We start from the raw sequence: 57,671 nt of genomic DNA on the forward strand, positions 1-57,671 counted from the left end.
TCCGCGCGGGTGCGCAGGTTGTGCGCCTCGGAGCCCGCGTGCGGCTCGGTGAGGCTGAACGCGCCGATCGTCTTGCCGCTCGCGAGATCGCGCAGCCAGCGCTCCTTTTGCTCGGTCGTGCCGTAGTTCAGCACCGGGCCGCAGCCGACCGAGTTGTGCACGCTCACGAGCGTCGCGCACGACGCGCAGCCCGCCGCGATCTCCTCGAGCGCGAGCGCGTAGGCGACGTAATCCGTATACGATCCGCCCCAGTCGGCGGGCACGATCATGCCGAGAAAGCCGAGCTCGCCCATCTGCGCAACGACCTCGTCGGGCAGATGCGATTCGCGGTCCCACTGGGCGGCGTTCGGCGCGAGCACTTCGGCGGAGAAGGCGCGCGCGGCGTCGAGGATCATCCGTTGATCTTCGGTGTAGAGATCGTCCATGACTGCATGTCTCCTGGGCGCCAACCGCGTCGTCGCGCGGCGCGCCTCGATCATTCTGTGTCGATCAGTCAAGTGTAGGCAACGCGCGGAAACTGTTCGATGCTCGCTCCGCTCAATTACACTGATCGTTTTTGCCATACCGCACCGCGGCACGCTCCTGCGATGAAGCACGAAGAGAAGAAGGGCACCGTTTCGATCGAACTCGTCGAGTCGAGCCTCGCGCTGTCGCGGCGGCGCGGCGTCGGCGACGCGCCGCTCCTCGCGCAGGCGGGCATAGCGGCCGCGCTGCTCGCGCAGCCGAACGCGCGCGTGTCGGCGCGGCAGTACGGCGCGCTGTGGAACGCGATCGCGCGCGCGCTCGACGACGAGTTCTTCGGCCAGGACCCGCACCCGATGCGCTGCGGCAGCTTCATCGCGATGAGCCAGGCGGCGCTCACGGCGCGCAACGGGCTGCGCGCGCTCGCGCGGGCGGTCAACTTCATGCACTGCGTGCTCGACGATCTGCACGCCGAGATCGACGCGAGCGCCGAGCGCGTGCGGCTGCGCTTCGTGCATCGCAACAACGCGAACCCGCCGGAGATGTTCGCGTACGCGACCTATTTCGTCATCGTCTACGGCCTCACGTGCTGGCTGATCGGGCGGCGCATTCCGCTGCTGCACGCGAGCTTTCGCTGCGGCGAGCCGCGCGCTGTCCACGAATATCGACTGATGTTCTGCGACGACATGCGCTTCGGCCAGCCCGATTCGTACGTCGATTTCGATCCGGCGTTCGCCGCGCTGCCCGTCGTGCAGACGGCCAAGACGCTCAAGCCGTTCCTGCGCGACGCGCCAGCGAGCTTCATCGTCAAGTACCGCAATCCGCACGCGTTCGGCGAGCGCGTGCGCGCGGCGCTGCGCGCGCTGCCGCCCGCCGCGTGGCCGACCGCGCAGGCGCTCGCCGCGCGGCTGCATGTGGCCGAGGCGACGCTGCGGCGCAAGCTGAAGCAGGAAGGCCATTCGTATCAGTCGATCAAGGACGCGCTGCGCCGCGATCTCGCGTGCGAGGCGCTCGCCGACCCGGCCCGCACGGTGGCCGACGTCGCCGCGGCGGCGGGCTTCGCCGAGCCGAGCGCGTTCTATCGCGCGTTCCGCAAGTGGCGCGGGATGAGCCCCGCCGACTACCGCGACGCCGCGCTCGCCGCGCGCGCGGCCGCTTCACGCTTTCGCCGGAAACCGCCTACTCTTTAAGCACCGGGCGCCCGCCCTTCTCACGGCCCGGCTGCGGCGCCGCACCATGCGGCAGCGCGCCGCCGGCCGACACCGCGATGCCCATGCCCCGTCCTTCGCCACGTCCGCCGCCGCTGCACGGCAAGCTGCCCGCGCGGCTCGCGCGCGCGGCCGTGCTGATCGGCCTGCTGCTCGCGTGCGCCGCGGCCGCCGCCACCGCCGCGGCACGCGCGCCCGTCGTCGTGATTCCGGTCACGGGCGCGATCGGCCCGGCGAGCGCCGACTTCATCGTCCGCGGCCTCGAACGCGCCGCGCGCGAGCACGCGCAGCTCGCGATCGTCCAGCTCGACACGCCGGGCGGCCTCGACACGTCGATGCGGCAGATCATCAAGGCGATCGTCGGCTCGGGCGTGCCCGTCGCCGCGTTCGTCGCGCCGGGCGGCGCGCGCGCGGCGAGCGCGGGCACCTACATCGTCTACGCGAGCCATATCGCGGCGATGGCGCCCGGCACGAACCTCGGCGCGGCGTCGCCCGTGCAGTTCGGCATCGGCGGCCAGGCGCCGCCCGCCGCGCGGCGCGAGCCCGGCGCCGCGTCCGGCGGTTCCGGCGCGGGCGCGACCGACGCCGAATCGACCGAAACCCGCAAGGCGCTGCACGACGCGGCCGCGTACATCCGCAGCCTCGCGCAGTTGCGCGGCCGCAACGTCGAATGGGCGGAGCGCGCGGTGCGCGAAGCGGTGAGCCTGCCCGCGAACGACGCGCTCGCGCAGCACGTCGTCGACCTGATCGCGAACGACCCGGCCGATCTCGCCGCCAGGCTCGACGGCCGCAGCATCGTCACCGCAACGGGCACGCACCGGCTCGATACCGCGCAGGCGCCGATCGAAACGATCGAGCCCGACTGGCGCAGCCGGCTGCTCGCGACGATCGCCGATCCGAGCGTCGCGCTCGTGCTCGTCACGCTCGGCATGTATGGGCTCTTCTTCGAATTCGCGAATCCCGGCTTCGTGCTGCCGGGCGTCGCGGGCGCGATCAGCCTGCTCGTCGGCCTGTTCGCGCTGCAGTTGCTGCCGATCAGCTACGCGGGCCTCGCGCTCGTGCTGCTCGGCATCGCGTTCCTGATCGCCGAGGCGTTCCTGCCGACGTTCGGCGCGCTCGGCGTGGGCGGCATCGTCGCGTTCGCGATCGGCGCGCTGATGCTGATCGACACCGACGTACCCGGCTACGGCGTGCCGTGGCCCGTGATCGTTTCGCTCGCGGCCGCGGGCGCGATCCTCGTGTTCGGCGTGTCGGGCTTCGCGCTGCGCGCGCGCCGGCGGCCCGTCGTCACGGGCGCGGAGGCGATCGTCGGCAGCATCGGCGAGGTGCTCGACGACGGCCTCGTGCCCGATCAGCCGCCGCAGATCGGCCCGAGCGCGGACCCGGGCGCGCCGCTCGCGCCGTCCGCGGCCGGCTGGGCGCGCGTGCACGGCGAGCGCTGGCGCGTCGCGAGCGCGACGCCGATCGCGGCCGGCCGCCGCGTGCGCGTGACGGGCCGCAACGGCCTCACGCTGACCGTCGCCCCGCTGTACGACAACGCCATCCCAACACGAGGAGAACAATCATGATGGGTTTCACGTTCGGTTTCGGCAGCCTGCTGTTCGTGTTCGCGCTGTTCCTCATTGCCTCGTCGATCCGGATCTTTCGCGAGTACGAGCGCGGCGTCGTGTTCCTGCTCGGCCGCTTCTGGAAGGTCAAGGGGCCGGGGCTCGTGCTGATCGTGCCCGTCGTCCAGCAGGTGGTGCGGATCGATCTGCGCACCGTCGTGTTCGACGTGCCCGCGCAGGACGTGATCACGCGCGACAACGTGTCGGTGAAGGTGAGCGCGGTCGTGTATTTCCGCGTGGTCGACCCGGAAAAGGCGGTGATCCAGGTCGCGCGCTACTTCGACGCGACGAGCCAGCTCGCGCAGACGACGCTGCGCGCGGTGCTCGGCAAGCACGAGCTCGACGCGCTTCTCGCCGAGCGCGAGCAACTGAACGCCGACATCCAGAAGACGCTCGACGCGCAGACCGACGCATGGGGGATCAAGGTATCGACGGTCGAGATCAAGCACGTCGACCTGAACGAGACGATGATCCGCGCGATCGCGCGCCAGGCGGAGGCCGAGCGCGAGCGGCGCGCGAAGGTGATCCACGCGGAAGGCGAGCTGCAGGCGTCCGAGCAACTGCTGAAGGCCGCGCAGCGGCTCGCGCTGCAGCCGCAGGCGATGCAGTTGCGCTATCTGCAGACGCTGACGACGATCGCCGCCGACAAGAACTCGACGATCGTGTTCCCGCTGCCGGTCGATCTGCTCAGCGCCATGCTCGAACGCTTCGGGCGCGCGCCGCAGTGATCGCGGTATCGATTTTCGCGCATCGATCCTGCCGCGGTCCGACGGCCCGGTGGCTCAACGACACCGCTGCTTCGATGGTCCGATAGTCCGATAGTCCGATAGTCCGCCGGATCATTCCCCATTTCCCCCGACGCAGCCCGGAGCGGGGCCTGCCGCCTTTCCCGCGACGAATTAGGAAAAGTACTCATCACAAACACGCGCCCAGACGCGATTCGTTGATATAAGATAATTACATTGATCAATGTCACATTTACTGACGCAGTGCAATGGCGGCTGACGCATCCGCGGCCGGCACCGCCGCTCAGAACGACGAAGAAAGGGAGACGACGCCATGGCCGAGCATCCGCTGCCGGAAGTGCACATCGACGAACTGGACCAGTTCCGCTCCGTCCAACAGCTCGCATACCGCTGCGTCGAGTCCGTCGGCGACATGCTGTATCCGGGCATCACCGAGAAGCAGGCCGCGCGGCTGATGCTCGAATGGGCGCAGGACCACGGCGTGCAGGATTGGCTGCACAAGCCGTTCGCGTGGTTCGGTGAGCGCACCGCGTTCGAAGGCTTCTCGGGCCTCAAGCACCTGGGCGGCTTCAATCTCGCGTTCTTTCCGAGCAATCGCACGCTCGAGCCTGACATGCCGGTGATTCTCGACGTCGCGCCCGTCGTCGACGGCGTCATCGCCGACGTCGGCTATGCGACCTGCCTCGGCCACAACCCGATCCTCGAGCAATTGCAGGACGACCTGATCGCGCACCGCGAGATGATCGTGAAGCTCGTGAAGGAGCGCCGCACGCTCGCCGAGGTCGCGCAGGAAGTGGACGCGCTGTGCCGCCGCCAGGGCGTCGAGCCGCGCCACAAGGCGTATCCGTTCAAGGTGCTCGCGCATCGCGTCGCGAAGCTGCGCAAGCTGTCGAAGCCGCGCTTCGTCGCGCGCTTCGGCCTCAATTCGACGCGCAACCTGCTGCTCGAGCAGGCGCGCGCGGGCAAGGAACAGGGCTGGTCGCCGCTGTGGTCGATCGACGCGCGCTCCGATCACGCGCCGACGCCCGGCCTCTGGGCGGTCGAGCCGCATCTCGGCTTCGCAGGCGTCGGCGCGAAGTTCGAGGAGCTGCTCGTCATCACCGACGACGACGCGTACTGGCTCGACGACGACCTGCCGCACGTGCGCCGCTGGCGCGCGCGCGAGGAGGCGCGCAAGCCGCTCGCGCACGAACAGGCGGCGTGACGGCAGCCGCCGCGCGCCGTTCCTTTCCGCTCACCACACGAAGACATCACGATGCAGCCCCTCTCCGACGAAGCGCCGCTCGCGCTGTTCGAATCGGTTCACACCGAAACCGCCGTCGCGGCCGGCGACGTCACGCTCGCCGCGAAGACCTGGGGCGACGCGTCGCGCCCCGCCGTCGTGCTCGTGCACGGCTATCCGGACAGCAGCGAAGTCTGGCGCCGCGTCGCGCCGCTGCTGGCGAAGTCGTACTACGTGATCGCCTACGACGTGCGCGGCGCGGGCCTGTCGACGAAGCCCGCGCGCACGGCCGACTATCGGCTCGAGCGGCTCGTCGACGACTTCGCGGCGGTGATCGACGCGCTCGCGCCGAACCGCGCGGTGCACGTGATCGGCCACGACTGGGGCTCGATCCAGGGCTGGGAGTTCGTCACCGAGCCGCGGCTCGCCGGGCGCATCCTCTCGTACACGTCGTGCTCCGGACCGAATCTCGACCACGTCGGCTACTGGCTGCGCCAGCAGCTCGCGCGGCCGTCGCCCGCGTCGCTCAAGCGCCTCGCCGGCCAGCTCGTGCGCTCGTGGTACGTGTACCTGTTCCACCTGCCGTTCATCCCCGAGCTCAACTGGCGCCTGTGGCTCGGCCGTGCGTGGCCCGCGCTGATGCGCCGGCTCGAGCGCACCGACATCGGCCCGCGCCCGACGCAGACCGAGGACGGCGTGCACGGCGTGCGTCTGTATCGCGCGAACTTCATCCGCCGCGTGTTCGCGCCGCGCGAGCGCTATGCGCACGCGCCCGTGCAAGTCGTCGTGCCGCTGCGCGACAGGTTCGTGAGCCCCGCGCTGTCGGCCGACATCGCGCGCTGGGTGCCGACCTGTTACCGCCGCGAAGTGGCCGAGCGGCACTGGCTGCCGCTGTCGGAGCCGGCGCGCTTCGCCGCGCTCGCGCAGGAACTGATCGAAGCGGTCGAGACGGGCACGGAGCCGCCCGCGCTCGCGCATGCGCGCCGCACGAGCGGCGCCGGCCCATTCGTCGGCAAGCGCGTCGTGATCACCGGCGCGGGCAGCGGGATCGGCCGCTGCGCGGCCGTCGAATTCGCGAAGCGAGGCGCGTCGATCGTCGCCGTCGACATCGACGGGCAGGCGGCCGAGCGCACCGCGCTCCTCGTGCGGCTGCTCGGCGCGCAGGCCGACGTGCGGCGCGTCGACGTCGGCTCGGCCGACGACATGGAAGCGCTCGCGAACTGGGTGGGCGAAGAGCTGGGCGGCGCGGACGTCGTCGTCAACAACGCGGGCATCGGCATGGCGGGCGGCATCCTCGACACGTCGGCCGCGCATTGGGAGCGCATCCTGCGCGTGAACCTGTGGGGCGTGATCCACGGCTCGCGCCTGTTCGCTACGCAGATGGCCGCGCGCGGCGCGGGCGGCCACATCGTCAACACCGCGTCGGCGGCCGCGTTCGGCCCGTCGCGCGACCTGCCCGCGTACGCGACGACGAAAGCCGCGGTGCTGATGCTCTCCGAATGCATGCGCGCGGAGCTCGCCGACCACGGGATCGGCGTGACGGCCGTCTGCCCCGGCTTCGCCGAGACGGGCATCATGGCGTCCACCCAGTACGCGGGCGCGAAGAGCGCGCAGGACGAAGCGCGGCTGCGCAAGCGCGCGACGAAGCTCTATCAGATGCGCGGCCTGAAGCCGGAGACCGTCGCGAAGGCGATGGTCGACGGCGTGCTGCAGAACAAGCCGGTCGTCGCGATCGGCGCGGAAGCGCATGCGATGCGCTTCGTCGGGCGCTTCACGCCGTGGCTCGGCCGGATGATCGCCCGCATCGGCATGGCGTCGCACTGAGCGGCACAGCGCCCCCGACCGTTGGAGGAGACATCGATGAATGCCCCGGAAAATCACCATCCGATCAAGGCGCGCCACGTCAAGTTCGACTTCGCGAAAGCGCCGATCCAGTGGATCGAAGGAGATCCCGAAAGCACGCACATCATCAACACGCTGAACCTGCTGTTCCCCGAAGGCGAACTGTGGTTCTGCCGCGTGTACAACAAGGCGATACCGCTCATCACCGATCCGGCGCTGCGCGCCGACGCCGACGGCTTCCTGCGCCAGGAAGCCGTGCATTCGCGCTCGCACGGCGGCGTGCTCAAGCACTACTACGAGCGGCACGGGATCGACACGAAGCCGTTCACGCAGCGGGTCAACTGGCTCTTCACCAAGGTGCTCGGCGAAAAGCCGCTCGGCCTGAAGATCGGCCACACGCGCTTCTGGCTGCGCCAGCAGCTCGCGGTGATCGCGTCGCTCGAGCACTTCTTCGGCTACCTCGGCAACTGGGTGCTGCACGCGCGCGGGCTCGACGACGGCCGCGCCGATCCGACGATCGTCGACCTGCTGCGCTGGCACGGCGCGGAGGAAGTCGAGCACCGGGCCGTCGCGTTCGACATCTACCGGCATCTCGGCGGCAACTACGTCGAGCGCTCGATCCACATGACGTTCGTGATCATGATCCTGCTCTACTTCATCATGTCGGGCGCGAAGTACATGTACGAGCGCGACCCCGGCACGGGCCGCTATCCGGGCTTCGTGCTGTCGTGGTGGCGCGGCTCGCGCCGCAATCACCTGCCGTCGTTCTGGAAGACGATCGGCGCGGCGCTGCGCTATTACCGGCCGAGCTACACGCCGCACGGCGAAGGCTCGACCGAGCTCGCGCTCGAATACCTCGCGCGCTCGCCGGCCGCGCAGGCGGCCGCGCACGGCGGCAACTGGGGCACGGAGAAGGCCGCGTCCTGACGCGACGGCGGACGGCTCCGCGCCGCATGCGCGCGCCGTCCGCTTCGTCGTTCTTTTGGGGTTTGTCCGCTCGCTCGTCCGACCGCGCCGGTTCGCCGCCAGCCGATCCGACGTCATCGCGCGCTGCCCGTTCCCGAAAACGGAATGCCCGCCGCGCTTGTTGTCGCTTCCATCGATCCGCACCTGCACTGCGCGCACGCGTGACTTTATTTCACGCAAGCCGGTTTGACATTGTCATCCAATCCTCATAAACCATAACCACAAACCCAGAGCTTAAATTATTAAATTTCTTCATTCGAGAGGAGTAAATCGTGCCAATAAGAAAATGAATAAGCGCGCCGATTACCAACGAACAGAGACGTCGGTCATTCAAGGAAAAGCTGACAAGCGGGCGCGCGCTGCGTTTCATTGAAAGCCACAGCCCGATTTCCGCAATGATCAGCGAAAAAATTCATGTTGCGCACGGAGTGCTGCAATCCGGGTTCGACGGCTTCCGGTCGAATTCATTGACCGACTCGACGCTGCGCGGCCGGCCATCGAAATCCTGGACATCGCGAGCAGGCTGCTGAACGTCCAGTCGCTCGAGCGATCCGGCGTCCCGGCGGTGATTATCGAAGACAAAACGGGGTTGAAGAAAAATTCGCTGCTCGGCAACGACGTGATTCAGCACCAGGAATCGATCGACGATTTTCAGATCATTGCCTGCGTCGAAAGCCTGATTCTCGACAAGGGCATGCCGGCCGCGCTCGCGCGCGCGGCCGCGTATTGCGAGGCCGGCGCCGACGGCGTGATGATCTACAGCCGCAAGAAGGACGCGGACGAAGTCATCGAATTCGCGCAACGGTTTCGCGAGCGCCGTAGCGACGCGTATCTCGCGTGCGTGCCGACGAGTTTCAACGCGATTTCGTTCAGCGAGCTCGCGCGCTACTTCAGCGTCGTGATCTACGCGAATCACCTGCTGCGCGCCGCGTATCCGGCGATGCTCGCGGTTGCCGAAGGCATCGTCGCGCACGGCCGAACGCTCGAGATCGAAGAGCGCTGCCTGCCAGTCAACGAGATCCTGAAGCTCATCCCCGGAACCGCGTGACCATGAACACGGAAGATCTGATCGGCATACTGACCGACGCCGGCGTCGGTCTCGCGGTCTGCGTTCCGGATTCCTTATTGAAATCGTTCTGCAGCCGGCTGAACGACGCCGATTGTCCGCTGCGTCACCTCATGCTCGACCTCGTGATGTTGTCGGCGGGCACGACGCTGCTGCGGGGTGCGATACGCTGAATCGCCGGGTCGACGCGCGCGCAGCCAATCGATCCACGTGCGGCGAATTCGACGCGCCGCCTGCCCGTCGAATTCGCGTCATCGCGCACGCGGTCGCCTGTTGCCGACGAGGTATTTCGTCGTCCGTATCGCTCCCTCCCCGCCGTGCGCTGCGTTTGTCACAAGATTTTCGTTGACAAGCCAACGAAGGATGACGAAACTCATCGGCATGGATACGCGCATGCTCATCGCCGCAGTAGTTGCCCACCCGCCAGTGAACGCCCGTTGTGGCGCATCACCGGGGGCACTCGCGCGTTAGCTATCCGCAACATCGGATGTCGAAGAGGCCCCCGCCGGTAACGGTTGGGGCCTTTTTCATTGCGCTGCGCTCCTTCCGCCGGCTCTATTCAGGAGAAGACGATGGACCAGGCAAGCCGGTTGTTGTTTCGTCCCGATGCGACGCGGCACGATGGGTACGACGCGATCCAGTTGCCGCGCATGACGCTGCACTTCGCGCTCGAGCCGCGCGCGATGATGACGTGGCTTGCGCGCAGCCACACCGAAATCCGCGTGCTGAGTTCGCGCGTCTGGCTCACGCGCTCGTTCAGCGTCGACGATTACTGGCTGAAGCCGGGCGACGTGCTGCACGTGCCGCGCGGCGAACGCATCTGGCTCAGCGCCGACGGGCCGTCCGCCGCCGAGGTCTCGCTGACGACCGCGTACGTGCGCCGGCGCGGCTGGATCGGCGGCATGGTCAGCGGGCTGCTCGACGTCGCCGCGGATCTGACGAGCCCGCGTCCGCGATGAAGCGCGGTGCGGGCGGGCATGCGCACGTGCCGCGTCGGCTCGATGCGGCAATCGGCAACGCGCATCGTCGGGTGTCCGTCGCCATGCTTTTTCGCGCGCGGCGATGCACGGCGAATTCCACCGATCGTCGCAACACTTCCGTATAGGAGGTGGTGATGGGCATAAAGAAGCGGAGATCGGATCAGGCAGGCGCGCAACGCGCGCATCGGTTCGGCGCATTCTCCGAACGAACCGGCGCACGCAACGCATGGATTGAGCGACAGCGCCCGAACGATGAACGGCGCAGCCGGAATGACGAGGAAGCGCGCGGCAACGCGCGCGCGGCAAGTATCGCGGCGGCGCGGCATCCGCCGCGCGCCGCGAGCTGTCCGTGCGACGCGTCACGTGCTCGCCGCGAGACGCGGACCGGCCGCACCGCGCACGGCTGCCGCCGGCGCGTCGTCGGTCTTTTGCGTTTGCGCGCTCACCCACGGATCGATGCCCTGCTTCTGCACCTCTTCGAGAAACGACACGCGCGCGCGCCAGTAGTCGGCCTGCAATTTCGCGTCGATCACGCGCTGCTCGGCGGTGAACAATTCCATCCGCGCGGTCACGAGCATCGACGCGGCGCTCTTCTCGGGAGTGGGGGCGTGACGCAACGCCCATCGGCTGATCCAGTTCAACATGCTTGCCTCCGTATTGACGGATGAAATCGCGTGGGGCGTCCACACCCTGCAAGGCCCCGCCCCAGCACTCACCTTCAGCTTCCACTGCGAAATGCGTCGACGCTCGCGCACGCTCCCTGATCCCCGACGACACCTGACGACATCCGACGCGAGCATTGTCTCCATCCTAGTGAGAAAATTGCGTTAATGCGATGACGAATTGCATTCTTTTACACTGCCGGCGTTATTGCAACACTTCCCGAAACAACAATATCCCATTGATAAAAAAGAAAAATATTGTTCCCTATATGAATAGGAACGCCTATCTCTAAAATCAACGCATATGTCGGCGGAATTGACGGAATTTCCGGATGGCGACTGCGCGGCGGCGCGCGCGGCCGCAAAACGTTTCGCCTATGCCGATGCATTTTTTCTTTTCATGCGATCCGCGCCGACATCATGCGGGCATCGAGCCGCCGAACTTGCTTTCCGTGCAATCCGCATGAAATCGCGCGCGTCCGGCAAGGCGGCCGCAGGTTTCGCCTGCACGCTACGTTCGCGCTCGGAATCGCCGCTGCGTGCACGACGATGGGGCGTCGCACCGTCACGACGCGCGCGAACGCACATTACGCCGTTACTTTCGAAGCGATTACGTTCCGCACGCCGAACGATCGCAGCGTTGCGCGTTTGTGCGATCGAGCCGCGCGCGTCGCCGGCGCGCCATCGCATGAGTCGCGCGCATCGTTCATCGGCGAACCGCGTTCAGCGAGTCAGCCGGGTCCGCATTCGTCCGGCCAACGATACGCGAGCAGCCGCGAACGCGCATACGCATGCTCGCGCACCGCGCCGCGCTGATTGCCGCCGAACAGATACACGTGCGCTTCGTCGTGCCGCAGATAAAAACCAACGTGCCCTTTCCAGCTCGTCGGACGATCGCGCATCAGCACGACGACGCATCCGTACGCCGGCTCGCTCAGCGCGCGCCCCCATTCGAGCCACGATCGCGCGAGCGCGGAGCCCGTTCCCGGTATCCCGACACGCGAGAAACACCAGTTGATGAACGACGAGCACCACGAGACCTTGTCGTCATAGCCGACGAGATTCGTGCAGCCGTTGTACTCGACGATGCGCGGATTGCTTTCGCCGCGACCGAAGCGCCGCACGCCCTGCTCGGCGAGCGCGACGGGCATCCATGCGGGATGGCCGACGCCGGCTTCCGGTTCGCCGCGCGCCGGCACGACGCGTTGATCCGTTCGAGCGATCGAGGTCAAGCTGTACTCCCCAGTTCGTGAAGGGCGACACGCCGGCGCGAGCATCGACGACGCCCGTTCGCGGGCGCTGCCGGCAAGCGTCCATTTTAACGATCCTCGGGCAAACGCGCGCCGGCGTGGCGCGCCCGACGCCTACCAAACGGAGCCCGCGGACGGCGCAGCCGGGTCACCGGCGTTTCGCCGCAAATATATCGTCCGGTCTATGTCCGCTATTACAATCCGCCGATAGCCGCCCAATAGTGGCTGGTTACAGTACGTCCGCCTCGCGCGGCAATACAACGCACAAAGCATTCAGCAACACGACTACTCGACCGGAGAATCGCCCACATGGAATCGATCAAACGGTATTTCGGCTTCGCGGAAGCCGGAACCGACTTGCGCACCGAAATACTCGCGGGCGTCACCACATTCCTGACGATGGCCTACATCATCTTCGTCAACCCGGCGATCCTCGGCGACGCGGGCATGCCGAAGGAATCCGTCTTCGTGGCGACCTGCCTCGTCGCCGCGCTCGCCTCGCTCATCATGGGCCTGTACGCAAACTATCCGATCGCGTGCGCGCCAGGCATGGGCCTGAACGCGTACTTCGCATACACCGTCGTCAAGGGCATGGGCTTCACGTGGCAGGCGGCGCTTGGCGCCGTCTTCATCTCCGGGTGCCTGTTCCTGCTCGTCACGCTGTTGCGCGTGCGCGAAGTGATCGTCAACGGCATTCCCAAATCGCTGCGCATCGCGATCACCGCGGGCATCGGCCTCTTTCTCGGGATCATCTCGCTGAAGACGGCGGGCGTGATCGTCGGCAGCCCGGCGACGCTCGTCACGCTCGGCGACCTGCACAAGCCGACGACGATCCTCGCGATCGTCGGCTTCTTCGCGATCGTCACGCTCGACTACCTGCGCGTGCGCGGCGCGATCCTGATCGGCATCATCGGCGTGACGATCCTGTCGTTCTTCTTCGGCGGCAATCAGTTTCACGGCATCTTCTCGGCGCCGCCGTCGATCGACGCGACGCTGTTCAAGCTCGACATCGGCGCCGCGCTGTCGACAGGCATCCTCAACGTGATCCTCGTGTTCTTCCTCGTCGAGCTGTTCGACGCGACGGGCACGCTGATGGGCGTCGCGAACCGCGCGGGGCTCCTCGTCGAGGGCAAGATGCATCGGCTGAACAAGGCGCTCCTCGCCGACAGCAGCGCGATCGTCGCGGGCTCGCTGCTCGGCACGTCGTCGACGACCGCGTACATCGAGAGCGCATCCGGCGTGCAGGCGGGCGGGCGCACCGGCGTGACCGCGATCACGGTCGCCGTGCTGTTCATCGCGTGCCTGTTCATCGCGCCGCTCGCGGGCGTCGTGCCCGGCTACGCAACCGCGCCGGCGCTGCTCTACGTGTCATGCCTGATGCTGCGCGACATGGTCGACGTGTCGTGGGACGACGCGACGGAGGCCGTACCCGCCGCGCTCACCGCGCTGCTGATGCCGTTCACGTACTCGATCGCGAACGGCGTTGCGTTCGGCTTCATCGCGTACGGCGGCCTCAAGCTGCTGACGGGCCATGCGAAGCGGGTGAAGCCCGTCGTCTGGATCATCGCGGCGATCTTCCTGTTCCGCTACTTCTACCTCGGCGCGGAATAAGCGGCGCGGCGCGCGGCTATCGCCCTGCGGCCACTCCACCCGCTCCAGCCGATAGCCTGTCCAGCAACCCAGTGCCTGAAGTGCCTTGCGATCGAGCAATTCTTCCTCCCGACCTCCATAAAGTCAGGCGTCAGGTTACGCAATCGCCCTACAAGGCTCCACGGTTTTCTGCGATGAACCCAAAAAAACGAGCGCTACCCCCGGGCAGCGCTCGTTCGCGGCGTCGGCGCGTTCCATATCAAATGGACCCTAGCGCCCGTTCGCCTCGTAAAACCTGACGTACCCGCTTCTGAGCACCACGCACTGCGCGCGAGTCTCCGACAGCAGGCGCCGCGCGGCGGCCTCGATGCGGAGCCGGTGCGTGTCGAATGCGCCCACCATGTCCTCGAAGCGCGGCGAAGCGGCCCCGAAATGGTCCTCGAGCGCCTCGGCGGTGATATGGCATTGAACCGGCTCGCCGTCGACCATCGCCATGAACGCGAGCGTCAATTCGCGTCCCGAATATTCGGGCGCATCGTTCGTGAACTGGATCTGCATCGGAACCGCCTTTGCCGTAGCTCGAGAATGCAGGAAACCGCGCGTCGCCGGAAGCGTTCGCTGGCCGGAAACGTGCGGGCTGACCGGAGAGGATGCCGTGCGGCGGGCGCCTCGCGCCCGCCGGATGCTCCGGTTGACTTCACTTTAGTCGCTTTCCGGCACGACACAAGATTTCGTCAAAAAACCCTGCGCGCGCGCATGCACTGGCGCATTCTTCTGGCTATTGACAACAGATCGGCTTGACTCTGCGCCGAAAATCGGACGACGAATCGTCGTGAGAATCGCACGCCGAACCCGACGGCGAAGCGCCGCGTTCGGGCAGTTGCGAACACGGCGGGCGATGGCCCGCTGCGCTTTCCGTCGCGCGCTTCGACCGGAGGCGGCCCGCGCGTCGCCGCGTCTGCGACACGTGTCTCCCACGCGTCCGGATGCGCCTGCTCCGCTCCAGGCGCGCGCCCCGATCAGACCCCGCGATGCGGCGAACACGGCGGCGGCCGCGCCAGCGACCGCGTCGCCGGCCGAGCGCCGGTCACTTCGTCACTTCTTTTCGTCCTTCGGCCAGACGTTGAGCGCGACCGCGCAGGTCGTCACGCCGAGCGCGATTGCCGCCGCGCCATACCGCAGCGCGGCATCCTGGTCGAACAACAATCCGTGGATCGCCACGGCGATGCCGGCCAGCATGACGAACGTCGCGATCGCGGCCACCACCACTCTCAGTTCCGTCCGAACCATGATTTCTCCCCGAACGGATGCATGTCGCGGCGCATGCTGAATTGCGGGGACCGTGGATGATTTCCGCACCGGTTCCCGGCGAGGCGCGGCGCGTGCGCGCCTTGTTTCCATCATTGCAGGCCGGCGCCCAAAAGCAAGGGAAATTCGATTGGCGGTCGCGCATCGCGCGCGGCGCTTGTATGATGGGACGTGCCCGCGCCGCCACGTCAACCGCTGCGCCGGTCGAGCGGAGAACGCACTCCGCCGGCGGGCCTCCTGGAGACAAGTCATGCCGCAATCTTCCGTGCTGCCCGCCGCGGCGAGCCGCGTCGATCTGCTCGCGCAAGCGCATGCCCGCTCGCTGTCGGTCGGCCTGCGCGCGTCCGAGCTGCCCGATTTCTCGCCGCTGTCGCGCATCGCGCTGCGCGAGCTGATCGACGGCAGCCAATCGCTGTACACGCACGCGCGTCCGGTGATGGACACGCTGCACACGCAGATCGCCGACACGCAAAGCCTCGTGCTGCTGACCGATCGCGACGGCGTGGTCCTGCACAGCATCGGCGACGCCGATTTCGTCGAAAAGGCGAACCGGGTCGCGCTCTGCCCCGGCGTGTCGTGGGCGGAGGACGCGCGCGGCACGAATGCGATCGGCACCGCGCTGATCGCGGGCCAGGCGCTCGCCGTGCACGGCGCCGAGCACTTCCTGCGCGCGAACCACGTGCTCACCTGCTCGTGCGCGCCGATCGTCGATCCGTTCGGCCGCATCCTCGGCGCGCTCGACGTGAGCGGCGATCCGCGCGGCTTCAGCCCGCATACGCTCGCGCTCGTCAAGATGTCCGCGCAACTGATCGAAAACCATCTGTTCGCGAACCAATGCGCGGACACGCTGCGCGTGCGATTTCACGCGCACGACGAATTCGTCGACTCGCTGTTCGCGGGCCTTGTCGCGTTCAGCCCGAGCGGCGCGCTGATCGCGGCGAACCGCAGCGCGCAATTCCAGCTCGGCGCGACGCTCAACGCACTGCAACAACGCGGTTGCGACGAACTGTTCGGCCTGTCTTTCGCGAAGCTCGCGCAGCATGCGGCGCGCGAGCCGCTCGCGTGCATCATGCTGACGCTCGGCACCGGCGTGCGCGTGCGGGCGCGCTGCGAATTCGCGGATGCGCAGCGCACGGCCGTGCCGGTCACGGCGCGCGCCGCGCTGCCGCGCACCGCCGAAGCGGCGCGCGACGAGAATCCCGACGCGATCACGTTCGCGACGCTCGACACGGGCGACGCGCGGATGACCGCCGTATTGCAGCGTGTCGGCAAGGTGCGCGGCCGCGACCTGCCGGTGCTCGTGCTCGGCGAGACCGGCACCGGCAAGGAGTGGCTCGCGCGGGCGCTGCACCACGCGTCGCCGCGCCGCGACGGCCCGTTCGTCGCGGTCAACTGCGCGGCGCTGCCCGATTCGCTGATCGAAGCGGAGCTGTTCGGCTACGAGGACGGCGCGTTCACCGGCGCGCGCAAGCGCGGCAGCCCCGGCAAGATCGCGCAGGCGGATGGCGGCACGCTGTTTCTCGACGAAATCGGCGACATGCCGCTCGCGCAGCAGGTCCGGCTGATGCGCGTGCTGCAGGAGCGTGCGGTGATGCCGCTCGGCGGCGCGCGCGCGGTGCCGGTGGACGTGCGGATCGTCTGCGCGACGCACCGCGATCTGCGCGCGATGATCGCGGCCGGCACGTTCCGCGAGGATCTGTTCTACCGGATCAACGGCCTGGCGGTCACGCTGCCGCCGCTTGCCGAGCGCTCGGATCTCGAGACGCTCGTCGCCCGCGTGCTCGCGCGGCTCGCGCGCGGCGAGCCGATGCCGGGCGCGGTGTCGGCGGCGGTGCTCGCCGCGTTCGCGCGCTGCCGGTGGCCGGGCAATCTGCGTCAAATGACGAACGTGCTGCGCACGGCGGGGATGCTCGCCGAAGGCGAAGCGCAGATCGACGTCGAGCATCTGCCTGACGATTTCTGGCTCGATTGCCCGGCGCACGCGCGGGACGCGGCGGCAACGCGCACGGACGCCGACGCGGCTGGCGCGGCAACGGCCGCGACGGCGGCGGCGGCCGATACGACGGCGGCCGTCCCCACCGCCGCCGCGACACTGCAGGACCATCAGGCCGCGTTGATCGACGGCGCGCTCGGCCGGCATCGCGGCAACGTGTCGGCGGCCGCGCGAGAGCTCGGACTCGCGCGCAACACCGTTTATCGGCATCTGCGTAGACGGCGGCCGGAGGCGTGATTGCTGCGGGCGGTTGGCGACTATCGGCTATCCACTGCCGACTGTCACCGACTATCGGCCGCTGACGGCTGATCGCTGATCGCCAGCCACTGGCCACTGATCACCGACAAGCAACCGTCGTCGGTCGCCACCGCCAGCCGCGAGCGGCAACGGACGGCGCCGATCATCAATCGCCCAGCCGTCGGCCATCGACGGCCGGCGGGCGCGACGCGCGACGTCGCGCCTTACCGCGCCGGACGAACCGCAGCCCGCCGAAACGCTCGACCGCATCGGGTATCCTTGCGGCTTCACTGACCACGACGCCGCGTCGCCGTACACGATCGCATGACCGAAGAACGTTCGCACTGGGTGCGGGTCGAGCCGCTCGGCACCGGCTTCGACGCGCCCGAATCGCTGTCGCTGCTCGAAGCCGCGGGCTTCGCCGGTGTGTCGCTGCCGCGCTCGTGCCGCAACGGCACGTGCCGGACCTGCCTGTGCCGCCTGCGCGAAGGCTCGGTCGCATATCGGATCGAATGGCCCGGCGTGAGCGCCGAAGAAAAGGCCGAAGGCTACATCCTGCCGTGCGTCGCGATCGCGCAATCCGATCTCGTCATCGAGGTGCCGGACGCCGAATGAGCGGACGCGCGCGACGATCGCACGCGTGTCCGCGCCGCGCGCGCGGCGGCGGCGCGCGACGGCACCCTTCATGACGCCCTTCACGACGCTCGCGCACGCGCCGTCCACCCGCGGATGCGCGCTCAGCGCGGCCTCGATCTCACCGAGCTCGGTCCGATGACCGCGCACTTCACCTGCCGATCCGCGCGGCCGAGAAACTCCAGCGTGCCGTCCGGCCAATAGCGGCCGCGATCGCCCGTGCGATACCAGCGGCCCGCATCGGATTCGACGAAGCGCTCCGTGGTCAGCGCCGGATCGTTCCGGTAGCCGCGCACGAGGCTCGCGCCGCCGATCAGCAGCTCGCCCGCGACGTGGTCCGGCGCATCGCGGCCGGCGTCGTCGACCACGCGATACGCCTGCCCCGGCAGCGGCCGGCCGTATGGAATCGAGCGCCAGTGCGGCGGCACCGCATCGGCCGTCTGCACGTTCGACCAGATGCCCGCCGCCTGCTCGATCAGCGCGCGGCGCGCCGGCGGCTGCGCGAGGTCGACGGGCACATAGCACGCGCCCGCCGCGAGCACGCCGAACGCCGCGACGCTGCACGGGCACGCGACGCTGCTGCGAATCGTCGCGGCGCTGCATCCGACGCCCGCCGTCGCCGGCCACCCTCGCGCCGCCGCGCTCGAACGCATTCGCGCGCACGAGGGCTTCGATCGCGGCTGGTATGCCGGCCCGGTCGGCTGGATCGACGCGCACGGCAACGGCGACTTCGTCGTCGCGCTGCGCTCGGCGCTGGTCTCGGCAGGCGCTTGCCGGCTGTTCGCCGGCTGCGGGATCGTCGCCGAGTCGGAGCCGGCGCGCGAGTATCGGGAGACGAGTCTCAAGCTGTCGGGAATGCAGGCGGCGATCGAGGCGCGCGACGCTGTCGGCAATCTGCGCACGGTCGCGCCGATTCCTTTCACCACGCACTGATTCGCGCGAACATGGCCCGCGAGCGATACGCGTCGGGCCGCCAATCGCGCAAGCAGCGGGAAGCGAAAGAAGACCGGGCAGCGCGTGGCCCGGCCTGCCCACCAGCCCGATCCGCCCCGACCAGGCCGCCAACGATCACGTCGACGCCGTCAATTGCCGCATGCCGACACGACCGGATCGTTGCTCCCCGTATAGACGAATCCGTCCGATACCCATCGATTCGAGTCGAGCCGATACCAGAGCCGCGTCGCGCCCCAGTTGCCCTGCACCGTGTCGCCGTATGCATAGCAGGCGAGCTGCACCGCCGCGCCGTTCGACACCGTGCCGACGACCGACGCGGACAGCGACGGCGCGCTGCGCAGATTCACGGGCCCCGGCGACTGCACGGTCGCCTTCACGGGCGGCGACGGCTCGGTCGGCCCGCCGCTGTCGTCGGCGCCGTAGTTGGTGAGCGACGCCTGCACGGACACGCGCCGCTGATTGCGGATCGCATAGCCCGAATACGCGTTGCTCCCTTCGAAGAATTGCCAGCCGCCGATCGTCTTGCCGTTCACCGGCACGTCACTGCCGCCCTGACTCAACGAAAAATGCACGTGCGGCCCGGTCGTCTGCCCGCCGCACGGCAGCCCGTTGCCGACCCGCCCGAGGTATTGGCCCTCACGCACGCGCGTGCCGCTGCCCGCTTGCGTCAGTTGGACCATGTGGTAATACGTGGTCGTATAGCCGTTGTCGTGAACGACCTTGACGATCGCGCTGCCGTTGCGCTCGCAGCTCTTGTAGAGCGTGCCGTCGCGGGCGGCGAGCACCTGGCCGTTGCCGCCGGAGAAATCGAGCGAGTTGAACGGACGGCTGTCGCCGCTCCAGCCGTGCGCGCCGCCCGTCCAGTACCACGCGGTGCCCTGCTGCCACGGCAGCGCGAGCCCCGTCTGCGCGGGCGCGGCCTTCCGCTGCGGCGCGGACGGCGCACGCCCCGCGTTGAGGTGCGCGCGCTCGTCGTCGGCAAGCAGCGTCGCCGGCGCCGCGGCGGCGAGCGCGTAAAACGCATCGGTGCCTTCGATACCGACGACCCATCCCTCCTTCGCGCGCTGCGCGACGAAGAGCTTCGTGACGGGATAGGCGGGCGTGTCGTTCGAAACGACCTGCGTGATCGTGCCGAGCACCCAGCCGGCATCCGGCTCCGACTTGATCGACTCGATCATGTCGCCACGCACGTCGGGCGCGACCGGCCCTTGCTTGCCGAGCCGCGCGGAGAAAGCCTGCCGGACTGCATGCTGCAAGTCCGGCACATCGACGGGCGCCGCGAGCGCGGCGCCGGACAGGCCTGCCGCGATCAGCGGCACAGCCAACAGACGCATGATCGAATCGGATGCACTACGCCAGACCATCGGGCCCATGAAAACGCCTCCCTCATCGGTGAACGTCATCGTTTCGACGGACAGGACCGGCTGCGGCCCGATGCGGCCTCGCCGACGAACACGGCCGCAGCGATCCCACTGTGAACCTTGGCAGCTCGATTCGTATTCCTTAGCAGCTTGATCGAGCCGACAAAGTCATTACGCCCCGGGAATCATAGTGATTTTTTTGTAAAAGTAAACCTTTCGGGGAATAAAGCGGATTGATTGCCGTGAGCATTTTTCTCAGTCGCTTATCGATATTGTCGCGACCAATGTGTATTGAAATGTCGATTGTTTCGACAAGTCGCCCGGGAATTTTCCTGGACGCGACGAGCGCATCGCAAAGGAATCCGAATGACGTCGGCGACGGATCCGCCCGGTCATGCCGGACGCGCCAATCGATTCCAGAAAACGCGAAATCGGCCGCCCCACTCGCATACCGATAAGATGCAGCGATTTAAAACGAATACACCGATTGCATGAAGCAAGGCGAATTTCCGGATATGTAGCCTGAAGCACACTCGCATGAATTCGCGAATGCGGACGAACGCGCGATATTGTGATTTTCACAGACGCGCGTTCGCCCGCTTTACGGTTTTCACGGACGTCAAGCCCGCGATAACCGCCATCCTACCCGCCGAGATACGCGGCCCTGATCCGGTCGTTTTCGAGCAGGTTCGCGCCGGTATCGGCGAGCACGACGCGCCCGGTCTCGAGCACATAGCCACGATCGGCGACCTGCAGCGCCTTGTGCGCGTTCTGCTCGACGAGGAACACCGTCACGCCCTCGTCGCGGATCGTGCGGATGATGTCGAAGATCTGCGCGATCACGAGCGGCGCGAGGCCGAGCGTCGGTTCGTCGAGCAGCAGCAGGCGCGGCCGGCTCATCAGCGCGCGGCCGATCGCGAGCATCTGCTGCTCGCCGCCCGACATCGTGCCCGCGCGCTGCGCGGAGCGCTCCTTGAGCCGCGGAAACAGCCGATACACGTGCTCGACGCCGTCGTCGATCTCATGGCGGTTCGCGAAGAAGCCGCCCATCTTCAGGTTCTCGAGCACGGTCAGGCTCGGAAACACGCGGCGCCCTTCCGGCGAGATCGCCAGCCCCTGGCGCATGATCTCGTGCGTCGGCATCGCGGTGATGTCGCCGCCTTCGAACAGCACGCGCCCGCTCGACGCGCGCGGCGTGCCGCACACGGTCATCATCAGCGTCGTCTTGCCTGCTCCGTTGCTGCCGATCAGCGTGACGATCTCGCCCTTCCTCACTTCGATCGACACGCCCGACAGCGCCTCGATCGCGCCGTAATGCGTGTGGACCTTCTCCAGCTTCAGCATCACTCCTCTCCCAGATAGGCCTTGATCACACGCGGATCGTTGCGCACTTCGTCGGGCTTGCCGATCGTGATCGGCCGGCCGTGCTCCATCACCAGAATGCGATCCGAGACGCCCATCACGAGACTCATGTCGTGCTCGATCAACAGCACCGAAATGCCGAACTCGCGGCGCAGCCGGTCGATCAGTTGCTGCAGCTCGACCTTCTCCTGCGGATTGAGGCCCGCCGCAGGCTCGTCGAGCATCAGCAGGCGCGGGTTCGTGATCATGCAGCGCGCGATCTCGACGCGGCGCTGATGGCCGTACGAGAGCGTGCCCGCGGGCCGGTTCGCGACCGCTGTCAGGTTCATCCGCTCGAGCCACGTCGCCGCGCGCTCGAGCGCCTCGCGCTCCGCGCGCCGATACGCGGGCGTCGCGAAGAGGCCATGCAGGAGTCCCGATTTCACTTGCCGATGCTGCGCGACGAGCAGGTTCTCGACGACGGTCAGCGACTTGAAGAGCCGAATGTTCTGGAACGTGCGCACGAGCCCCTTGCGCGCGACGAGATGGCTCGTCAGGCCGCCGATCGAATGGCCGTCGAGCACGACGCTGCCCGCCGTCGGCCGATAGAACCCGCCGATGCAGTTGAACACCGTCGTCTTGCCCGCGCCGTTCGGGCCGATGATCGCGAACACCTCGTCGCGACGCACGTCGAAATCGATTCCGTCCACCGCGAGCAGGCCGCCGAAGCGCATCTGCAGCGCGGACACCTTCAACATTTCCGTCGTCGCGCTCATTGCGGCAGCTCCACGTGGGGACGGCTCGCGGGCAGCAGGCCCTGCGGACGCCACATCATCATCAACACCATCACGAGACCGAATATCAGCATCCGGTATTCGGCGAAGCCTCGCGCGAGCTCGGGCAGCAGGGTCAGCAGGATCGCCGCGAGAATCACGCCGAGCTGCGAGCCCATCCCGCCCAGCACGACGATCGCGAGAATCAGCGCGGATTCGATGAACGTGAACGACTCGGGATTCACGAGCCCCTGGCGCGCCGCGAAGAACGCGCCGCCGATGCCGGCGAACGACGCGCCGAGCGTGAACGCCGACAGCTTGATGCGCGTCGGATTCAGGCCGAGCGAGCGGCACGCGATCTCGTCGTCGCGCAGCGCCTCCCACGCGCGCCCCATCGGCATCCGGATCAGCCGGCTCGTCACGAACAGCGTGAAGCAGACGAGCACGAGCGCGATCAGGTACAGGAAGATCACGACGTGCTCGCCGCTGTACTCGAGCCCGATCAGCTCGTGAAACGTCTTCGCACCCTCGACGCTCGCGCTGCGCGCCATCTCGAAGCCGAACACGGTCGGCTTCGGAATGCTGGAGATGCCGTCCGGGCCGCCCGTGATGCTCGTCAGGTTGTTCGCGAGCAGGCGGATGATCTCGCCGAAGCCGAGCGTGACGATCGCGAGATAATCGCCGCGCAGCCGCAGCACCGGGAAGCCGAGCAGAAAGCCGAACGTCGCCGAAGCCAGCGCCGCGAGCGGCAGGCATTCCCAGAACGTGAGGCCGAAGTACTGGTTGAGCAGCGCGTACGTATAGCCGCCGACCGCGTAGAAGCCGACGTAGCCGAGATCGAGCAGGCCCGCGAAGCCCACGACGATGTTCAGGCCGAGGCCGAGAATCACGTAGATGAGCGCGAGCGTCGCGATGTCGACCGCGCCGCGCGAGCCGAAGAACGGCCACACGAAGCCGAACGCGACGAGCGCCCAGACGATCGCGCGCTGCTGGCGCGCGCCGAGCGGCGCTGCCGCGGGCACGCGCACGGCCGCCTTCGCGCGCAGCAGCGCCGGCTTGAAGAGCTGAAACAGGAACACGGCGGCAACGGCGATCCAGACCGGCCGCCAGTGCGCCTCGAGCACGACCTGATAGCCGTCGAGCTTCAACTGAAGGCCGAGGATCGGCACCGTGAGGATCGCGGTCAGCACGGCGGCCGTCACCGCGTGCTTGAGCGACTGGACGGCCGGCGCGCCGGCCGTCGTGCGAACGGAAGTCATCGCTTGATTCATGGGCGGCCTCACACCTTTTCGATGTCCGACTTGCCGAGCAGGCCCGTCGGACGGAACAGCAGGATCAGCACGAGGAGGCCGAAGGCCACCACGTCCTTGTACTCGGCGGGCATGTAGCCGGACGCGAAGGTCTCGGCGAGGCCGAGCAGCACGCCGCCCAGCATCGCGCCGGGAATGCTGCCGATGCCGCCCAGCACCGCGGCCGTGAACGCCTTGATGCCCGCGACGAAGCCGATGTACGGATTGAGCTTGCCGATCGTGAGCCCGATCAGCACGCCGCCCACCGCGGCGAGCATCGCGCCCAGCACGAACGTGAACGAGATCACGCGGTTCGTGTCGATGCCGAGCAGGTTCGCCATGCGCATGTCCTCCGCGCACGCGCGGCACGCGCGGCCCATCCGCGAATGCGAGATGAACAGCGTGAGCGCGATCATCAGCGCGATCGTCACGCAGACGATCAGGAGGCGCGCGTACGGCACCGTCACGTCGAAGTCGCCGCCGAGGTGGATGTCGAACGCGCCGGAAATCAGCACGGGCACCGACATGTCGCGCGCGCCCTGACCGATCTGCACGTAGTTCTGCAGAAAGATCGACATGCCGATCGCGGAGATGAGCGGCACGAGCCGCGGCCCGCCGCGCAGCGGCCGGTACGCGACGCGCTCGACCGCGAACCCGTAGAGCCCGGTAACGAGCACCGACACGACGAGCGCCGCGCCGAGCACGAGCGGCAGCGGATAGCCCGCCGACGTGCCGATCGCGGTCAGCGTGACGAGCCCGACGTACGCGCCGATCATGTAGATCTCGCCGTGAGCGAAGTTGATCATGCCGATGATCCCGTAGACCATCGAATAGCCGATCGCGATCAGCGCATAGATCGCGCCCAGCGTGAGGCCGTTGACCAGTTGCTGGGCGAATTGAGGAAGGAATTCATTCATGCGGGAAGCTCCCGTTCGCGCCGGCGCATGCGTGCGCCGCCGCCCGTGAAAGCGGCGGCGCACGCCGCGCACGGGCGTCCGATCTCGACACGCCCGCCGCGCCGCGCGAGCGCCGCTCGCGCGGCGGCGCCGGGCCAATGCATCCGCCCCGCTCGAACGTGCAGCGGGGCGGATGGGCGGGCAAATACTCCGGTTAGTTGGCGGCCGTCTTGGTCGCGTCCTTGTGCCACTTGTAGACGACGAACTTGAACGCCTTCAGGTCGCCCTGCGCGTCGTACGACACCTTGCCGATCGGCGTGTCGAAGGTGTGCTGGTGCATGTATGCGGCAACCTTCGCCGGATCGGTCGACTTCGCGCCCGCGATCGAATCGGCGATGATCTTCACGGCCGAATACGCGGGCATCTGGAACGGGCCGTTCGGATCGCGCTTCTTGTCGGCGAACGCCTTCACGAGCGCCGCGTTGGCCGGATCGGCGCTGAAGTCGGCGGGCAGCGTGACGAGCATGCCTTCCGACGCCGGGCCCGCGATCGCGGTCACGTCCTTGTTGCCGACGCCTTCCGGCCCCATGAACTCGGCCTTCACGCCCTGCTCGCGCGCCTGGCGCAGCAGCAGGCCCATTTCCGGGTGATAGCCGCCGAAGTAGACGAAGTCGACGCCCTGCGACTTCAGCTTCGTGATGATCGCCGAGTAGTCCGAATCGCCTGCGTTGATGCCTTCGAACAGCACGACGGGGATCTTCGCCGCTTCGAGATCCTTCTTCACCGACGACGCGATGCCCTGGCCGTACGACTGCTTGTCGTGCAGCACCGCGACCTTCTTCGGCTTGACCTTGCTGATGATGTATCGCGCGGCGGCCGGGCCCTGCTGGTCGTCGCGGCCGATCGTGCGGAACACGAACTTGCGCTTCTTGCCTTCGGTGAGCTGCGGCGCGGTCGCGGACGGCGTGACCATCACGACGCCTTCGTTCTCGTAGATGTCGGACGCCGGAATCGTCGAGCCCGAGCACACATGGCCGATCACGTACTTGATCTTCTGGCTGACGATCTTGTTCGCGACCGCGACCGCCTGCTTCGGCTCGCACGCGTCGTCCATCATCACCACGTCGAATTTGTTGCCACCCGCGCCGCCTGCCGCGTTGATCTGCTCGATCGCCGTCAGCGCGCCGGCCTTGACCATGTCGCCGTACTGGGCGACCGAGCCGCTCATCGGGCCGGCAATGGCGATCTTCACGGTTTCCGCATGGGCGGCGGCGCCGGCTGCCACGAGCATCGCGGCAAGGGAAATGGACGAAAGACGGGACAGCATCATCAGGAGCTCCTCGATTATGTTTAGTCATACGGGCAAGGCGGCATGACTTGCGCAATCGAACAACACCCGTGGACGAAACGACTTGGAGCACGCCCGAGACGGATTGACGGACCTGCAGATGGAACAGCGCTTGCGGGGCCCGGCAGTGTCAGCCGCCGTCGAAAACACGACAGAGACCTTGGTTCGGAAAGACAACGTGATGCGTCTTGTATTGCGCAAGCGATTCGCCTGCCCCGCTTGCCTAACCGCTCGTCGGACGGATCTGCCGACAGCCGTTGGCAAGGCAGCCGAAATTATAGGATCGTTTTTCGTCCGACTGATCACAATTGGCCGATGAATCAGGGAAAATACGCAGTCCGGGCGACCTGACGCACACGCGGTTGCACCGGTTTCCCGCGTGTTGCACCGCACCCGGTTCCGCTCGCCGAACGGCCTTTCGCGCGAGCGCGCCGCGCAATTCCCCTTTCGCGACGGGCATTTATCGCGACGCTGCAGCGCACCGCAACGCGCGCCGCGCACGTCCGGGCGCCGCGCGACGGCGGCGCGGAGCCCGATATCCGGGCCGAGGTGCAACCGTCCAACCGGCCGGGCCGGCGCGACAGCCATGCAAGGTGCGCGCGCAAACGCGCGTATGCCGGCAGTTTCATCGGGGTCATAGCAGGCGTTTTGGAATTTCGGTGAAATAATGCGTCCGCGAAACCGGCCGGCCGCCCTTGCACGTCTGCACCTGGTGCGTCGCGCGGCCCCGGTCCGGCGAATATCATCCGCCATTCGCGCACCACCTCACTGAGGCTTGCTTCATGGATTTCGACGTCATCGTTCTCGGCGCCGGCATCGTCGGCGTATCGGCGGCGCTGCACTTGCAGGATCGCGGCCGCCGGGTCGCGCTCGTCGATCGCGGCGCGCCCGGCGACGGCACGAGCTTCGGCAACGCCGGGCTCATCGAGCGCTCGTCGGTCGCGCCCTATGCGTTTCCGCGCAGCCCGCTCGCACTGCTGCGCTACGCGGCGAACCGCTCGACCGGGCTCTATTGGGATCGCGCGTCGCTACCGTCGTTCGCGCCGTGGCTCGCGCGCTTCTGGTGGGAATCGTCGCCGCGCCGCCACGCGGCGGCCGCGCGCGACATGCTGCCGCTCGTCGAGCGCAGCGTCGCCGAGCACGACGCGCTGATCGCGCGCGCCGGCGCGGGCGAGCTCGTGCGCGCATGCGGCTGGATCGAGGCCTATCGGACGCCGGCCAGCCTCGAACGCGCAACGCGCGACGCCCTGCGCGACGCGAGCCGGCACGGGCTGCGCGTGACGACGCTCGACGCAGCCGCGCTCGCCGCGCAAGAGCCCGCGCTCGGTCCGGGCTTCTGCGGCGCGCTGCACTGGCTCGATCCGAAGAGCGTCGTCGATCCGGGCGCGCTCGTCAAAGCGTATGCGCGGCTCTTCGCGCGCGACGGCGGCACGTTGCTCGAAGGCGATGCGGCGACCGTCGAAGCGAGCGGCGGCGGCTGGCGGGTGCGCACGGCCGACGGCGTCGCGGCGGCGCGCGACATCGTCGTCGCGCTCGGCCCGTGGTCGGATACGGTGTTCGCGAAGCTCGGCTACCGGATTCCGCTACGCGAGAAGCGCGGCTACCACATGCACTACGCGCCGCCCGACGGCGCGCCGCTCACCGCGCCCGTCGTCGATCTCGAGCACGGCTACGTGGTCGCGCCGATGCGCCGCGGGCTGCGGCTCACGACGGGCGTCGAGATCGCCGCGCGCACGCTGCCGCCAACGGGCGTGCAGCTCGCGCGCGCGGAACGCGTCGCGCAGCCGACGTTCAGGCTCGGCCGCAGGCTCGATCCGGCGCCGTGGCTCGGCTTTCGTCCGTGCACGCCGGACATGCGCCCCGTGATCGGCGCCGCGCCGCGACACCGCGGCATGTGGTTCGCGTTCGGGCACAACCATCACGGGCTCACGCTCGGCCCCGTGACCGGGCGCCTGCTCGCGGAAATGATGTGCGGCGAGCCGACTGTCGCCGATGTCGCGCCGTTTCGCGCGGAGCGGTTTCTCTGATTCTCCGATTCGAGGCGGGCGAGCATGCCGGCGACGGGGCAAGACCGGCGCGCCGCCTCGAATCGCGAATGCGATTCGCCCTCATTGCGCGCAAACGATTTTCTTCATTTCGCACCGGCGATTTTCTTCGTTCGTCGAAACGGCAGGCGAGCCTGTCATCGATAATCGCGCCATTCAGGACCACGGCCGGCTCGCTGCCGCCACCGGCAGATCATTGCACGTTGAACGAACAGTGCTTTGCAATTCTCACAACGAATGTCGTCAACGCCGGTCGATGCGGCCAATCGAACGCAGAATTAATCGAAACGCAGGTGAAGACGCCGCGGTCAACCGACAAGAGATCGAACGATCGAACGCCTCTCCTTATTGAAGCAGCCAACCTTGACACGCAACGAAACATCGTGACAACGCGCTCGCCGCCGCCACATGCCCGTGTGGCGCGGGACCGCGCGCAAAAGGGCCGCTGCCGCGCGCGGCACGCTCCGGGCGCGGTTTCGCGCTCTTGGCGCCCCCTTCGCGCACCACTCGAGGGAACGAATCCGCACTCCGCTTTTGCCCGCAAATGGAAATCGATTGTTTCTAAATCGGCAAAAAGTAATTTGAGCCAGACAGGATGTTTTTTCCTTGCGAGCGCGCTTACATTTAGCGCACCCTCTAATGGAAATCGCTACGGAATCGACGGAAAGCAGTTGCAATAACTGCCTAGGCCGATACCGCACGAGCTTTAGGAAACGGCCAAATGAAGTCCTCCAAATCCCAGCCTGTGCTCGATCCCGCTGACGTTCACGTCGAAATCCTCGAACGCTCCGACACCTTGCTCGTCGTCCGCTGGGTCGAACCCGGCCGCTGCCATTACGGCGAGCAGCGCTGGCGCCGCCGCTTCGCGCAGCGCACCGGCACCTGCGCGCTGTCGCGCCAGGTGATCCACCGCGGCGACGAAGTGTTCCGCCCCGCCGAGCGTCCGGCGCCTGCCAACGCGGGCGCGATGATCTCCGCCGCAGAAGTGCTCGGCCACACGAGCGGCAAGTAACGCCGCTCGCCACGCCGTCCGGCTAGGACGCCGTCTGTTATAGAGCGCCATCTCTAGCCTGCTCCTTGTCTTCGTCGCGCCGCGCCACTACCGTTACATCAATCAATGTAACGATTTGCGGGGCGCGAACGGCATCAACCGCCGACGCTCCATCGCACCGCCCCAGAGCTCGTCCGCGCAGGCGACGGGTTCGTGAACGCGCCGCCCGACGGCGCGCCATCGATGGAGACGAAGATGCATGCATGGAGCGCGCAATACGTGCCGCCGCAAGGCGGGAAAGTCGCGGTCGTCACGGGGGCCAACAGCGGCCTCGGCTGGCAGATCGCGGAAACGCTCGCCGCCAAGGGCGCGCAAGTGGTGATGGCCTGCCGGGATGCGGCAAAGGGCGAGCTGGCCGCGCATGCGATCCGCACCCGTTATCCGCGCGCCCGGATCGAAATCGCGTCGCTCGATCTCGCCGACCTCGCATCCGTGTGCCGTTTCGCCGACGCCGTCGCCGATCGCCACGGCCGCGTCGACATCCTCTGCAACAACGCGGGCGTGATGTTCCTGCCGCTGCGCCACACGCGCGACGGCTTCGAAATGCAGATGGGCACGAACCATCTCGGCCATTTCGCGCTGACGGGCCTGCTGCTGCCCGCGTTGCGCGCGTCGCACCGCGCGCGCGTCGTGACGATGTCGAGCGGCTTCAACCGGCTTGGCAAGATCCGCCTCGACAACATGCTCGCCGAGCGCGGCTACAACAAGTACCGCGCGTATTGCGACAGCAAGCTCGCGAACCTGATGTTCACGCTCGAACTGCAGCGTCGCTTCGATCGCGCGGGGCTGTCGATCCTGAGCGTCTCCGCGCACCCCGGCTATGCGGCCACCAATCTGCAGTTCACGGGGCCGGCGATGGAGAACTCGTCGCTCGGCTTGTTCGCGATGCGCCTGTCGAACCGGCTCGTCGCGCAGCCGGCCGATGTCGGCGCGCTGCCCGCGATCCATGCGGCGACGGCGGCCGACGTCGAGGGCGGCGCCTACATCGGCCCCGCCCGTCTGTGCGAGACCCGCGGCTATCCCGCCGACGCGCGCATCCCGCACCTGGCGCGCGACGTGCGGATGAGCACCCGCCTGTGGGAAAAATCCGAACAGTTGACCGGCGTGCGCTACCTCGACACGCCGCCGCCCGATTCGCGCCGCGGCGCGTCGCGCCACGACGCGGCGTTCCGCGCGCTCTGAAGCATTTCGCCAAGCCCAGGCTCGCCGCTTCGTCCGCCGCCGTGCGCGGCGGTCGAGCGGCCTTTTTTCATGCCGCGACGCCCCGCCGCTTGCCGTTCGCGATTTTTTCAGTTTTCGAAAAGATATTTCGCCAAAGTGAGCGTTTACCCGTAGGACTCCGATGACTACGATGTAACCAATCGCTTAAGACATGGTGTCGAAAGCGAAGTCGATAAAACATTCGGAGGTTCTCATGAAATCGCTCGTTTACGCTGTCGTCGCCGCTTCCGCCCTGAGCGCTTCGTTCGGTGCGTTCGCACAATCCAGCCAGCCGCTGACCCGTGCGCAAGTGCGCGCAGAACTGGTCCAGCTCGAGAAGGCCGGCTATCACCCGGGCGTGTCGAGCCCGTACTATCCGGAAGACATCCAGGCCGCCCAGGCGCGCGTGCAAGGCGCAGCCGACACGAGCGGCTACGGTGCGCAAGCCGCGCCGGTCGCGCATGTGGGCGCGCCGGTCGCAGCGGCGCCCCGCTCGCCGCGCGAGTCGATCTACTTCGGTCAGTAACGCGGCAGGCAGGCCGCGCGGCCCGGCTCGATCCGCCGGCCGCGCAGCCTGAAATCCGTATGGCGAGCCAGCCGTTTCGACTCGCCGTCACCCCCCATTCGGGCCCCTAAACCTCCGCCGCTCCGCATGGAGCGGCTTAGCCTGGGCGCCTCGCGCCTGGGCGCTTTTTCGGCTGAGGCGCAAGTCCGCCATTACGGCGGCTCCACGAATGGAAAAAATCGATCCTTACAAAATATGTAAGGATCGATTTTTGTTTCTTGCCTCTCCGGATGCCGCGCCCGCATCAAACGCCGGCATGCCCGCCTTCGGCGCCGTTGTCGCGCCGCCCCGCATGAATCGGCTTCCCGCACGTTCCCCGATTTGCGAACGTGCGTCGCACGTTCGTCTTGCCCGGCGCTTCGCATCGCGCGCCGCCTTCCCTCGCGAACGAACGAGGCATCCCGCAAGCGCCGCTTCCAAAGCGTCTCCAGCCCGGGGGCCTCACGAGCGGCTCGCGCACCGTGCGTCACCCACCGGGCGCAAGGAGGAACTCGCACACGGTCCGATGCATCCGCGCCGCCTGCGCGCTCGTGTCGAGCGCTCGCCAGCAGCCGTGAACGAGCCCGCCGCCGTGCCAGAATCGCGCGGCGCCGCCTGCCGAGCGAATGCGTTCGACATAGACGCGCGCATCGTCACGCAACGGATCGTGCTCCGCGCCGATCGCCAGCACGGGCGGCAAGCCGTCGAAGCGCGGCGCGTCGAGCGGCAGCGCGCCCGGCGGCGGCCCGGCATCGCCCCAGTAGTGGCGGCGATACGCGCGGACGTCGGCGAGCGTGAGCATCGGCGCATTCGCGTGCGTGTCGCGCGCGGGCGATTGCGGCTCGAAGCCGAGCATCGGATAAACGAGCGCAACCGCGCAAACGCCGCCATGCGTTCCGCCGCCGTCGCCATGCCCGATGCGCCCGCCGTCGCGCAGCGCGGCCGCCACCGACGCCGCGAGCGTGCCGCCCGCGCTGTCGCCGGCGAGCCGAAGCGGCAGCGCGATCGATTCGAACGGCAGCCGGCCGTCGAGCGCCGCAGCGGCGACCTCCAGACAATCGTCGAACGCGGCCGGCGCGCGATGCTCGGGCGCGAGTCGATAGTCGGCGGCGATTACGTCGAGCCCCGTGTCCGCCGCGATTCGGGCCGTCACGAGCGCGTGACTGTCGAGCGAACCCAGGACGAAGCCGCCGCCGTGAAAGAACAGCACAGTCCCGCACGAAGCGGATCGCCGCGACCGGTAGCGCCGCAGGCGGATCTCGCGGCCGTCCCGCGCGACGGCACGCGCATCGCATGCGTCGACGTCCGCCGGCAGCGCGGGCGTCCATGCCGCCGCGAAACGCTCGTAAAGCGCGCGCTGCTCGGCGATTGGCCGCGACGCCGCGTCGTCCGGATACCACGCGGCGACGCGCGCGACGAACGCCTCGATGGCCGGCTCCAGCATCGCGCGCCTGCGCCGATTCGTCAGGCCGTGCCGCGTCAGCGGCGCGCGGGCAGGCCGATCACGCGTCCGGCATGGGCCGGCGCGCAATACGCGCGCTGCCGCGCATGCAGATTCGCGATCCGCTCAGCGACGTCGGCGTCGAACGGCGCGGCCCTCGGCCCGCTCGTGTCGACGTGCAGCAGCATCTGCTCGCTCGCCGACACCGCGCCGTCGATTCCTTCGGCGAACATCTCGAGATACAGATGCAGCCGCTTTGCGTCGTGCGCGAGCACGCGCGCGTCGATCCGCACGCGCGCCCCTTCCTTGATCTCGTGCAGATAGTTGACGTGCGCTTCGAGCGTGTAGACGGAGCGGCCGCGCGCGCGACGTGCCGCGTCGTCGAGGCCGATCGCGTCGAGCAGCGCGTCGGTCGCGAAGCTGAAGATCAGCAGATAGAACGCATCGCGCAGGTGCCCGTTGTAGTCGACCCATTCCGCGCGCACCGTGTCGCGGTGAATCGTCAGTTCCGTCGCTCGCATCGCGGCCGTCGTCATCGTCAATCCTCGTAGCGCATTCCGTGGCGCGCCTTCACCGCGGCGATCGCCGCGATCACTTCCGTGATGCATTCGTCCCGATAGCGTTCGAGCGCCTTGATGCTTCGGGGTCCTTGCTGCTCGGCGGTGCCCTCGACGACGCGGTCGATCAGCGCGTCGGTCAGCTTCGGCGCGACGAGCCTGGTCCACGGCAGCGCCAGCGCGGGGCCGAACTGCTGCATGAAGTGGCGCATGCCGGCCTCGCCGCCCGCCAGCGTATACGTGAGGAACGTGCCCATGAACGACCAGCGGATGCCCGCGCCGAAACGGATCGCATCGTCGATTTCGCCCGTCGTCGCAACGCCTTCGTCGACGAGGTGCAGCGCCTCGCGCCACAACGCTTCGAGCAGGCGATCCGCGATGAAGCCCGGCACTTCCTTGCGCACGCGCAGCGGCCGCATGCCGAGCGTGCGATAGACGCCGATCGCCGCGTCGACGGTCTCGGGCGCGGTGTGCTCGCCGCCCAGCACTTCGACGAGCGGCAGCAGGTAAACCGGATTGAACGGATGCCCGACGATGCAGCGCTCGGGGCCATGCGCGCGCGCGTAGAAATCGGTCGGCAGCAAGCCCGACGTCGACGACGCGATGATCGCATCGGGCTTCGCCGCGCGACTGATCCGGTCGTGCAATTCGAGCTTCAATGCCTCGCGCTCGGGCGCGCTTTCCTGGATGAAATCCGCGCCGGCGACGCACGCTTCGATCGTCGACACGAAACGCAGGCGCGCCGGCGACGCGCCGGGCGCCAATCCGGCGCGCTCGAGCGCGGGCCACGCGTTCTCGACGTTCGCGCGCAACTGCTGTTCCGCGCCGTCGGCGGGGTCCCACGCAAGCACGTCGAGCCCATTCGCGAGCGCGCGCGCAACCCAGCCGCTGCCGATGACGCCCGCGCCGATCGCCGCGAACGTGTCGATTTCGGTGATGACAGCCATGTACTTTCGATCCTTGAACGAGAAGATCAGGCGAAACAGCCGCGTCGGCGCGACGCACGCACGCCTGGCCGCTTTCGCCACGTCGCGCGGCAACGAATGCGCCGCGATATCGCGTTACGCGTATTCGGCGATCGCGCGCCGCTCGAGCGGCCGCTCGCCGCGCGGCGGCAAGCCGAGCTTGCGGCGCCCTTCGGCAGGCGTCAGCACGCGCGCGCCGAGACGCTCGACGATCTCCCGCGCGCGCTCGACGAGCGAGCCGTTCGTTGCCTGCACGCCGCGGTCGAGCCAGAGGTTGTCTTCGAGGCCGACGCGCACGTGGCCGCCGAGCAGCATCGCCTGCGCGACCATCGGCATCTGCATCCGGCCGATCCCGAAGCCCGCCCAGTGCGCGCCGGGCGGCAGATTGTCGACCATCGCCTTCATCGTGCCGGTGTCGGCGGGCGCGCCCCACGGAATGCCGAGACATAGCTGGAAAAGCGGCGGATCGTCGAGGAGTCCTTCCTTCAGCAGTTGCTTCGCGAACCACAGGTGCCCCGTGTCGAAGATCTCGAGCTCGGGCTTCACGCCCAGTTCCCGGATCCGCTTCGCGCCCGCGCGCAACTGCGCGGGCGTCGATACGTAGATGTAGTCGCCGTCGCCGAAATTCAGCGTGCCGCAATCGAGCGTGCAGATCTCGGGCAGCAGTTCCTCGACGTGCACGAGCCGCGTCAGCCCGCCGACGAGGTCCGTGCCCTTGCCGAAGCGCATCGGGTCCTCGCCCGCGCCGATCTCGAGATCGCCGCCCATGCCGGCCGTCAGATTGATGACGATGTCGACGTCGGCCGAGCGGATCCGGTCGACCACTTCGCGATACAGCCTCGGATCGCGGCTGCCGCGGCCCGTCAGCGGATCGCGCACGTGGCAGTGCGCGACCGTCGCGCCCGCCTTCGCGGCCTCGATCGCCGCGCTGGCGATCTGCTTCGGCGTGACGGGTATCGCCGGATGCCTGCCGACGGTGTCGCCTGCGCCCGTCACCGCGCACGTCACAATGACTTCCTGATTCATCGCTGTCGCCTCGTTCAGATTCAAATTCGGATTCGGATGCGCGTCCCCTGCCCGGACCTCGCGCGCCAGGCGGCGAGCCGCACCGTTCAGAGCCCCAGATAAGCCTTCACCGCAGCCAGCCCGTCCTTGCCGTCGTAAGTCTTCACGCCGGCGAGCCACGCATCGAGCACTTGCGGGTTCTTCCTGAGGTACGCCTTCGCCGCTTCCGCGGGCTTCACCTTGTTCATCACCGCCTGCATCAACTGGTTTTCCATCTGCGTCGTGAAGCGCAGATTGCCGACGAGCTTGCCCGCGTTCGGGCAGCGCGCCATGTAGTCGGGCGACGTCAGCGTGTACACGCGCGCTTCGCCGTAGTTCGGGCCGAACGCCGCGTCGCCGCCCGACAGGTAGTTCATGCTGATCTGGATGTTCATCGGATGCGGCTCCCAGCCGAGGAACACGACCCACTTCTTGTCGCGGATCGCGCGATCGACCGTGACGAGCATCCCCGCCTCGCTCGACTCCACGAGCTTGAAGCCGCCGAGCCCGTACTGGTTCGCGTCGATCATCTTCTGGATCGTCGCGTTCGCGCTGCTGCCGGGCTCGATCCCGTAGATCTTGCCGTCGAGCTCTGCGCGATGCTTCGCGATGTCGTCGAACGACTTCAGCCCTGCCTGGTACACGTAGCCCGGCACCGCGAGCGTCGCCTTCGCACCCGACAGGTTCGGCGGCTCGACCACCGAAATCGACTTCGAATCGAGGAACGGCTGCAACTGATGCTGCTGCACCGGCCACCAGTAGCCGAGCGATACGTCGAGCTGCCTGTTCTTCAGCCCTGCGAACGAAATCGGCACGGACGAGATCGTCGTCGTCGGCTTGTAGCCGAGACCGTCGAACAGCAGCGACGCGAGCGCCGTCGTCGACGTGATGTCGGTCCAGCCGATGTCCGCGAAGCGCACGTTGCGGCACGCGGCCGAGTCCTGCGCGAACGACGGCGACGGCAACACGCATGCTGCGGCGAGCGCCGCGCCGAATACGAGGGTCTTGGTGGACTTCATGGTTGCCTCCCTGTTCGACGGATTCCGCAGGCGATTTCAAGGGGACGACACAGCCTGCACCGTGGGCTCAAAGGTAACGGGCCATATTCGCGGCAAGGCGACCGACGGCGACCTTTTCTTGCCTGTTTGCGACTATGCGTAAAAACCATTAGGTTGACGAATCGTCACGCTTGGCAAGGCTTTACCGCCGGGCGACGCGTCACGCGGCTTGCCTGCTTGCGCCTTGCTTGCTACGCTCGGCCGATCGTTTCGCAAGCGCAAGCACACGCCCCATGCCAGAAGAGTTTCATTTCCTGCTGATGCCCGGCTTCTCCGCGCTCGGCTTCATGTCGGCCGTCGAGCCGCTGCGCGTTGCGAACCGCTTCAGGCCGGATCTGTATCGCTGGCGCATCGTGAGCCGCGACGGCGCGCCCGTCGTCGCGAGCAACGGCATCTCGCTGAACGCGGACGCCGCGTTCGCGCAAGTCGAGCGCACGCACACGATCTTCGTGATCGCGGGCTTCGATCCGCTCGCGTGCTACACGCGCGCGCTCGGCGACTGGCTCAAGCGCGAGTATCGGCGCGGCGCGACGACGGGCGGCATCGACACCGGCAGCTTCGTGCTCGCGGAGGCGGGGCTCTTCGACGCGTCGCATGCGCTGACGCTGCACTGGGAAGCGCTCGCCTCATTCCAGGAGCGCTACCCGCACCTGAAGACGACACAGGAATTGTTCGAGATCGACGAGCGGCGCATCACCTGCGCGGGCGGCACCGCATCGATCGACATGATGCTCGACCTGATCGGCCGCCGGCACGGCGCCGATCTCGCCGCGACGATCTCCGAGCAGTTCGTGCTGAGCCGGATCCGCCAGCGCTCCGATCGCCAGCGCCTCGAGATCGCCGCGCGCTACGGCGTGCACAACCGCAAGCTGATCCAGGTGATCGGGACGATGGAGCATCACATGGAAAGCCCGCTGCCATCCGACATGCTCGCGCGAGAGGTCGGCGTCACGCGCCGGCAGCTCGAACGGCTGTTCAGCACGATTCTCAACGATACGCCGGCACGTTTCCATTTGCGGCTGCGGCTCGATCGCGCGCGCGAACTTCTTCAGCAGACCGATATGACGGTCGCGGCCGTATGCGCGGCGTGCGGCTTCGAATCGCCTTCGCATTTTTCCCGCACGTATCGCGCGCAATTCGGCACGAGCCCGAGAAGCGACCGGCGCGCGCTGCGCTGAGCCGATTGCGGCAGCGCAAAAATCGTGCGCCGCCTGACCGTTTTCGCCGATGGAACCGCTCCTCGAAAATAATTCGAAATAACATTGAAAATATTCTGTAACATGTTCTAAAAATAGATAGGCAGACTAACGACGTGACATTCCAGTGCGACCGTTTGTTTGCTGAACAGAACAGCATTCCAAATATTTATTCCGAGGGGTTTGTAATGACGATGCTCATTCAGCCATCGCAGCGCTTGCCGTTTGCTTCGCCGATCGTTCTCTGGCGTTTCCACCTCCCTCCGCCCCGCCCGCTCGGCGCGCGCTGATTCTTCGCGGCATCGCGCCGTCTCCGTTGTTGCTCCGTCCGATTGCATCGGCTCGTCGAGGCCGGCGCACGGACCGGGTCGTCCCTGCGGTTCCCGTGGTTTCGTTTGTCATCCAAAACTTTGAAGACGAGGACAATCCATGCAGACATCCCGTAAAGCACTGCCGCTCGCCCTGAGCCTCGCCATCGGCCTCGGCGCAGCGCTGCCCGCGTGGGCCGATTCAAAGGCGCCGAACCCGCAGGAGGAAAGCCTGCGCGCGAGCCTCACGCGCGGCGTCGTGGCGCCCGCGGAAAAGGCAGACAAGACCGGGCAGTTCCGCCCCGGTGCCGTCGCCGTCACGCTGGCGAGCCCGGCGTTCCAAGCGAAGAAGGCCGACGCGGCGACGATGGCGCGCGAGTACATCGCCGCGCGCGCGACGCAGCTCGGCCTCGACAAGGCCGCGCTCGCGAATCTCGTCGTCGCATCCGAGCGCGCCGACGCCGCGTTCACTGTCGTGCGCTTCCAGCAGCGCGCGGCGGGGCTGCCCGTCTACGACAGCGACATCGCGGTCACGGTTGCGCCGGACGGCCGCGTGCTGTACGTCGCGAGCAAGGCGGTGAACGGCGTCGCGGCCGTATCGAGCAAGACGCAGGCGGTCGACGAGCAGCAGGCGCTGGATCGCGCTCGCGCGTACCTCGGCGTCGGCGGCTTCGCGAGCGTGCAGGCGCAGGTCGTCGCGTTCGTCGACGGCGCGGGCACGCATACCGCATGGAAAGTGCGCGGCAAGCCGCAGGACAGCCTGCGCGGCGACTGGGAGCTGATCATCGACGCGGGAAGCGGCGAGGTGCTGCGCGCCGAAGACAAGGCATCCTATGCAACCGACGGAAGCGGGCTCGTATTCCGGCCGGACCCGCTGTCGTCCACGAGAAGCAGCTACGGCAGCACCGGCTTCAAGGACAACAACGACGCGGACTCCACGCAACTGAACGCCGCGCGCGTGCGCGTGACGCTCAAGGATCTGACGCAGACGAGCAGCGGCTACAAGCTCACCGGCCCATACGCATCGTGCGTCGATTTCGACTCGCCGCTCGACAAGGCGTGTCCGGTCCAGTCGTCGACGACCTTCGATTTCACGCGCTCGAACCTGTACTTCGAGGCGGTGAACGCGTACTACCACATCGACACGTTCCTGCGCTACGTGAACCTGACGCTCGGCATCAAGGCGCTGCCGTATCAGTACTCGGGCGGCGTCCAGTACGATCCGCACGGCGAATCCGGCGCCGACAACTCGTCGTACTCGTCGGGCTCCGGCCAACTGTCGTTCGGCCAGGGCGGCGTCGACGACGCGGAGGACGCGGACGTCGTGATTCACGAGCTCGGCCACGGCATCCACGACTGGATCACGAACGGCGGGCTCTCGCAGGTCGAGGGGCTGTCCGAAGGCACGGGCGACTACCTCGCGGCCGCGTACAGCCGCGACTTCAACCAGTGGAGCCCATCCGACGCGCAATATCACTGGGTCTACAACTGGGACGGCCACAACGAGTTCTGGCCCGGCCGCGTGACGAACTACAACGTCGGGCGCACCTACTCGCAGATCCGCAATTCCGAAATCCACACGGCCGGCCAGTACTGGGCGTCGTGCAACATGGTCGCGCGCGACGCGATCGGCGGCGCGGCGATGGACAAGGCTTTCCTGAAAGGGCTGTCGATGACGAACGGCTCGACGAACCAGAAGGCCGCGGCCCAGGCGGTGCTGACCGCGGCGGCCGCGCTCGGCTACAGCAGCACGCAACTCAATGCGATCGGCAACGCGTACAACAAGAGCTGCACGTACGGCGTGACCGTGCCGCAGAAGCTGTAGCCCGCATCACTCGCGTCAAGAAGAAAACGTAAGCGACATCGGCGCGGGGCGCGCGGCACGATCTGCCGCGCGCCCGTCCCCTCGACTGCATCTCCCCTCACCCTGAGGAGATCGAACATGTCCAAGCTCCAACACGTCGCCGCCGCGGTCTGCGGCGCCCTCTGCGCATCGGCCGCCCACGCCGCGCCGGTGTGGATCACGCTCGCCGCCCCCGCCTTGCGCGAACTGCGTGCGATCGATCCCGCCGCGACGAGCCGCTACAGCGCGGCGCTCGCCACCGGCGACGCGAAGCGCACCGAAACGGTCCACGTCGCGCAGGTCGACGATTCGCTGCTCGAATCGCTGTCGCAGGCGATCCGCCGCGCGCGCGGCCACGGCCCCGGCTTCTTCGTGCACGCGACGTTCGACGAAGCGCGCGCGTCGCTGCAGCCGAGCGCCGCGATGCAGGCGGCCGCGATCGACTACCCGATCACCAACTCGCAACAGGTCCGCAACTGGATCTCGCAACTGCAGGCGAGCAACATCGTCAGCACGATCGTGTCGCTGTCCGGCTTCACGAACCGCTATTACACGACGTCGCACGGCGTGGCCGCGTCCGACTGGATCGCGCAGCAATGGAAGCAGCTCGCCGGCTCGCGCACCGACGTGACGGTCGAGCAGTTCGCGCACACCGGCTGGCCGCAAAAATCGGTGATCCTGACGATCAAGGGCAGCGATCCGGCGGCGGGCGTTGTCGTGATCGGCGGCCATCTCGATTCGACGGTCGGCCGCATGAGCGAGAACACGCGCGCGCCGGGCGCGGACGACGATGCGTCCGGCATCGCGAGCCTCACCGAAGCGCTGCGCGTACTGCTCGCGAACCGCTATCAGCCGAAGCGCACGCTGAAGTTCATCGGCTATGCGGCGGAAGAGCCGGGCCTCCTCGGCTCGCAGGCGATCGCGAAGCAGTTCAGGGCGCAGAACGTGAACGTCGTCGGCGCGTTCCAGCTCGACATGACGAACTACAAGGGCGATCCGAAGGACATCTACCTGATCAGCGACTATACGAACTCGACGCAGAACACGTATCTCGCGAACCTCGCGAAAACCTATCTGCCCGAGCTCGCGGTCGGCACGTCGCAATGCGGCTATGCGTGCTCCGATCACGCGTCATGGAACGCGCAGGGCTATCCGGCGTCGTTCCCGTTCGAAGCGGATCAGAACGACAATCCGTACATCCACTCCGCGTATGACACGCTCGATCGGTCGGACTCGCAAGGCAATCACGCGCTGAAGTTCGGCAAGCTCGCGCTCGCGTACGCGGCCGAGCTGGGCGGCGGACTCAGCGCGTCCGCGAAGCGGTAAGCGCTCCTGTGCGGTGCGGATGCGGCGGCTATCCGCACCGCACCGCCGTATATCGATTTCCGTCCCGGCTCCACAAGCTTAGCCCGATATCTTGGTTCACGCCGTTTACTCGCCTGCGTAGATTCATTGTTCCGGATGTCGAAACAATGATCAACACCAGGGAGAGGAATCGTGAACCTAGAATCGTTCGCTCGAACGATGCTGGCGGCCGCATGCGCGACGCCCGTCGCCGCATCGGCGACCAACGGCTACTTTTCGAACGGCTACGGCGCGGCATCTCAGGGCGTCGCGGGCGTCGGCATCGCACTGCCGCAAGACGCGCTCGCGGCCGCGGCGAACCCGGCCGGCATCGCATTCGTCGGAGACCGCTTCGACGTCGGCATCAGTGCGTTCCTGCCGTCGCGCGGCGCAAACGTCGCCGGCAACGGCTACGGCGTCGACGGCCATTACGAAGGCAACAACCGCTCGGTGTTCGCGCTGCCTGAAGCCGGAATCGTGAAGCAGCTTCGCCCGAATCTCTATGCCGGCATCGCGCTCTATGCGAACGGCGGGCTCGACACGGGCTACGCGAACAATCCGTTCAAGGCGTTCGGCGGGAAAGGCTCCGCGGGCGTCGACCTCGAGCAGGTGTTCCTGTCGCCGACGCTCGCGCTGCGGATCGGCGAGCGGCACGCACTCGGCATCGGATTGAACATCGCATATCAGCGCTTTACGGCAAGCGGACTGCAACCGTTCGCGAGCGCATCGGTTGCGCCGGACAACGTGACCGACCGCGGCGCCGATTCGAGCGTCGGCGTCGGCGTGCACATCGGCTATACGGGCCGCCTGGCGCGTTCGCTGACGGTCGGCGCGACGTGGGCGTCGAAGATCCGCGGACGCTTCGATCGCTACAAGGGCCTGTTCGCGAACGGTGGCTCGTTCGACATCCCCGAAAACTTCGGCTTCGGCCTCGCATACGAAATCACGCCGGCATGGACGATCGCCGCGGACTTCCAGCGCATTCTGTACGGCAACGTCGATTCGGTCGCCAATCCGCTCGCCAATCTGCAGGCGGGCCATCCGCTCGGCTCGCCGAACGGTCCCGGCTTCGGCTGGCGCAACACGAACGTGCTGAAGATCGGCACGACGTACCGCTACAACCCGCATCTGACGCTCAGGCTCGGCTACAGTCACGCGAGCCAGCCGATCGCGTCGACGCAGACGTTCCTGAACGTGCTCGCGCCGGGCGTCGTCCAGGATCAAGCGACGCTCGGCGCGACATGGGAAACCGCCGATCACGCGGAATTCAGCTTCTTCTACGGTCACGCGTTCAGGAAGACCGTCGACGGTCAGGCGTCGATTCCGCCATCGTTCGGCGGCGGCAATGCGAACATTCGTCTGGACGAGAATATCGTCGGCATCGCGTTCGGCAAGAAGTTCTGACGCGTGCGCGCGCTGACGGACCCGGCGCGCGCCGCGAACATGCGCCGGTCCGGCCAAGTCAGAACGAGTGGCGCATCCCGATGCGAATGTCCGCTTGCGTCTGCGTGGTGGACGGCGTGAAGCTGTAGCCGATCACCGCATCGACGCCGTTCGACGCGCGCAGGTAGTCGCCGGAAATGTAGACGTCCGTGCGCTTCGACAGCAGGTAGTGAACGCCGGCCGATCCCTGATTCCAGTGATGGCCTTCGAAGCGCGTGTGCTGGTAGCCCGCGACGAAGCTCAACGCCGGCGTGAACTGATACAGGCCGCCGCCTTCGTAGACCTGCATGTGCGACGTGTTGCCGAAGCCCTTGATCGTCGTGTACGTGAAATTGCCGGACAGCGTCAGCTTGTCGAGCGTGTAGCTCGCGCCGACGCCGAACGTGCCCTGGCTGTCGACATTCATCGGCGTATTCGCGAACAGGTCCGTGACCTTGCCTGTCGCCGGATCGACGCTGACCGTCGGCTGGCCGAGGAACGTGTGCGTGCCGATCATCGCGTACGGATCGAACGCATAGATGCCGGACGGGTTGTTCAGATGCGTATAGGCCGCGCCCACCGACAAGTCGCCGTGCGTGTAGCTCGCACCCGCGCTCCACGCGCTGTTGCGATGGAAATCGCCCGCGACGTTGCCGAACGAATACATCGCGCCGAACTTGAGACCGCTGAAATCGTTCGACAGGAATTTCACCGAGTTCGGCAGGCGGTCGCCGTTGAAGCGGTCAAAGTCGCCCTGGTGAATCGCGTAGCCGCTCGCCCATGCGGAGATGTTGTTCAGATAGACCATCTCCTCCGTCATGTCGAGCTGATTGCCGAACGACAGCGTCCCCCAGTTGTTCTGCAATCCGACGTAAGCCTGGCGGCCGAATTCCGCGCCGCCGAAACCGAGCTGACCGTTGCCCAGGCGAAAGCCGCTCTCGAGCACGAAGACCGCCTTCAGGCCGCCGCCGAGGTCTTCGGTGCCCTTGAAGCCGATCCGGTTGCCGTACGACACCCCGTCGTCGAACTTGAAGACGTGCGAGCCGCCGGTGTTGTTGACGTATGTGATGCCGGCATCGAGAATCCCGTACAGCGTGACGCTGCTCTGCGCGCGGCTTGCGCCCGGCGCGATTCCTATCGTGAGCGCGATCGCGCTCATCACGGCAACATTCGATTTCTTCATTGTCGGCACCCCACCCTGCTCATTCGATAAAAAAAGATTCCCGCGTTGCGCACGCGAATCCGCGACTATTGCTGAAACGACGCACCACTCCGACGACCGTTGCGCATCCCGCGCACAATCGGATGCCGTTGGCGAAAAATACAAACCCATTTTTCGCGCTACCCGTCACCAAACGACGCCGAATGGTCACGATGCGACGGACCGGGCCGATGCCGACGTCGGCCGTCATCGCGCATCGAGCGCCGCACGCACGGCAGTCAAGCCCGGCGCGCCGTTCGCGGTGGTCACGCCGTCGAGCCACGCGTCGACGAGTGATGGGTTCGCGCGCAGCGCGTGTTGCGCGGCGTCCACAGCGGAGCGCTTGTCCTGCAGCATCGCGGCGATCATTCCGTTCAGTTGCCGGGGAACACGTCGATCTGCCCTTTCTTCAGACCTTGATACGTGATCGGCACCGACAGGTTCGACACGCTCTGCCGGTAGCCGAGCGCCTTCAGCACGACGCCCGCGAGCGCATCCGTCGCTTCGATGTCGGTCCAGCCGGGGCCGGCCATCCGCACGTCGCGGCACGCGGCGGCCTCCGGGGCCGATGCTGTCGCGACACACCACGACAACGCCGCAGCCGCCGTCATCGCGGCCGCCACGCGCCGCGCAGGTGCGCAACAAGGCTGCGACCGGCGGCACGCGCCTTCGAAGAAGGTCATCTTGTACCAGAGGCCGCGCTCGCCGAGCATGTCGCCACGATCGGCGGTGACGATCACGATCGTGTCGTCGGTGAAGCCGCATTGGTCGAGCGCCGCGCGCGACGGATCTGCGCGTCGCTCGGCGGCGTGCGGTCGACCTCGCATACGGCGCGCAGGCGCCGCGAATGCGGGTCGCTCGCGTCGAAATCCATTCGGACTGCCAGCAGATCGATGTCTTCATCCCGGTACAGATCCCAGTATTCGCGCGTGATCGCATACGGATCGTGCGGATGCGTGAGCGACACGACCATGCAGAAGGGCCGCGTATCGCGGACGGCGGCTTTCTCGCGTGCGACGTCGAAGATCTTCTGGCGCGGGCGAATGTCACGTCGTCGTCGAAATCGAGCTGGTTGTTCCGCACGCACGGGCCGGCGTCGAGCACCGAGCTCATGTTGTGATACCAGCTCGGCCGCTCGGCGGGACGCGTCCAGTCCGGCACCCAGCCGAAGTCGGCCGGGTAGATGTCGGTCGTGAGCCGCTCCTCGAAGCCGTGTAGCTGATCGGGCCCGCAGAAGTGCATCTTGCCCGACAGCGCGCGCAGTGCCGCTCTTTCGCCGCTGGCTGCTCGAGGCGTGCCCGTGACGCGTCCGGCGTTGGCGCGCCGATTCCAGCAGCGCGGCGCTTCGGTTCTATCCGCATCCGATCTGGCTTGATTAACTTGTGCATCGCCTCGGACGTCCGGCATCCGCGCCGTGCGCGGGGCGCCATCGAGTCAGAGGAAATCCATGTCCGTTCCACAACGTCCCCATCAGTTCGTGCTGACGCTGTCGTGTCCGAGCGCGGCGGGCCAGGTCGCCGCCGTCGTCGGCCTGCTCGACCGGCATCGCTGCTACATCGACGAGCTGACCGTCTTCGACGACGATCTCAGTGCGCGCTTCTTCGTGCGCTGCGTGTTCCATGCGACGGACGACGCCGATTCGCTGCGCGTGGACGCGCTGCGACGCGAGTTCGAGCCGATCGCCGCACGCTTCGGGATGCAGTGGGCGATCCACGACGTCGCCGCGCGGCCGAAGGTGCTGATCATGGTGTCGAAGCTCGAGCATTGCCTCGCCGATCTGCTGTTCCGCTGGAAGATGGGCGAGCTGAAGATGGACATCGTCGGGATCGTGTCGAACCATCCGGATTTCGAGCCGCTCGCCGCGCAGCACGGACTGCCGTTCCGGCACTTCCCGATCACCGCTGACACGAAGGCGCAGCAGGAAGCGCAGTGGCTTGACGTGTTCGAGACGAGCGGCGCCGAGCTCGTGATCCTCGCGCGCTACATGCAGGTGCTGTCGCAGGAAACGAGCGCGAGGCTCGCGAATCGCGCGATCAACATCCACCATTCGTTCCTGCCGGGGTTCAAGGGCGCGAAGCCCTACCACCAGGCGCACGCGCGCGGCGTGAAGCTGATCGGGGCGACCGCGCATTTCGTCACCGACGATCTCGACGAAGGGCCGATCATCGAGCAGGTGGTCGAGCGCGTCGATCACTCGTACCGGCCCGAGCAGTTGCTCGCGGTGGGGCGCGACGTCGAATGCATCACGCTCGCGCGCGCGGTGAAGGCGTTCATCGAGCGGCGCGTGTTCCTGAACGGCGATCGCACCGTCGTGTTCCAGTAGCAGGCGCGCAGCAAGCGGCGGCCTCGACGTTTCGCTGCGGCCCGGATGCGGCGACGCATCCGGGCATCCTCGCCGGCGCACGCCTGCTATCGCAGCCAGGCGAAGTAATACGACGCCGCGATCGTCAGCGCGGCGGCCGCGAGCGCCGCATACGGCGCGACGTTCAGCCACGCGCTGCGCGCCGGCACGACGAGCTCCATGTCGCGCTGCATCTGCGCGGGGAAACGGCCGCGATCCTGCCAGTAGTGGCGATAGACGAACACCGGCACGATCAGCAGCATCGCGATGAGCCCGTTGCGCAGCGTGCCTGCGCCCTGCAGATCCGCGCCCGCGCCGACATAGACGAGGTTCGCGTAGCCGCAGATCGAGCCGAGCACGACGAGCCATGTCGGGCAACGAAACGGCCGCTGCCATTGCCCGCGGTCCATTCGATGAATCCAGCCCGACTGCAAATTCAGGAAGACGAACAACATGTAGCAGACGTTCGAGATCGACAGCACCGTCATGTAGTCCGACATCAGCAGCAGCACGAGATTGAAGCCGAGATCGGTCCACATCGCGCGCGTCGGCGCACCGTGCTCGTTCACGTGCGACAGGTACTTCGGCAGCCAGCCGTCGACCGACGCCTGATAGAGCGTGCGCGACGAGCCCATCATCGACGTCATCACGATCAGGAGGATCGACAGCATCAGCATCACGACGACCGCGTTCGCAACCCAGGCGCCGCCGCCGACGATCCTCGCCATCGCGGCCGCGACGCCCGTGCCGTCGCCGATGCGCGGATCGAGCATCGCCGCGGTGCCGAGCGCGCCCTGGAACGCCATCGGCACGAGCGTCATCACGATCAGGCAGAGGGCACCCGACCAGAAGATCGCCTTCGCAGTGTCGCGGCGCGGATCACGGAATTCGCGCGTGTAGCAGACGGCCGTTTCGAAGCCGTACGACGCCCAGCCCGCCATGAACATCGCGCCGAGCGCCATCACGACGCCCTGCCCGTTCCAGCTACCGAACGTGGCGGCGGTGAGATTGCCTTGCGCATCGTGGCCGAGCGGCAGGAGCGGCAGGAGATTCGACATCGGCACGTCGCCCGTGACGAACGGCACGATGCCGACGATGAGAAGCGGCGTCAGCGACGCGATGCCGAGAATGCGCTGCGTGCGTGCGGCCTTCGATGCACCGCTGTGCTGCAGCTTGAACGTGATCAGCAACAGGATCGTCGCGATCACGAAGGTGGCGTTGACCCGCAGGGTCAGGCCGGACTTGATGAAGCCGAGATCGGCGAGCGTCCATTGCCAGTGCAGGATCGCTGCGTCCGCCGGGAACAGGCTGGTGAGCGCGTAGCTTGCCGCGAGACCGCAGCCGAGCGCGAGCATCGGCGACCACGCGAGCCAGTTGCACCACACCGAGACGGGCGCGATCAACTTGCCGTATCGCACCCAGCCGATCGCACCGTACACCGATGCGCCGCCCGATTTATGGGGAAATAGCCCGGAAATTTCCGCATAAGTCGCGCTTTGAATCAGACCCATCGTGATTGCGGCGATCCACACCGCCCACGCGGGCTGGCCGACCGTCGCGCATACGCCGCCGATCGTGAACAGCACGCCTGCCGGCACGCCGCTCGTTACCCAAAATGCGTCCTTCCAACTGAGGCCACGGTGCAACGTGTGGCCCCTTTCTTCATGTGAGATGGTTGCCTCGATCTCGCTGGTGCTGCGCGCGCGCAGTCCTGCTTGACTCATCCAAAATCCTCCGTTGAAGACTCCGCACAAGGGTACATTCTAACAACACTACGTTGTGCGAGTCGAAAAAATATCGAAAATCCCGCCAGAAAACCCGCAGTTTTCTCCAATTGTTTCGGATACCTTCGAATTTTTATTCACACGCTCAAGCCCCTCACACGGGCCTGAGCGGGCTTGTCGTCACTGCCCGGAGCCGAGCCATTCGCCGACGCGATCGCCATGTGCGGCGATCCATGCATCGGCCGCCGCCGCGGGCTTCGATCCGTTCTGGATCGCGAGCATCACGCCGTCGATCTCGCCCGGCTTCCACTGGAACTTCTTCAGGAACGCGACGACGGGCTTCGCCTTCGTTTCGAGCGCCGGATTCGCGACGTTGTCGACGTGCTCGGCCTCGCCGTACACCTTCTTCGGATCGTCGAGGAAGCGCAGCTTCCATTTCGCGAACATCCAGTGCGGCGCCCAGCCCGTGACGACGACAGCCTTGTTCGCATGGATCGAGCGCGCGAGCTCGGCGGTCATCGCGCTGCCCGAGCTCGGCATCAGCGAATAGTTCAGGCCGTATGCCTTGATCGCGTCGTCAGTCTTGCGCATCACGCCCGCGCCGGCGTCGATGCCGACGATGCGCCCGGCGAAGTCGCTCTTCTGCGCGTCGAGATCGGCGATCGTCTTCGCCTTCACATAGATCGGCACGATGAGGCCGATCTTCGCATCGGGAAAATTGGTGCCGAGATCGACGACCTTCGTCTTGAACTGATCCCAGTACGCGCCCTGCGTGACGGGCAGCCACGCGGACAGCGTCGCGTCGAGATCGCCGCGCGCGACGCCCTGCCACATCACGCCCGCCGCGACCGGCACGAGTTGCACCGGGTAGCCGAGCTTCGTCTCGATGATGCGCGCGGCGACGTTCGACGTGGCGACGCTGTCGTCCCAGCCTTCGACGTAGCCGATCTTCAGCGTCGGCTTCGTATCGGCCTGCGCCAGCGCGGCGGCGGCGAGCATCATCGACAGCACGCCGCAGCCCATGAGTTTCGTGAGGAATTTCATGATCGATCTCCTTGAGGTTGTCGGAAAGCAAGGGGCCTCTCTAGGTTCTTCAACCACAATTCCCCGGTATCGTTCTTTTACGACACGTTCTTGCGCAGCGGCGACGCGCTCACTTGTCGACGACGAGATCGGACAGCGGCTTGCTGCAGCAGAGCAGCACCATCCCCTGATCGATTTCGCGCTGACGAATGCCGCCGTTGTGCTTCATGTCGACCTGACCGGACACGAGCTTCACCTTGCAGGTGCCGCACATCCCCTGCGTGCACGACGCCGGCAGGCGCACGCCCGCGCGGCGCGCGGCATCGAGCACGTGCTGGTCCGCGCCGCATGCGATCTCGCGATTGCTCTTCGCGAACGCGACCGTGTACTGGCGCACCTGCGCGTCGCTCGCGGCGTCGTCCGCCGGCGCTTCGGTCCGGGGCTCGCTTTGCGCGGGCGTCTCGAACGAGAAGCTCTCTTCGTGATAGCGGCCGCGATCGAATCCCGCTTCGGCGAGCATGTCGCGCACCGCTTTCATGTACGGCGCGGGTCCGCACGTGAAGATCTCGCGCTCGGGGAAATCCGGCGCGATCAGCTTCAGGAGCGGCAGCGACAGGAAGCCCGTCACGCCGTGCCAGTTCGTGCGCGCGCCGAGCCGCTCGCACACGAATGCGGTGCGGAAGTTCGTGTGCGTCGACGCGATCAGATCGAGTTCGCGCGCGAAGATGATGTCGTCCGGCGTGCGCGCGCTATGGACGAACACGATGTCGCGATCCTCGGCGAGGTCGTGATGCGCGCGGCTCATCGACATCAGCGGCGTAACGCCCGAGCCCGCGGACAGAAACAGGTATTTGCGCGCCGGATGCCGCGCGCACGTGAATTCTCCCGCGGGGCCGAGCACGCGCAGCGGCGCGCCCGGCTGCAGGTTGTCGTGCAGCCAGTTCGACACCTTGCCGCCCGGCACGCGCTTGACCGTGATCGAAATCGTGTGCGGACGCGCGGGCGACGACGAGATCGTGTAGCAGCGGTTGATCGTCTCGCCGCCGATGTCGAGCTCGAGCGTGATGAACTGCCCCGGCTCGAACGAGAACGCGCGCCCCTGCGGCGAGCGAAAGAAAAAGCTCTTCACATCGTGCGTTTCCTGCCGCACGTGGCAGCAGACGAGCGTCTCCTCGACGTCGCTCGTCCAGCGTTCCGGCAGCGCCTGCCAGAATGCGGAACGCGTCACGCGGCTGTCGGCCGGCTCGAAATTCGCGGCATCTCGCATCATTGTTGCGCTCCGTCTTCGTGCTATGCGCCGATATGCGCGGCCAGCCGGCCGACGTACCACTCGCAGAACTTCTCGACGAGCCCTTCGGTGTACGGAGAATACGGGCCCGGCTCGTATGCGCTGCTCGCCGCGCCGCGCTGCGAGAATTCGACGAGCGCGCGATCCTGGTCGTTCGTCGCGTTCCAGACAGCCGTCAGGTTCTTCACGTCGTAGTCGACGCCTTCCTTCGCGTCCTTGTGAACGAGCCATTTCGTGCGCACGAGCGTTTCGTCCGCCGACAGCGGAATCACCGAGAACGTGACGATGTGGTCGCTCATGAAGTGGTGCCACGAATTCGGCTGTGTCCAGAACGACAGGCCGCCGAGATCCGCGCGGCGAAATTCGCCGAGCAGCTTCTTCGACGCGATCTTCGCGTCGAGCGTTTGCGATTCGCCGCTGCGGTCGAGCGGCAGCCGCTGCGTGCGAAAGCCCGTCACGTCGGTCAGGCGCTCCACTTCGACGGACGGCAGATTCAGCGCTTCCCACTGCGCGGCGCGCTCGGTGCAGGTACGCTCGAACGCGGCCATCCCATCGGCATTCGCGGGCGACGGCTGATAGCCGAAGCCGTATTCGTACAACGAAATGGTCAGCTCCGGATGGTTCGCGACGCAGTGATAGCACTCGCGATTGTTCTCCATCGTCAGTTTCCAGTTGCCTTTCTCGATGATGTCGATCTGCGCGGCGATCTTCGTGTTCGGCAGATCGTGCGGCAGCAGGTACGGCTCCATCGCGGCGCGCATCGTCGCGAAATCGGCGGGCGGCTCGTCGGCGAGGCACACGAACAGCAGCCCCGCGAGATTCTGCAGATGAACGGGCTTCAGGCTGTGCTTGCAGCGGTCGAACTTCTCGCCCATGTGCTCGGCGAACATCAACTGGCCCGTCAGGTTGTAGGTCCAGCTGTGATACGGGCACACGATGTTGCCGACCGATCCCTTTTCCTCGTTGCACAGGCGCGCGCCGCGATGGCGGCAGACGTTGTGGAACGCGCGAACCTGCATGTCGTCGTCGCGCACGATCAGGATCGAATCGGCGCCGAGCTGCACCGTCACGTAATCGCCCGGCTCGGGCACGTCCGGCTCGACGCCCACCTGGATCCAGTGCTGCCGAAAGATCGCGTCCATGTCGAGCGCAAAGATCTCGTCGCTCAGATAGAACGGGGCTTCGAGGCTGTAGCCTGCCTTGCGGCGCGCCACCAGCGCGCGGATGTCTGCCGATACTTTCATCGTTTGCTCCGGATTCCTTGCATCCATGGTGTTGTTGCCGACAGGCTTCGTTCAGTAGTCGATGAGCTGATGCTCGCGCAAATACGCAAGGATCACTTGTGCTTTTTCGACCGAACTCCCTTCAATTACGACGTTTCCGCCGCGGCTTTCGGTCGTCGTCGCGGACAGCATCCGCGCGTGTCCGGAGCGCTTGTCGGCCGCCGCGAGCTTCACCGGCTTGCGCTCGGCCGCGCGCGTCGCCCATTGCCCGGCGTCCGCCGCCGCGCGGGTGGCGACGCGCGTCGCGCGCACGTCGCCCGCGCGCAGCCGCGCATACGCGTAGCGCGGCTGCGCATTCGCGAGCGGATGCACGGCGACGACGGCGGGCAGCGCGGCGTCGACACGCCTGCGAACGCCTTTCGGCAGGAATTGCCGCAGCGTCGCGCGTGCAGCGTCGACCCTCACGTCGACCGCCGCGCCGGCGAACCGCCAGCCGAGCGCCGCCGCGACGCGGTACGGCAGCATGCCCGTGTCGTAGGCGCCTTCGGCGCGCGTGCCCGTCAGCACGAGATCGTGGTCGCGCACGCGCTCGGCGAGCGCGGCGGCCGCGTCGTCGCCGTCCGCGCACTCGAGCACGTCGACGCTCGCCGCGCCGAGCGCGAGGTAGTCGGCGAGCGCCGGATTGCGCGCGTCGCCCGCGTGGATCACGTCGAGCCGGGCGCGGTGCTCGGCGGCCAATGCGCGGCCGATCTCGAGCGCGGCCGCATCGTTGCGGCTGTAGCGCGGCGCACCCGACACCGGATGGCGTCCGACCGACACCAGCACCGCGATGCTGGTCAGCTTGCGATTCGCGTTCATGCGGCGGCTCCCATGTATTCGCGCTCGTTCGATACGGCGCCCGCTCGCGGCTGCGCGGCGCGGGCCGCGTTCACCGCTTCGATCAGCGCCGCGATCGTCGCCTGCGCGTCGCCGACGATCGTCAGGTTCGCGCGCTTGACGATCGGCGCGCTGCCGTCGAGATTCACCGCGATCACGTGGCGGCAGTCCCTGATCCCTTGCAGATGCTGGACCGCGCCCGAGATCCCGAACGCGATGTAGACGCTCGCGTCGACCGTCTTGCCCGTCGCGCCCACCTGCTTGTCGCGCGTGAAGTGGCCGTTGTCGACCGCGACGCGGCTCGCGCCGATCGCCGCGCCGAACGCCGCCGCGAGCGTCTCGAACGCGGCGACGTCGGTCACGCCGTTGCCGGCCGACACGATGAAGTCCGCCTCCTCGAGCGCGACCTGCGCGGCATCGATCTCCTCGAGGCCGAGGTCGCGATAGTCGCCCGAAGCGCTCGGGCGCGCGCCGAAGGCGCTGGAGGCGTCGAGCGCGCGCTCGAGCGCCGCGCCGACGAACGGCAACGTCGGATCGACCGCGTTCGGCGCGAGCAGCACGACGTCGGGCAGCGCGCGCGTCGCGAAGCCGCGCTTCCCATCGACGTACACGCCGACGTGGTCCGCCGCGATTTCGACGACGTGCGTCGCGACGCTCGCGTTCGCCGCCGCCGCGTAACGGCGGCCGAGATCGCCGTCGCCCGTCGCGTTGTCCGGGATAAACACGTGCTGAGGCGAGAGCGCGGCCGCGCACGCGCGCAGCGCGTCGAGCTCGCGCTCGGGCGCGAACGCGCGGCGGTCGAAATCGCGCAGCACGATCAGCGTGTCCGCGCCGAGCGCGCCCGCATCGTCGTTCAGTTCTCCAAACACGACGAGCGCGACTTCGGTCTGCGCGCCGGCGAGCAGCGCGGCGGCCGCGAGGGTCTGGCGCGCATGGTCGTCGAGCGCGCCGCGCTCGCTGTGCGCGGCGACGAGAAACACGCGCGCAGCTTCCCGCACGACGCGCACCGGCTTCGCGGCCGCCGCGCCGTGCGCGCGCGGCGCCCATTGCGCGGCGCCGCCGGACGCGCCGCCCGTCTCGCCGAGCGTGATGCGTTTCAGTCCCGTCGCGGTCACGATGAACGGCCGGCGCGGATCGATTCGTTTGAGCGTGGTCATCGTTTCACTCCAGCGAAGCGGCGACGAGTTCGGCGACGTCGAGCACGTCGGGCCGCGGGCCGACGACGCCTTCGAGCATCGCGGTGCAGTTCGGGCAGCCGACCGCGACGACGTCCGCGCCCACCGCGCGCGCGTCGGCGATCCGGATGTCGGGAATCCGCTGCTTGCCCGGGATGTCGGTGAGCGGCGCGCCGCCGCCGCCGCCGCAGCAGCGGCCGCGCATGCCGTTGCGCTCCATCTCGACGATCTGGATGCCGATCGTCTTCAGGAGCTTGCGCGGCGCTTCCGTCTCGCCGTTGTAGCGGCCGAGATAGCAAGGGTCGTGATAGGTGATGCGCTTCTCGCGCAGCGCGTCGGCCGCCTGCGGCTTGATCCTGCCGGCCGCGACGAGCTCGGCGACGAACGTCGTGTGATGCTTGACTTCGTAGCGGCCGCCGAGCGCGCGGTATTCGTTGCGCAGGCTGTGCATCACGTGCGGATCGGCCGTCACGATCTGCTTGAACGACAGCGCGCCGAGCGTGCCGATCAGGCGCTTGCCCATCTGCTGGAACGTCGCCTCGTCGCCGAGCCGGCGCGCGACGTCGCCCGTGTCCGTTTCCGCTCGGCCGAGCACCGCGTAATCGACGCCCGCATGATCCAGCACCTTCACGAGCGCGCGCAGCGTGCGCTGGTAGCGCATGTCGAACGCGCCTTCGCCGGCGACGATCAGCACGTCGACGGGACGCCCCGGCTGCGCGACGGGCGCGCTCAGGTCGACCGACCAGTCGTAGCGCGCGGCCATGTCGTAGCCGCCCATCGTGCCCGTCTCGCGCAGGTTCGCGAGCACCTCCGCGCCCTTGCCGGGCACCGCGCCGTGCACGAGCGTCTGGTTGCGGCGCATGTCGACGATCGCGTCGACGTGCTCGATCAGCATCGGGCACTCCTGCACGCACGCGCGGCACGTCGTGCACGACCACAGCGTGTCGGCCTCGATCAGCGACGACACGATCGGCCGCTGCGGATCGCCGCCGTGCTTGCCGACGGCAATGCCGGGCGTCGGGCTGCCGGCATACGCGGCGTCGGTGCCGCCCGCCATCCCGACGACGAGATCCTGGATCAGCTTCTTCGGATTGAGCGGCTGGCCCGACGCGAACGCGGGGCAAGCGGCTTCGCACTTGCCGCACTGCACGCACGCGTCGAAGCTCAGCAACTGGTTCCAGCGGAATTCGGCCGGCCTCGCGACGCCGTACTCGTCGTGCTCGACGTCGGACGGCTTCAGCGCGGTCGGCGGCGTCGCGTCGCCGTTTCCGGTGTATGCGTCGCGCGTCGTCGCGAAGCGCTCCTGGCGCGGATGGAACGCGAGATGCAGCAAGCCCGCGATCGCGTGCTTCATCGGCCCGCCCTTCGCCGCGCCGACCGTCATCGCGAACGCGCCGGCACCGATCAGCGCCGCGCAGAACGCCGCGAACGCGCCCGACATCGCGGCCGCCGGCACGAGCATGAACAGCACGAAGCCGAGCGCGAACGCGCCGAGCAGCCACGGCAGCGTATTCCACGGCCCGCGCGACAGCCGCGCGGGCACGTCCCTCGCATGACGGCGACGCCAGACGAACACCGCGCCGGCGAACATCGTGAGCGCCGCGAGCAAGATCAGCTTGTCGAGCCACGGCGAATAGATCGCGAGCCCGTAGTTGACGAACACGAGCGCGAGCGCGGCGAGCGCGCCGCCCGCCGTCGCGACGTGCGTCTTCGCGATATACGGATCGCGCGCGACGACGTGGTGCAGATCGACGAAGTAACGCTTCGGAATCGCAAACAGATTCGTGAGCCCGAACGCGCCGGGCGCGGTGGCGCGGCCGAGCCGCCAATACGACGAACGCTTCGCGACCGCGAACGCGAGGCCCGCGACCGACAGCCACAGCAACGCGGTAATCAGGATGGCCGGCTTCATCGTCAGAAATCCTTCACGAGACGCAGCGCGTCATAAATCGCGCCGTGGATGTTGTGCATCGAGATGCAGTCGCCGACGCGAAACAGCAGGAAGCGGCCGTTGCCGAGCGCCTCGGAAAGGCACGGCTGCGGCTCGGCGGCGAACAGCCTGTGCACGTCGATCTGGCCGCGATTGACCGATTCGGGCTTCAGCTTCCAGTACAGCGAGTCGTTCGGCGTGATGCCGTTCTCGATCACGACCTGATCGACCGCGCGCTCCTCCTGCTCCTCCGTGTATTCGTTGCGCAGCACCGCGATCTTCTTGCCGTCCTCTTCATAGACGCGATCGAGCCAGTGGTTCGGCGTGTGGATCACGCCCTGCGCGTAAAGCCGGCGATAGAAGATCGGGAACGTCGTGCCGCCGCAGTCGTCGGCCACCTTCACGTCCGGCGTGACGATCTCGACGTTCGAGCCGCGGCTCGCGATGAAGTCCGCGACGCCCGCGCCCGCATGCGTGCTGACGCCGTCGTAGACGAGCACGTTCTTTCCCGGCTCGACGCGGCCCGACAGGATGTCCCACGAGCTGACCGCGAGCGCGTCGGCGACGCCCCAGCCCGGCACCTGATCGGTGAAGCTGCGCCCGCCCGTGGCGAGCACGATGATGTCCGGCCGCTCGGCCAGGATCGTCTTCTCGTCCGCCTCGACACCGAGCCGCCGGTCGACGCCGAGCCGCTTCGTCTCCATGTCGAACCAGCGCACGATGCCCGCCATCTGCTCGCGCTGCGGCGCTTTCGCCGCGAGCATGATCTGCCCGCCGACTTCGTGGTTCTTCTCGAACAGCACGACGTCGTGGCCGCGCGAACGCGCGACGCGCGCGGCCTCCAGCCCCGCGGGCCCCGCGCCGACCACGACGACCTTGCGCTTCGGCCCGCGCGACTTCCCGATCACGTGCGGCATCGTCGCCTCGCGCGACGTCGCCGCGTTCTGCACGCACAGCACGTCGAGGCCGTTGTACTGGCGGTCGATGCAGTAGTTCGCGCCGACGCACTGCTTGATCTCGTCCTCGCGGCCGTCGCGGATCTTGATCACCATGTGCGGATCGGCGATCTGCGCGCGCGTCATGCCGACGAGGTCGACCATCCCGCTCGCGAGCAGGCGCTCGGCCTGGCCCGCGTCACGGATGCTCTGCGCGTGCATCACCGGAATCTTCACGACCGACTTGATGCCCGCCGCGAGATGCACGAACGGCTCGGGCGGCAGCGCCATCGGCGGCATGCAGTTCGCGAGCGTGTTGTGCGTGTCCGCGCCCGAGCCGATCACGCCGAGGTAATCGATCAAGCCCGTCTCGGCCATCGCCTGCGCGATCTCCTTCAGTTGCTCGTGATCAAGGCCGTCCTCGTGGAATTCGTCGCCGCACATCCGCAGGCCGACGCAGAAATCGCGGCCGACCGCCTCGCGCACCGCCTTCAGCACTTCGACGCCGAAGCGCAGCCGGTTCTCGAGGCTGCCGCCCCATTCGTCGGCGCGAAAGTTCGTGCGCGGGCTCCAGAACTGGTCGATCAGATGCTGGTGCGCGGCCGAGATCTCGATGCCGTCCATCCCCGCATCCTTCACGCGCTTCGCGGCCGCCGCGAAATCGCCGATGATCCGGCGGATTTCCTCGACCTCGATGATCTTCGCGTTGCCGCGGTGCACCGGCTCGCGCACACCCGACGGCGACATCAGGTGCGGCCAGTGCTCGCCGTGGAACGCCGAGCGGCGGCCCATGTGGGTCGCCTGGATCATGATCTTCGCGCCGTGCCGATGCATCGCCTCGGCGAGCCGCGCGAGCGGATCGACGATCCTGTCGATCGACAGGTTCACCGATTTCCACCAGCCCTGCGGGCTGTCGATCGACACGGGGCTCGAGCCGCCGCACACCGCGAGGCCGACGCCGCCCTTCGCCTTCTCTTCGTAATAGCGGATGTAGCGGTCGCCCGGCAGGCCGCCCGGCTCCGCGTACACCTCCGCATGCGCGGTGCTGACGATCCGGTTGCGCAGCGTGAGCTGGTTCAGCGTCAAGGGTTTGAACAGATTGGGATAGCGCATCGCAGGCGACCTCTGGCGTTCGAATGTCTCGTGTTGCGGGTGGGGTTCCGTGTCGGCGAATCAGCGGGCGATCGGCGACACTTCGAAGACGCAATGGTCGTGGCCCTCGGCCGCACACTGCACTTCCGTCGACCGCGCGCGCGGCGCGCCGCGGCCTTCCGGCGTCGCGTCGTTGACCCAGTCCATCGCGCCCGCGAACCAGCCCGCGAACATGTAGCAGAGCTTGCCCGCCTTGCCCGGCTGCGCGAGCACGAACGACGAATGGCGCAGCTCGATCCTCGCGCGCGCGGCGGCCGGATCGGCGTCGACGATCGAGAACAGCCCCCAGCCGCGCTGCGACAGGCGCTTCAGGTAGTGCTCGAACACCGCCATCCCGGCGATCCCGTGCTGGTTCGCCTCCTTGTCGCACCAGTGGTACGCCGACTTGTAGCCGGCCTGATAAAGGATGTCCGCGTAGGCGTCGCGGCCGAGCGCCTCTTCCACTGCCGTATGGTTGTTCGTGAAGAAGTGGCGCGGCACGTACAGCATCGGCAGCGCGTCGGTGGTCCAGACGCCGGTGTTCGGATCGACGTCGATCGGCAGTTGCGGTTGCATCGTGTGACTCCGTGGGGTAAAACGCGCGGCGCCCTGGCGCACGCGCGGCATCGTCCGCGCGCCGACGCTCGTCGAGCGGGCGCGTCCTGAATCGGATCGGTTGAAAGCGGGCTGAAAAACGGGTTGAAAACGAACGGCGCGGGCGTGGCATGCGGACGTCTACGCGCCCCAGACCTCCTTGAACACGCGCACCCAGTTCTCACCCATGATCTTGCGGATGCGCGATTCCTTCCATCCGGCGCGCGCCATCGCGGCCGTCAGGTTCGGGAACTCGCCGATCGTTCGGATGCCTTCCGGATTCACGACCTTGCCGAAATTCGTGAGCCGGCGGTAGCGGCCCTTGTCGTGCGTGAGCCAGTCGAAGAAGTCGACGCTGTAGCCCTGCGTGAAATCGGTGCCGATGCCGACCGCGTCCTCGCCGATCAGGTTCACGACATAGCCGATCGCCTCGATGTAGTCGTCGATCGTCGCGTCGATCCCGCGCTTCAGGAACGGC

The 57,671-nt window shown here is 67.3% G+C and carries 48 protein-coding genes and 6 pseudogenes (2 of these 54 only partly in view); 23 read left to right on the forward strand and 31 right to left on the reverse strand.

The window, feature by feature from the left end; translation table 11 throughout:
- Positions 1-425, reverse strand: the 5' portion of a protein-coding gene (locus WS92_RS11400) for an acyl-CoA dehydrogenase family protein (protein ID WP_015603915.1). It extends 709 nt beyond the left edge of the window; 425 of the gene's 1,134 nt are visible here — the first part of the coding sequence; the start codon lies at positions 423-425; its stop codon lies off the left edge, out of view.
- Between the two features lie 99 nt (positions 426-524).
- Between WS92_RS11400 and WS92_RS11405 the strand changes: the two genes are divergently transcribed.
- The 9 genes and pseudogenes from WS92_RS11405 (at position 525) to WS92_RS11445 (ending at position 10,078) form a co-directional block, all read left to right on the forward strand.
- The gene (locus WS92_RS11405; RefSeq protein ID WP_075645064.1) at positions 525-1,652 is read left to right on the forward strand and encodes an AraC family transcriptional regulator; all 1,128 of its coding nucleotides are present in this window, start codon (positions 525-527) and stop codon (positions 1,650-1,652) included.
- Positions 1,653-1,735: 83 nt separating this feature from the next.
- Positions 1,736-3,238 (forward strand): NfeD family protein, encoded by a 1,503-nt coding sequence (locus tag WS92_RS11410; RefSeq protein ID WP_006027724.1) that lies wholly within the window; start codon positions 1,736-1,738, stop codon positions 3,236-3,238.
- Positions 3,235-4,005 (forward strand): slipin family protein, encoded by a 771-nt coding sequence (locus WS92_RS11415; protein ID WP_059931614.1) that lies wholly within the window; start codon positions 3,235-3,237, stop codon positions 4,003-4,005. The genes WS92_RS11410 and WS92_RS11415 overlap by 4 nt, the downstream gene beginning before the upstream one ends.
- 331 nt (positions 4,006-4,336) lie before the next feature.
- Positions 4,337-5,227: a M24 family metallopeptidase gene (locus tag WS92_RS11420; RefSeq protein WP_006027726.1), complete on the forward strand. Its 891-nt coding sequence runs from the start codon at positions 4,337-4,339 to the stop codon at positions 5,225-5,227.
- Between the two features lie 51 nt (positions 5,228-5,278).
- Positions 5,279-7,069, forward strand: a complete 1,791-nt coding sequence (locus tag WS92_RS11425; protein WP_059931612.1) for an SDR family oxidoreductase — start codon at positions 5,279-5,281, stop codon at positions 7,067-7,069.
- Positions 7,070-7,105: 36 nt separating this feature from the next.
- Complete coding sequence (locus tag WS92_RS11430) at positions 7,106-8,014, forward strand: metal-dependent hydrolase (RefSeq protein ID WP_059931678.1); 909 nt, start codon at positions 7,106-7,108, stop codon at positions 8,012-8,014.
- Positions 8,015-8,448: 434 nt separating this feature from the next.
- Positions 8,449-9,101, forward strand: a pseudogene (locus WS92_RS11435) (isocitrate lyase/phosphoenolpyruvate mutase family protein).
- 2 nt (positions 9,102-9,103) lie between these two features.
- Positions 9,104-9,235, forward strand: a pseudogene (locus tag WS92_RS11440) (thiamine pyrophosphate-binding protein); the annotation flags it as partial.
- A 456-nt stretch (positions 9,236-9,691) separates the two neighbouring features.
- Positions 9,692-10,078 (forward strand): DUF2917 domain-containing protein, encoded by a 387-nt coding sequence (locus WS92_RS11445; RefSeq protein ID WP_006027733.1) that lies wholly within the window; start codon positions 9,692-9,694, stop codon positions 10,076-10,078.
- Between the two features lie 380 nt (positions 10,079-10,458).
- Here the strand turns inward: WS92_RS11445 and WS92_RS11450 are convergent, their stop codons facing one another.
- Positions 10,459-10,743, reverse strand: a complete 285-nt coding sequence (locus WS92_RS11450; protein WP_006027734.1) for a hypothetical protein — start codon at positions 10,741-10,743, stop codon at positions 10,459-10,461.
- A 749-nt stretch (positions 10,744-11,492) separates the two neighbouring features.
- Entirely contained in the window at positions 11,493-11,993 is a 501-nt protein-coding gene (locus WS92_RS11455) for an NlpC/P60 family protein (protein WP_009914527.1), read from the reverse strand.
- A gap of 327 nt (positions 11,994-12,320) precedes the next feature.
- Here WS92_RS11455 and WS92_RS11460 point away from each other — a divergent pair, with 327 nt between their 5' ends.
- Entirely contained in the window at positions 12,321-13,622 is a 1,302-nt protein-coding gene (locus WS92_RS11460) for an NCS2 family permease (protein ID WP_006027736.1), read from the forward strand.
- 249 nt (positions 13,623-13,871) lie between these two features.
- Here the strand turns inward: WS92_RS11460 and WS92_RS11465 are convergent, their stop codons facing one another.
- Positions 13,872-14,159: a DUF1488 family protein gene (locus WS92_RS11465; RefSeq protein ID WP_006027738.1), complete on the reverse strand. Its 288-nt coding sequence runs from the start codon at positions 14,157-14,159 to the stop codon at positions 13,872-13,874.
- A 537-nt stretch (positions 14,160-14,696) separates the two neighbouring features.
- Positions 14,697-14,891 (reverse strand): DUF2964 domain-containing protein, encoded by a 195-nt coding sequence (locus tag WS92_RS11470; protein ID WP_015604119.1) that lies wholly within the window; start codon positions 14,889-14,891, stop codon positions 14,697-14,699.
- 268 nt (positions 14,892-15,159) lie between these two features.
- Here WS92_RS11470 and WS92_RS11475 point away from each other — a divergent pair, with 268 nt between their 5' ends.
- Positions 15,160-17,139 (forward strand): sigma-54-dependent Fis family transcriptional regulator, encoded by a 1,980-nt coding sequence (locus tag WS92_RS11475; RefSeq protein ID WP_059931608.1) that lies wholly within the window; start codon positions 15,160-15,162, stop codon positions 17,137-17,139.
- Between the two features lie 324 nt (positions 17,140-17,463).
- A complete protein-coding gene (locus tag WS92_RS11480) occupies positions 17,464-17,754 on the forward strand; it encodes a 2Fe-2S iron-sulfur cluster-binding protein (RefSeq protein WP_015604086.1) in 291 nt (96 codons plus the stop codon).
- Between the two features lie 3 nt (positions 17,755-17,757).
- Here WS92_RS11480 and WS92_RS31910 read toward each other — a convergent pair.
- Positions 17,758-18,236 (reverse strand): annotated as a pseudogene (locus WS92_RS31910) (AMP-binding protein); the annotation flags it as partial.
- A 73-nt stretch (positions 18,237-18,309) separates the two neighbouring features.
- Between WS92_RS31910 and WS92_RS31915 the strand changes: the two are divergent.
- Positions 18,310-18,705: pseudogene (locus WS92_RS31915) on the forward strand (chorismate-binding protein); the annotation flags it as partial.
- Positions 18,706-18,854: 149 nt separating this feature from the next.
- Here the strand turns inward: WS92_RS31915 and WS92_RS11490 are convergent.
- The 6 genes from WS92_RS11490 to WS92_RS11515 form a co-directional block, all read right to left on the reverse strand.
- Positions 18,855-20,129 (reverse strand): peptidoglycan DD-metalloendopeptidase family protein, encoded by a 1,275-nt coding sequence (locus WS92_RS11490; RefSeq protein WP_231755923.1) that lies wholly within the window; start codon positions 20,127-20,129, stop codon positions 18,855-18,857.
- A gap of 600 nt (positions 20,130-20,729) precedes the next feature.
- Entirely contained in the window at positions 20,730-21,431 is a 702-nt protein-coding gene (locus WS92_RS11495) for an ABC transporter ATP-binding protein (protein ID WP_006027744.1), read from the reverse strand.
- Positions 21,431-22,204 carry a high-affinity branched-chain amino acid ABC transporter ATP-binding protein LivG gene (gene livG / locus WS92_RS11500; RefSeq protein WP_041862049.1) on the reverse strand — a complete coding sequence of 258 codons (774 nt, stop codon included), beginning with the start codon at positions 22,202-22,204 and terminating at the stop codon, positions 21,431-21,433. Before livG ends, WS92_RS11495 begins: the two co-directional genes overlap by 1 nt.
- Positions 22,201-23,472: a high-affinity branched-chain amino acid ABC transporter permease LivM gene (locus WS92_RS11505; RefSeq protein WP_009916163.1), complete on the reverse strand. Its 1,272-nt coding sequence runs from the start codon at positions 23,470-23,472 to the stop codon at positions 22,201-22,203. Before WS92_RS11505 ends, livG begins: the two co-directional genes overlap by 4 nt.
- A gap of 8 nt (positions 23,473-23,480) precedes the next feature.
- Entirely contained in the window at positions 23,481-24,407 is a 927-nt protein-coding gene (gene livH / locus WS92_RS11510; RefSeq protein ID WP_006027747.1) for a high-affinity branched-chain amino acid ABC transporter permease LivH, read from the reverse strand.
- Positions 24,408-24,600: 193 nt separating this feature from the next.
- A complete protein-coding gene (locus tag WS92_RS11515) occupies positions 24,601-25,716 on the reverse strand; it encodes a branched-chain amino acid ABC transporter substrate-binding protein (protein ID WP_006027748.1) in 1,116 nt (371 codons plus the stop codon).
- 800 nt (positions 25,717-26,516) lie between these two features.
- Between WS92_RS11515 and WS92_RS11520 the strand changes: the two genes are divergently transcribed.
- The 5 genes from WS92_RS11520 (at position 26,517) to WS92_RS11535 (ending at position 30,556) form a co-directional block, all read left to right on the forward strand.
- On the forward strand, positions 26,517-27,761 hold the full coding sequence (locus WS92_RS11520) for an NAD(P)/FAD-dependent oxidoreductase (RefSeq protein ID WP_006027749.1): 1,245 nt from the start codon (positions 26,517-26,519) through the stop codon (positions 27,759-27,761).
- Positions 27,762-27,829: 68 nt separating this feature from the next.
- Positions 27,830-28,459 carry a hypothetical protein gene (locus WS92_RS35750; protein WP_156442993.1) on the forward strand — a complete coding sequence of 210 codons (630 nt, stop codon included), beginning with the start codon at positions 27,830-27,832 and terminating at the stop codon, positions 28,457-28,459.
- Positions 28,460-28,500: 41 nt separating this feature from the next.
- Positions 28,501-28,791 (forward strand): DUF3331 domain-containing protein, encoded by a 291-nt coding sequence (locus WS92_RS11525; RefSeq protein WP_015603862.1) that lies wholly within the window; start codon positions 28,501-28,503, stop codon positions 28,789-28,791.
- 234 nt (positions 28,792-29,025) lie between these two features.
- Positions 29,026-30,012, forward strand: a complete 987-nt coding sequence (locus WS92_RS11530; RefSeq protein ID WP_059931676.1) for an oxidoreductase — start codon at positions 29,026-29,028, stop codon at positions 30,010-30,012.
- A gap of 232 nt (positions 30,013-30,244) precedes the next feature.
- Entirely contained in the window at positions 30,245-30,556 is a 312-nt protein-coding gene (locus WS92_RS11535) for a DUF4148 domain-containing protein (protein ID WP_015602999.1), read from the forward strand.
- A 505-nt stretch (positions 30,557-31,061) separates the two neighbouring features.
- Here WS92_RS11535 and WS92_RS11540 read toward each other — a convergent pair.
- The 5 genes from WS92_RS11540 to WS92_RS11560 form a co-directional block, all read right to left on the reverse strand.
- Complete coding sequence (locus tag WS92_RS11540) at positions 31,062-32,018, reverse strand: alpha/beta hydrolase (protein WP_059931674.1); 957 nt, start codon at positions 32,016-32,018, stop codon at positions 31,062-31,064.
- Between the two features lie 35 nt (positions 32,019-32,053).
- Positions 32,054-32,551, reverse strand: a complete 498-nt coding sequence (locus tag WS92_RS11545) for a thioesterase family protein (RefSeq protein WP_015603221.1) — start codon at positions 32,549-32,551, stop codon at positions 32,054-32,056.
- Between the two features lie 2 nt (positions 32,552-32,553).
- Positions 32,554-33,519: an L-carnitine dehydrogenase gene (locus WS92_RS11550; protein ID WP_059931672.1), complete on the reverse strand. Its 966-nt coding sequence runs from the start codon at positions 33,517-33,519 to the stop codon at positions 32,554-32,556.
- A gap of 114 nt (positions 33,520-33,633) precedes the next feature.
- Positions 33,634-34,563 (reverse strand): 3-dehydrocarnitine:acetyl-CoA trimethylamine transferase CdhC, encoded by a 930-nt coding sequence (locus WS92_RS11555; RefSeq protein ID WP_059931602.1) that lies wholly within the window; start codon positions 34,561-34,563, stop codon positions 33,634-33,636.
- A gap of 86 nt (positions 34,564-34,649) precedes the next feature.
- Positions 34,650-35,600, reverse strand: a complete 951-nt coding sequence (locus WS92_RS11560) for a choline ABC transporter substrate-binding protein (protein ID WP_059931600.1) — start codon at positions 35,598-35,600, stop codon at positions 34,650-34,652.
- 272 nt (positions 35,601-35,872) lie between these two features.
- Between WS92_RS11560 and WS92_RS11565 the strand changes: the two genes are divergently transcribed.
- From WS92_RS11565 to WS92_RS11580, 4 genes are all read left to right on the forward strand, one after another.
- Positions 35,873-36,817, forward strand: a complete 945-nt coding sequence (locus WS92_RS11565; protein ID WP_006027759.1) for a GlxA family transcriptional regulator — start codon at positions 35,873-35,875, stop codon at positions 36,815-36,817.
- Positions 36,818-37,264: 447 nt separating this feature from the next.
- Complete coding sequence (locus WS92_RS11570) at positions 37,265-38,968, forward strand: M36 family metallopeptidase (protein WP_059931599.1); 1,704 nt, start codon at positions 37,265-37,267, stop codon at positions 38,966-38,968.
- Between the two features lie 117 nt (positions 38,969-39,085).
- The gene (locus WS92_RS11575; protein ID WP_009917125.1) at positions 39,086-40,312 is read left to right on the forward strand and encodes a M20/M25/M40 family metallo-hydrolase; all 1,227 of its coding nucleotides are present in this window, start codon (positions 39,086-39,088) and stop codon (positions 40,310-40,312) included.
- Between the two features lie 198 nt (positions 40,313-40,510).
- The gene (locus tag WS92_RS11580; RefSeq protein ID WP_059931597.1) at positions 40,511-41,734 is read left to right on the forward strand and encodes an OmpP1/FadL family transporter; all 1,224 of its coding nucleotides are present in this window, start codon (positions 40,511-40,513) and stop codon (positions 41,732-41,734) included.
- Between the two features lie 58 nt (positions 41,735-41,792).
- Here the strand turns inward: WS92_RS11580 and WS92_RS11585 are convergent, their stop codons facing one another.
- The 4 genes and pseudogenes from WS92_RS11585 to WS92_RS11590 all read right to left on the reverse strand — a co-directional run.
- Positions 41,793-42,935 carry a porin gene (locus WS92_RS11585; protein WP_015603583.1) on the reverse strand — a complete coding sequence of 381 codons (1,143 nt, stop codon included), beginning with the start codon at positions 42,933-42,935 and terminating at the stop codon, positions 41,793-41,795.
- 19 nt (positions 42,936-42,954) lie between these two features.
- Positions 42,955-43,164: a hypothetical protein gene (locus WS92_RS36105; RefSeq protein ID WP_180988214.1), complete on the reverse strand. Its 210-nt coding sequence runs from the start codon at positions 43,162-43,164 to the stop codon at positions 42,955-42,957.
- Positions 43,161-43,636, reverse strand: a pseudogene (locus tag WS92_RS36535) (glycine betaine ABC transporter substrate-binding protein). The gene WS92_RS36105 and the pseudogene WS92_RS36535 overlap by 4 nt, the downstream one beginning before the upstream one ends.
- A pseudogene (locus WS92_RS11590) lies at positions 43,610-44,207 on the reverse strand (choline-sulfatase); the annotation flags it as partial. The pseudogenes WS92_RS11590 and WS92_RS36535, both read right to left, overlap by 27 nt.
- 193 nt (positions 44,208-44,400) lie before the next feature.
- Here WS92_RS11590 and purU point away from each other — a divergent pair.
- Positions 44,401-45,276 carry a formyltetrahydrofolate deformylase gene (gene purU / locus WS92_RS11595; RefSeq protein ID WP_059931595.1) on the forward strand — a complete coding sequence of 292 codons (876 nt, stop codon included), beginning with the start codon at positions 44,401-44,403 and terminating at the stop codon, positions 45,274-45,276.
- 86 nt (positions 45,277-45,362) lie between these two features.
- Here the strand turns inward: purU and WS92_RS11600 are convergent, their stop codons facing one another.
- The 10 genes from WS92_RS11600 to WS92_RS11645 all read right to left on the reverse strand — a co-directional run.
- Positions 45,363-47,018, reverse strand: a complete 1,656-nt coding sequence (locus tag WS92_RS11600) for a trimethylamine N-oxide permease (RefSeq protein ID WP_059931593.1) — start codon at positions 47,016-47,018, stop codon at positions 45,363-45,365.
- A gap of 180 nt (positions 47,019-47,198) precedes the next feature.
- A complete protein-coding gene (locus WS92_RS11605) occupies positions 47,199-48,062 on the reverse strand; it encodes a glycine betaine ABC transporter substrate-binding protein (RefSeq protein WP_059931591.1) in 864 nt (287 codons plus the stop codon).
- Positions 48,063-48,171: 109 nt separating this feature from the next.
- Positions 48,172-49,311 carry an FAD-binding oxidoreductase gene (locus tag WS92_RS11610; RefSeq protein WP_059931589.1) on the reverse strand — a complete coding sequence of 380 codons (1,140 nt, stop codon included), beginning with the start codon at positions 49,309-49,311 and terminating at the stop codon, positions 48,172-48,174.
- A 20-nt stretch (positions 49,312-49,331) separates the two neighbouring features.
- Positions 49,332-50,600, reverse strand: coding sequence for an aromatic ring-hydroxylating oxygenase subunit alpha (locus WS92_RS11615; protein WP_006027770.1), 1,269 nt, complete (start codon positions 50,598-50,600; stop codon positions 49,332-49,334).
- A 24-nt stretch (positions 50,601-50,624) separates the two neighbouring features.
- Entirely contained in the window at positions 50,625-51,410 is a 786-nt protein-coding gene (locus WS92_RS11620) for a drug:proton antiporter (protein ID WP_059931587.1), read from the reverse strand.
- Positions 51,407-52,585: an electron transfer flavoprotein subunit alpha/FixB family protein gene (locus tag WS92_RS11625; RefSeq protein WP_059931585.1), complete on the reverse strand. Its 1,179-nt coding sequence runs from the start codon at positions 52,583-52,585 to the stop codon at positions 51,407-51,409. Before WS92_RS11625 ends, WS92_RS11620 begins: the two co-directional genes overlap by 4 nt.
- 4 nt (positions 52,586-52,589) lie before the next feature.
- A complete protein-coding gene (locus WS92_RS11630; protein WP_059931583.1) occupies positions 52,590-54,515 on the reverse strand; it encodes a (Fe-S)-binding protein in 1,926 nt (641 codons plus the stop codon).
- A 2-nt stretch (positions 54,516-54,517) separates the two neighbouring features.
- Positions 54,518-56,581, reverse strand: coding sequence for an NADH:flavin oxidoreductase (locus WS92_RS11635; RefSeq protein WP_059931581.1), 2,064 nt, complete (start codon positions 56,579-56,581; stop codon positions 54,518-54,520).
- A 60-nt stretch (positions 56,582-56,641) separates the two neighbouring features.
- Positions 56,642-57,175 (reverse strand): DUF5943 domain-containing protein, encoded by a 534-nt coding sequence (locus tag WS92_RS11640; protein ID WP_059931579.1) that lies wholly within the window; start codon positions 57,173-57,175, stop codon positions 56,642-56,644.
- 159 nt (positions 57,176-57,334) lie between these two features.
- On the reverse strand, positions 57,335-57,671 hold the final stretch of the coding sequence (locus WS92_RS11645; protein WP_006027776.1) for a dipeptidase. Its footprint extends 635 nt past the window's final position; 337 of the gene's 972 nt are visible here — the last part of the coding sequence; its start codon lies beyond the right edge, outside the window; the stop codon is at positions 57,335-57,337.

It is taken from the genome of Burkholderia sp. MSMB1588 (genome assembly GCF_001546925.1).
GTDB classification, from domain to species: domain Bacteria; phylum Pseudomonadota; class Gammaproteobacteria; order Burkholderiales; family Burkholderiaceae; genus Burkholderia; species Burkholderia humptydooensis.

Bases quoted from the DNA above. Each gene is read 5' to 3' on its own strand.
- WS92_RS11405 (WP_075645064.1), top strand. From the start codon at position 525: ATGCTCGCTCCGCTCAATTACACTGATCGTTTTTGCCATACCGCACCG.
- WS92_RS11410 (WP_006027724.1), top strand. From the start codon at position 1,736: ATGCCCCGTCCTTCGCCACGTCCGCCGCCGCTGCACGGCAAGCTGCCC.
- WS92_RS11415 (WP_059931614.1), top strand. From the start codon at position 3,235: ATGATGGGTTTCACGTTCGGTTTCGGCAGCCTGCTGTTCGTGTTCGCG.
- WS92_RS11420 (WP_006027726.1), top strand. From the start codon at position 4,337: ATGGCCGAGCATCCGCTGCCGGAAGTGCACATCGACGAACTGGACCAG.
- WS92_RS11425 (WP_059931612.1), top strand. From the start codon at position 5,279: ATGCAGCCCCTCTCCGACGAAGCGCCGCTCGCGCTGTTCGAATCGGTT.
- WS92_RS11430 (WP_059931678.1), top strand. From the start codon at position 7,106: ATGAATGCCCCGGAAAATCACCATCCGATCAAGGCGCGCCACGTCAAG.
- WS92_RS11445 (WP_006027733.1), top strand. From the start codon at position 9,692: ATGGACCAGGCAAGCCGGTTGTTGTTTCGTCCCGATGCGACGCGGCAC.
- WS92_RS11450 (WP_006027734.1), bottom strand. From the start codon at position 10,743: ATGTTGAACTGGATCAGCCGATGGGCGTTGCGTCACGCCCCCACTCCC.
- WS92_RS11460 (WP_006027736.1), top strand. From the start codon at position 12,321: ATGGAATCGATCAAACGGTATTTCGGCTTCGCGGAAGCCGGAACCGAC.
- WS92_RS11465 (WP_006027738.1), bottom strand. From the start codon at position 14,159: ATGCAGATCCAGTTCACGAACGATGCGCCCGAATATTCGGGACGCGAA.
- WS92_RS11470 (WP_015604119.1), bottom strand. From the start codon at position 14,891: ATGGTTCGGACGGAACTGAGAGTGGTGGTGGCCGCGATCGCGACGTTC.
- WS92_RS11475 (WP_059931608.1), top strand. From the start codon at position 15,160: ATGCCGCAATCTTCCGTGCTGCCCGCCGCGGCGAGCCGCGTCGATCTG.
- WS92_RS11480 (WP_015604086.1), top strand. From the start codon at position 17,464: ATGACCGAAGAACGTTCGCACTGGGTGCGGGTCGAGCCGCTCGGCACC.
- WS92_RS11490 (WP_231755923.1), bottom strand. From the start codon at position 20,129: ATGACGTTCACCGATGAGGGAGGCGTTTTCATGGGCCCGATGGTCTGG.
- WS92_RS11495 (WP_006027744.1), bottom strand. From the start codon at position 21,431: ATGCTGAAGCTGGAGAAGGTCCACACGCATTACGGCGCGATCGAGGCG.
- livG (WP_041862049.1), bottom strand. From the start codon at position 22,204: ATGAGCGCGACGACGGAAATGTTGAAGGTGTCCGCGCTGCAGATGCGC.
- WS92_RS11505 (WP_009916163.1), bottom strand. From the start codon at position 23,472: ATGAATCAAGCGATGACTTCCGTTCGCACGACGGCCGGCGCGCCGGCC.
- livH (WP_006027747.1), bottom strand. From the start codon at position 24,407: ATGAATGAATTCCTTCCTCAATTCGCCCAGCAACTGGTCAACGGCCTC.
- WS92_RS11515 (WP_006027748.1), bottom strand. From the start codon at position 25,716: ATGATGCTGTCCCGTCTTTCGTCCATTTCCCTTGCCGCGATGCTCGTG.
- WS92_RS11520 (WP_006027749.1), top strand. From the start codon at position 26,517: ATGGATTTCGACGTCATCGTTCTCGGCGCCGGCATCGTCGGCGTATCG.
- WS92_RS35750 (WP_156442993.1), top strand. From the start codon at position 27,830: ATGCGATTCGCCCTCATTGCGCGCAAACGATTTTCTTCATTTCGCACC.
- WS92_RS11525 (WP_015603862.1), top strand. From the start codon at position 28,501: ATGAAGTCCTCCAAATCCCAGCCTGTGCTCGATCCCGCTGACGTTCAC.
- WS92_RS11530 (WP_059931676.1), top strand. From the start codon at position 29,026: ATGCATGCATGGAGCGCGCAATACGTGCCGCCGCAAGGCGGGAAAGTC.
- WS92_RS11535 (WP_015602999.1), top strand. From the start codon at position 30,245: ATGAAATCGCTCGTTTACGCTGTCGTCGCCGCTTCCGCCCTGAGCGCT.
- WS92_RS11540 (WP_059931674.1), bottom strand. From the start codon at position 32,018: ATGCTGGAGCCGGCCATCGAGGCGTTCGTCGCGCGCGTCGCCGCGTGG.
- WS92_RS11545 (WP_015603221.1), bottom strand. From the start codon at position 32,551: ATGACGACGGCCGCGATGCGAGCGACGGAACTGACGATTCACCGCGAC.
- WS92_RS11550 (WP_059931672.1), bottom strand. From the start codon at position 33,519: ATGGCTGTCATCACCGAAATCGACACGTTCGCGGCGATCGGCGCGGGC.
- WS92_RS11555 (WP_059931602.1), bottom strand. From the start codon at position 34,563: ATGAATCAGGAAGTCATTGTGACGTGCGCGGTGACGGGCGCAGGCGAC.
- WS92_RS11560 (WP_059931600.1), bottom strand. From the start codon at position 35,600: ATGAAGTCCACCAAGACCCTCGTATTCGGCGCGGCGCTCGCCGCAGCA.
- WS92_RS11565 (WP_006027759.1), top strand. From the start codon at position 35,873: ATGCCAGAAGAGTTTCATTTCCTGCTGATGCCCGGCTTCTCCGCGCTC.
- WS92_RS11570 (WP_059931599.1), top strand. From the start codon at position 37,265: ATGCAGACATCCCGTAAAGCACTGCCGCTCGCCCTGAGCCTCGCCATC.
- WS92_RS11575 (WP_009917125.1), top strand. From the start codon at position 39,086: ATGTCCAAGCTCCAACACGTCGCCGCCGCGGTCTGCGGCGCCCTCTGC.
- WS92_RS11580 (WP_059931597.1), top strand. From the start codon at position 40,511: ATGCTGGCGGCCGCATGCGCGACGCCCGTCGCCGCATCGGCGACCAAC.
- WS92_RS11585 (WP_015603583.1), bottom strand. From the start codon at position 42,935: ATGAAGAAATCGAATGTTGCCGTGATGAGCGCGATCGCGCTCACGATA.
- WS92_RS36105 (WP_180988214.1), bottom strand. From the start codon at position 43,164: ATGACGGCCGACGTCGGCATCGGCCCGGTCCGTCGCATCGTGACCATT.
- purU (WP_059931595.1), top strand. From the start codon at position 44,401: ATGTCCGTTCCACAACGTCCCCATCAGTTCGTGCTGACGCTGTCGTGT.
- WS92_RS11600 (WP_059931593.1), bottom strand. From the start codon at position 47,018: ATGAGTCAAGCAGGACTGCGCGCGCGCAGCACCAGCGAGATCGAGGCA.
- WS92_RS11605 (WP_059931591.1), bottom strand. From the start codon at position 48,062: ATGAAATTCCTCACGAAACTCATGGGCTGCGGCGTGCTGTCGATGATG.
- WS92_RS11610 (WP_059931589.1), bottom strand. From the start codon at position 49,311: ATGATGCGAGATGCCGCGAATTTCGAGCCGGCCGACAGCCGCGTGACG.
- WS92_RS11615 (WP_006027770.1), bottom strand. From the start codon at position 50,600: ATGGATGCAAGGAATCCGGAGCAAACGATGAAAGTATCGGCAGACATC.
- WS92_RS11620 (WP_059931587.1), bottom strand. From the start codon at position 51,410: ATGAACGCGAATCGCAAGCTGACCAGCATCGCGGTGCTGGTGTCGGTC.
- WS92_RS11625 (WP_059931585.1), bottom strand. From the start codon at position 52,585: ATGACCACGCTCAAACGAATCGATCCGCGCCGGCCGTTCATCGTGACC.
- WS92_RS11630 (WP_059931583.1), bottom strand. From the start codon at position 54,515: ATGAAGCCGGCCATCCTGATTACCGCGTTGCTGTGGCTGTCGGTCGCG.
- WS92_RS11635 (WP_059931581.1), bottom strand. From the start codon at position 56,581: ATGCGCTATCCCAATCTGTTCAAACCCTTGACGCTGAACCAGCTCACG.
- WS92_RS11640 (WP_059931579.1), bottom strand. From the start codon at position 57,175: ATGCAACCGCAACTGCCGATCGACGTCGATCCGAACACCGGCGTCTGG.